Source organism: Myxococcales bacterium, assembly GCA_022563535.1.
Taxonomy (GTDB): Bacteria; Myxococcota_A; UBA9160; order UBA9160; family UBA4427; genus DUBZ01.
Map to the genome: position 1 here is coordinate 1 of JADFNE010000013.1, position 57,671 is coordinate 57,671.

Genomic DNA, 57,671 nt, shown 5'->3' on the forward strand with positions numbered 1-57,671 from the left:
GTCGGGTTTCGCGTCCGAGAAGGTCACGCGACCGTCGTCGGGAATGGGCAGCCGCGGCCCGAGCACCCATGTGGTCGGACGGGAGCGCGCGCGGCCCCGGGCGCCCAGGTCCGCGGTCGGAGTCGACAGGGCGAGCAGGGTGACCGAGGGACGCTCCCGCTCTTTCTCGTAGATGAAGTTCAGGACCTGAACCTCGATCATCCCGCCCCCGGGCAGGACGACGTCGAGCTCGCGATCCTCACCGGCCTTCAGAAACTGCGTGGACTCGTAGGGGCGCCCTCGCCTGTCGGAGTTGACCACGAGGAGGCGGACGATTCCGGGCTCGAGGTCGAAGCGTTGGGTGGGAAACCGGGAATCTTCTCGGCCAGGTTCGCGGGAGAATGCGCGACCTCAGTCGAAAAATGCCGGGAGCTTCTGTCTCAGTTGAAGGAGGTTCCCGAGGAGGGCCGGGGTGCGGCGTTTCAATGTGTCGTCGCGCTGGCCCGGCGGGCGCTCGCGGGCGCAAGCGTGTACGTTTATGCCGTGCGGAGATCGCGCGGCTGGGTGCGTCAGGCCGTCGAACTGGCCGTCCGTCCCGAGGTCGAGATCCATGCTCTGTGGACCGGTTTGGCCGTTGAACTGCACGACCACGGTCGAAGCCACGGAACCCATGGCACGCATGGCCGCATATGAAAGGCAGGACGTCCTTGCCCACTGCGTTGTGCGCTTCAAGCAGCGCTTCGAGGAACTGGCCTACGCTTTGTGCATCGAGGCCGGTAAGCCGATCCGGGATTCGCGTGACGAGGTCGACCGCCTGATCGACACTTTCCGCATCGCCGCGGAGGAATCGGTCCGCATCTTGGGCGAAGTCCAGCCGCTGGATATCTCGCCGCGCGCCAAGGGCTATCGGGGCATCTGGAAGCGCGTGCCGATTGGGCCGTGTTCATTCATCTCGCCCTTCAATTTTCCGCTGAACCTGGCCGCGCACAAGATCGCTCCGGCGCTCGCGGTAGGCTGTCCGTTCGTGATGAAGCCCGCCTCGCGCACGCCTCTGGGGGCGATCATCATTGGCGAAGTCTTGGCCGAGACAAAACTGCCGAAGGGCGCGTTTTCAATTCTGCCGGCCACGCGCGAGGGATCGGACCTGTTCACCACTGACGATCGGCTGAAGCTGCTCTCCTTTACCGGTTCCCCGGGAGTTGGCTGGGCGCTCAAGGCCAAGTCGGGCAAGAAGAAGGTCGTGCTCGAACTCGGGGGCAACGCGGCGGTCATCGTGGACGCAGACGCTGACCTCGAAGATGCCGTCGAGCGCATCGCGTTTGGCGGCTACTACCAAAGTGGTCAGAGCTGCATCAGTGTGCAGCGCATCCTCGTGCACGAGGCCATCTACGACGCCTTGCGGGACAAGCTCACCAAGAAGGTCGCGAGCCTGATCATGGGAGACCCCAAGAAGGAAGACACCTTCATTGGGCCGATGATTTCGGAAAAGGAAGCGATGCGGTTGCACGGTTGGATCCAATCCGCAGTCGAGGCCGGGGCCAAGGTGTTGACCGGCGGACATCGCGAGGGCGTCATGCTTCAGGCGACGCTGCTCGAGGATGTTCCGCTCGATGCCGACGTAGCGTGCAAGGAGGCGTTTGGTCCAGTGGCGCTGCTGCGCAAGTTCTCAGACTTTGACAAAGCACTCGACGAAGTGAACGACAGCGACTTTGGTCTGCAGGCGGGGATCTTTACCCGGGATCTCTACAAGGCCCAAAAGGCCTGGGACACCCTCGAGGTGGGGGGTGTCGTGATCGGCGACGTTCCGAGTTGGCGCGTAGATCATATGCCCTACGGCGGAGTGAAGGACAGTGGTCTGGGGCGCGAAGGGTTGCGGTTTGCGATCGAAGACATGACGGAAATCCGCCTGATGATAATTCGGAGCGCTTGATCTTCGACTTGCTCTCGGACTACTTCCCCGTGTATACGGGGCGCCGTTTCTCGCTAAATGCCAGCGGTCCCTCTTTCGCATCGGCCGAGTTGAGCACCCGTTGCCCCAGAGATTTCTCGAGTACGAATCCGGGCTCGAGATCGAGCGCGCGTACCGCGATCTCTTTCGCTGTGCGCATGGCCAGGGGGCCGTTGCGGCACATCCTCTCGGCGAGCTTCATCGCGCTGGGCATCAAATCTTCGAGGGGCACCACTTCGTTGATGAGTCCAATCTCATAGGCCCGTTTGGCGTCGATGTTCTTGCCTGTGAGCAAGAGTTCCATCGACATCGCCCAGCTGATTTGCCGCGGCATGCGGATATGGGTGCCGCCGAGGGGTATCAGGCCCATTTTGACTTCGCCCAGACCGAAGGTCGCGTGTTCGGCGGCGATGCGAATGTCGGTGCCCAGGAGCATCTCCAATCCTCCGGCGATGCAGAAGCCGTTCACGGCGCAGATGATCGGCTTGTAGACATCCGAAAACTGGCGCTTGGTAATGTCTGGGAACCCCATCGGGTCGCCACTGGTGAGCAGTGGGGCCGCAACCTTGAGATCGAGGCCAGAAGAAAACGCTTTGTCTCCGGAGGCCGTGAGCACACCGATCCAGAGATCGTCGTCGTTCTGCACTTCCATCATCGCTTCTTCGATGCCCGTCAGCATCTCCATGTCGAGGGAGTTCATCTGCTCGGGACGGTTGATGGTGACCACGCCGATGTGGTCCTTCTGTTCAAACTTGACGGTGGGCGGATAGGCCACGTTGATGCTCCCTGAGGGTTTGTCTGTTCTCGAGAATCAGACCCGTTTGAATTTGGGCAGCGTCACATCGTCGGTGACGTCGTCGTAGTAGACCCCGACCTGCATGTCGATCTCGAGATCCGCGGGCGCGACGTCGCTGACCACACTCAGCAGCCGCACGCCTTCCTCCATCTCGATTACCACGGGCGCGTAGGGGCACGCCGTGGCAAAGGCCGGGTGCAGAGGTCGTTCGACGACGGTCCAGGTGAAGATGCGACCGCGGCCGCTCGAGGGGATCCACGACCAGTTCCAGGAACCACACCCGGCGCACATCTCTCGCGGGACATGCCGATAACGCTCGCAGTCGTCGCAGCGCTGAAAGTGCAGCGCGTGATTCTTGCAGTGGTCGTAGAACTCCTTGTGGAGTCCGCCGAGTTCGGGAAGTGGCAGGTTGTAATCGCGCTCGCTCATGTGTGAGTCTCTCTCATGAATTTGATCCTGGAATCGCTAGTTGCCCAGAATCGCGATGCTGCCGTCGCCAAAATCACCCCAGCCCGTGACGACGCCGATTTCAGCGCCCGCGATCTGGCGCTCGCCAGCGTCTCCCCTCAATTGCAGGGTTGCTTCGACGATGTGATTCATCCCGAGTACGTGGGCTTCGGAGAGCAAGCCACCGTGGGTGTTGATCGGGAGTTCACCGCCGAGTTCGATCCGGCCCCCCTCGACGAAGGCTCCTCCCTCGCCGCGTTTGCAGAACCCCGCTTCTTCGATCTGTTGCAGCACTTCGAAGGTAAAGCAGTCGTAGATCATTGCGAAGTCTGCATCCGCTGGCGTGACCCCGGCCGCTCCAAAGGCTTCGGGGGCTGCAATCGTAAGTCCGGTCTTGAAAATGTCTGCGCGGTTGGTGATCTCGTCGGCGGGATAGGGTTGGCCGGCGGCGGCCCCCATGATGATGACGGGTTTCTTGTCGAGGTCGCGCGCCCGCTCGACCGTGGTCACTACCACCGCGGCGGCGCCATCCGTCTCGATACAGCAATCGAAGATGCGGTAGGGGTCCGCGAGCATCGGCGAAGCGAGGTAGTCCTCGAGGGTCATCGGCTTGCCGCACATCACGGCGTTTTCGTTGAGTTGGGCGTGCTTGCGCATGGCCAGCGCAATGCAGCCGAGTTGTTCCGCCGTAGTACCAAACTCGTGCATGTGGCGGCGAGCGATCAATGAGTACCAGTGTGGAGGCACGGTGAGACCGAAGGGCAAGTAGAAGTCTCGCGCAATCTCGCCGCCGGGAAGCGAGGCCGTATCCAGACTGACCGTCTGTTTCACGCGCGCGCCGGAATAGCCGTTCCAACCGGCCGGGATCAACACGTGGTTCGCCATTCCCGTCGTCACCGCGGCGGCGGCTGCCTGGAGTGAGGCCACCGGCGCGGCACCGCCCATATGAATGATCGATGCGTAGCGCAGATTTTCACAACCGAGGTTGGCCGCAAAGCTTTCGGCATGCCCGAGGTTCGGAAAGGGCATGATGCCGTCGATGTCCTTGCCCTTGAGACCGGCGTCGGCGATCGCCGCCGCCGCCGCTTTCAGTTGAATACCCAGTTGCGTCATGCCCGAACCGGGCTTGCGACAATAGTCGGTCTGGCCGATCCCGATGATGCAGGCCTGATCCTTCACAATGTCTCCAAGGGTATGCTCAGACCCGTTTCTTGTCGTCGATCTTGGCGAGGCGTGCCAGGTTCTTGCCCAGGAAGCCGGCGCGCATCTCGGAAGTGATCTCCAGGTACCCGTACTGCTCGCGCAGTTCTTCGGGGATCTGCAGGTTTCGAACCCAATCCACCACGCGCTTGGTGTCGTCGAAGGGCAAGTCGAGCCCCATCACGATCTTGCTCGGATCAACCCACTGCAGCGCAGATCCGATTGCGTGATAGCCGCGGTACGGCGAGCGCTGGTACCAGCCAACAATCCCCGACATGCTCATGTAGAGGTTCTTGTGCTTGCCGCACAGACCCATCAGTTCCTCGGTATGGGGCCATGCCATGTGGTAACAGATGGCCCTGAGGTCGGGGAAGTCGATCATCACTTGATCGAGGGTATCGGGGTGCGTGTGCTTGCTCGGCTGGGGTACGACGTAGGACATGCCGGTGTGGATCGTGAGCGTGATGTCGAGTTCCTGCACCTTTTCGTAGAAGGGCCACATGCGGGGGTCGTCGAGGGGGCCGTCGTCCTCGGGCATGTAGACCTTGCACAGCTTGGCGTTGCACTCTTTGACCATGTACTCGAGCTCCCAGATCGCGTGCTTGATGCCGCGCTTGAGAATCGGACCGACCATGCATTCGAGATACATGCGATCCTTGTAGGGCTCGATCTGGTTGATCATGAACTGGTTGGTCGAAAACGCGACGGTGCCGCCGCTGATGTCCATCATGCCCTCGCGCAAAGCGAAACAGACATCCACCCCGGCTTCGTCCATGTACTTGATGAGTTCTGAGGCGAGCGGGTGGGGCCATTCGCCCGTGAGATCGCGGTTCGACCAGGCGCGCATCACCCCGTCTACGCTGTCCCACCAGCGCTGGTTGTCCGGGTAGTAGGCGACTTCTGCCAGGGTGCCGGGATTCATGAAGTGGCACTCGGAAAGAGCGACAAAGTGGTTTTCTTCGGTCATCGGGGGGTGATCTCCTTTGGTTGTTCTGCTGCCGCGCGCACTGCGCGGCGATTTAACTCCTGCCTTTCGAGCCCTGGCCTCGCTTCGCTCCGACGGGGTTCAATCCCCAGCTTCGCGGAGCAGGTTCCAGATTCGCATCGGCGAGGCGGGTACTTCCGTGGCCTGTTTGCCCAGCGGCGCCAGCGCGTCGTTGATCGCACACAGGATCGTCGCCGGAGTCGTGTGAATCGCTCCCTCGCCACATCCCTTGGCGCCCAGGGGTGTGAAGGGAGAGGGTGTCACGATTTCACCCTTCACCGCCAGTGGTACATCGCTCGCCGTCGGCATCAAATAATTCATGTAGTTGGTCACCAGAGGCTGGCACTCGTCGTCGTAGAGGTATTCCTCCAGCAGTGCGGCTCCGATGCCCTGGGCAATGCTGCCCTGGAGTTGGCCCTCGAGGGTGGCCGGGTTGAGACGCGTGCCGCAATCGTCGACCACCCAATAGCCCGTGATCTCGGTCGCCCCGGTCCTGCGATCGATTTCGACGGTGACAATGTGCACGGACTGCGCCGCCGTCAGATAGCTCTTCGCGCGCCCCTGGTCGTCGGGTTCGGTTCGCCCCGCGGCCGTCCATGCGTAAGTGGCTTCGGGGCGCGGATCGATTTCGGGGGGCAGTAGATCGCTGCGTCCCAACATCATGCCCGCAATGGCCGACACCGGCAGCTGGGCCTGTTCGACCCCCGGAATGCCGATGATCCCATCATGGAGTTGCAGCGCTTCCGGTGGCGATTGAAACACCCCCGCCGCCACCGTGATCATTTTTGTCTTGATTCGCTCGCAGGCGCCCAACACCGCGCCGGTAATCGCGACCCCGAGACGGCTGCCACCGGGACCGAAATGGGGCGGCGCAGTCTGGGTGTCGAGGCAGAGCACCGAAATGTTCGCCATCTCGAGGCCAAAGTAGTCGGCGACTAGCTGAGTGATCAGCGTGTATTGCCCCTGGCCCTCGAGAGAGAAGCCCACTCGCACGGTGACGTTGCCCATCACATCAAACGCGACCGTGGCGCCTTCGGGTTGCCCGATGCCCGGCATGCCGATGATCGAGTAGGCGTTCGGGTCCATCACCCCGGGCTCGATCGCGGTTCCAACGCCGATTCCGACCAGCCGTCCCTGTTCCCGGGCCTGGGTCTGTTCTTCGCGCAGTTTTTGGTAGTTCGCCATTTCGAGCACTTTGTCGAGGACGGCCTCGTAGTCTCCGCTGTCGTATTCGTTGCCGCTGGGGATCGTGTAGGGAAACTGTTCGGGTTGGATGAAGTTCTTGCGCCGAATTTCAGCGGGATCGATTTCGAGTTTGCGCGCAGCCATGTCGACCAGGGACTCGAGCACGAAGTTTTGCGGCGGCGGACCCATGCCGCGATACGGATGTGCGGGCACCTTGTTGGTACAGGCCAGGGTGAGATCGTATTCCGCGGTGCCAATCGTGTAAGGGCCCGTAAAGCAAGTCAGCACCTTGGCAGCGCTGATCGATCCATAGCCCTCGCCGTTGGCACCGATGTCGTCGACGAGCTTTACGCGAAAACCGGTGAAGGTTCCGTCGGCTTTGACGGCCAGGGATGCCTCGTAGTGGCGATCCCAGGCCTGGCCCGCGCCGCCGATCAAATACTCGATGCGATCTTCGATCCACTTGATCGGGCGACCGCGCGCTTTGCGCGAGAGCAGCGCGGTAATGTCGATGCCGCGGGGAAGTCCCTTGCCGCCGAAGCTCCCGCCGTGGGGATAGGTGATCAGGCGGACTTTGTTGGAGGGCAGTCCGAGCACCCCGCACCGCGCCAGAGCCGTAAAGTTGGGGGCCTGGATGCTTGCGCGGATCACCAATTCGAGACTGCGCGGGTTCCATTCCGTGATGCAGCCAAAGGTCTCGGTGGGATTCGCGCCCATGCGATTCCAGCGGAAGGTCTGCTCGATTATGTGGTCGGCTTCGGCGAAGGCGGCGTCGACTTCGCCCCAGGTGAAGGTGCGCTTGAGCATGATGTTGTTGCCGCGTTCTTCGAAAACCAGCGGGCCATCGTCGTCCAAGATCGCTTTGAACGGATCCGACACGACCTCGAGAACTTCGTAGTCGACATCGATCAACTCGAGCGCGTCTTCGGCGATGTAGCGGCTGGTCGCGGCGACGGCCGCAAGCGGCTCGCCAACAAACCGCACCTTGTGAGCGGCCAGCGGGAGATCGCCCCAGCCCTCAGGCATCGTCATCGGCGGTGAACTCCACTTGAGTGCATCGTCCCCCGTCACGATGGCGATGACGCCGGGCAGTGCGAGGGCTTCGTCGAGATTGATGCTTTCGATCTTTGCGTGAGCCAGTGGGCTGCGCAGGATGGCGCAGTGAAGCATGCCCGGCAGGCTCACGTTGTCGATGAACTCGACTTCGCCTGTGATCAGAGCGGGATCTTCGACCCGGGGTACGGCCTTCCCAATGAAGCGGACTTCGCTCGTCGGCAGATCTTCGATCTTGTTGGGAATCGCCGTCGTCTGCTTCGTCTGCGTAGTCGATGTCGTGGTCGTCATCTCGGGTTGAACCTTTCGGGTCTCCGTGTTCGAGGTTGCTGTGCCGGTCGTCGCGCGATTCGTCAGGCGCTCACCGCCGATTTACCAGCCTGCAGTTTCTTGATAGCCGACGTGACCGCTCGGCGGATGCTTTCGTATCCCGTGCAACGGCAGAGTACGCCGCCGATCACGTCCATGATCTGTGCTTCTGTGGGTTTGGGGTTGTCGCGCAGCAACTCAAAGATCGCCATCACGAAGCCGGGGGTGCAGAAGCCGCACTGCAGTCCGTATTCTTCGACGAAGGCCTGTTGGATGGGGTGGAGTTCCGAGTCTTCGGAGATGCCTTCGATGGTGACGATCTCGTGGCCGTCGGCCTGCACCGCCAGGGTCAGGCACGAACGCACGGCCCGACCGTCCAGCAAGATGGTGCAGATGCCGCAGACGCCGTGTTCGCAACCGACGTGCACGCCTCCCAAATGGAGTTCATGGCGCAGGAAGTCCGTCAACAACATGCGCGGCTCGACGTTGGCTTCGTGGACTTTGCCGTTGACTGTGACGCGAATCAATTTGGTAGTGCTCATGCGACCGCCCCGATGCGCCCGACCGCTTCGGCGAAGGCGCGTTCCGCGAGTGTCGATGCAAGGTCGCGCCGGTATTCAACGCTCGCGTGCACGTCAGAAGTCGGATCCTCGACGCCGTCCATCATTTTTGCGCAGGCCGCCGCGAACAGTTCCGGGTTTGGCCTTTCGCCGTTGACCGCTGCTTCCACCGCCTGGCAGCGGATCGGCGTCGCGCCGAGGGCGAAACCCACGACCTTCGTGTTTTCGCAGTGACCGCCGGCATCGAGATTCAGCGTGACCCCGACCCCAGCCATGGCGAAGTCGCCGTGACGTCGGGCAAATTCCTTGAAGGACCAGCCCGTATTCGGCGACATCGCCGGGATGCGCAGCTCCGTGAGGATTTCGCCTTCTTGAAGTGCCGTCGTGAAGTAGGTGATGAAGAAGTCCGAGGCCGCGATCGTGCGCTTCCCACCCGATCCCACAGCCGTGATCTCGGCATCGAGCAACAGCGCCACCGCAGGATATTCCGCGGCGGGATCCGCGTGTGCGACCGAGCCGCCTACGGTGCCGCGATTGCGAATTTGTGGATGGGCGATCATCAGCGTCGCCGCATGCATCAGCGGCTGGGTGTTCTCGACAACGGGGGAAAACTCGATCGTGCGTTTGGTCGTCATCGCGCCGATGTGGAGTGCGCCGTTTTCTTCGCGGATGAAAGCGAGTTCGTCGAGCTTGCCCAGATCGACCAACAGTTCCGGCCGGGCCATGCGCATGTTCATCGCAGCGATCAGGCTCTGACCACCCGCGAGCACGTGAGACTCGACATCTTCGTCGGCGAGATAGCCTATGGCCTCGTCGAGGGTGCCGGGGATCACATAGTCAAATGGTGCCGGTTTCATCGCTCCTCTGTTTCGCCCGGGTTGGCCGTTTGCACCGGAAAGTCGAAAGAACTGCCAGATGGCTAGGTATAGGTGCGAATTCGCAACGCGGCAAGCAATCGCGAGTCCCCCGAAAGCTCCAAAAAACGCACGGTTTTCACCCGAATCGGTGGGGGGAGTCTGTGGCTCGGACATCTCGATGTCGTTACTCTGGCGCCAGAGGAAGCCGAGACAGTTCGATGGAGTCAACGGGCGGTTGAGGAGCGCAAAATGAGTTGGACGAAATGGCAAACGGTTGAGGGCGAAGGCCTCGATTTCGAGGAGATCCTCTTCGAAAAGAAGTCTCACCGCGATCTGGGCGGCGGAATCGCGCGGATCACAATCAACAAGCCAGATGCCATGAACGTCATGACCGTGGCCACGGTCGAAGAAATGTTTCGCGCCTTCTACGACGCCAATCATGACACCTCCATCGGCGTGATCATCGTGGCCGGCAGCGGCAAGCACTTCGGTGCAGGTGGCGACGTCGATTGGGAGAAATGGGGGCTGCGCGAAGCCTTCTATAACCGCTATCCGCACAACCGGTTGATCCGCCTCTCGCGCAAACCGGTGATCGCCCAGGTTCAGGGCTACTGCATCGGCGGGCACAACCACATGGCCTACTGCTGCGACTTCACGATCGCGGCGGACAACGCGATCTTTGGCCAGGCGGGTCCCAAGGTTTCGAGCCCGGCCGATGGCTTCTTCGTTCCGTATCTCACCAAGGTCGTCGGGGCGAAGAAGGCGCGCGAGATGTGGATGATGTGTCGCCGCTATACGGCGCTGGAATGCGAACAGATGGGGCTCGTCAACAAGGTGGTACCGCTGGAAAATCTCGCAGACGAAGTCGACCAGTGGTGCTCCGAACTGTTGGGCGTGAGTCCCGGTTGCCTCGAGGTGCTGAAGGCGGCGTTCGACCAGGAAATGGACGGCTATCAGGAGATGGGAATCCTGTCGAGCAATTTCTACCCCGACTGGTTCGACATGCCCGAAGGCAAAGAGGGCGGGGCGGCCTTCGGCGACCGCCGCACGCCAAAGTTCTGGAGTCTGCGCGAGCGCGAAGCCAAGCTGCGCGAAGAACTGATTGCCGAGTATGAGAAGGAATCGGGCAAGTAAGTAGAAGCGCGGCCGAGCCGGGCCACGCGCCCCGACACCGAAAAACTCGGACGCGGATCTCTTTTTGTCCGCTCGCAGGAATCAATAACCACATAGTTCGCCGTAGAATTTGACGATATAACCGTTTCCGCTACGATGTTTTTTCGCCTACGCGCCCGCGAGCGAATCGGAGAGCAGCAGGTGTTCAATGGAGCACGGCAATTGCGGGTGACGGGCGCTCCCGGGTACAGTGCCCTTGCGTCGTTCGGGAGATCGGAACCGGAACAATCGGCCGGTCTGTTGCAGCGATCCTGCGCGGAACGGCCGGGTGCTCGCTTTGAATACTCGGCACGATGCCCGTCGAAACATCGCGACGGAACGCGCCTTGCCAGCGAGCGACTCAGTGACAATCAATTGCGATACCGATACCAATACCGATACCAATACCGATACCTATAGGGAGCCCTGAGCATGGGTGCCGAGAGCTGGAAAGAAGTTCTGCACGACAAAATGGATGCGGGCTGGGCCGAGGAGATCGATCAGTTCGACAGCCAGATGGCCCTGCGCAAACTGGGCAAGTTGGGCGAAAAGGTTTTCGCAGAAACGCGTCTGCGTCGCGGGGTCTACGGTCAGCGCTACGACAACGGCAAGCGCCACGACGGCACAGCCGATCAAACCCTGGCTTTCGCCGACGTGCCGACCAAGGGTCCCGAAACGCTTTGGGACGCACCCGGCATGTGCCGGATCAAGATTCCCTTTGGTGGCGTCTCCGCCGAACAACTCGAAGTCCTCGCCGACTGCTCCGAGGAATACTCGGACGCGATCCTGCACGTGACGACCAGACAGGACTTTCAAATCCACTACGTTCATATCGAAGACACCGCGGACCTGATGCGAAGGCTCGCTGCCGTCAACATTACGACCCGCGAAGCTTGCGGGAACTCCGTGCGCAACGTCACGGGCTGCCCACTGGCCGGGGTCTGCAAGACCGAAACCTTCGATATCTCCCCCTACGCCCAGGCGCTGATGACCTTCATGCTCGGTCACCCCGACGTCCAGGACTTTGGCCGCAAGTTCAAGCCCGCATTCTCGGGCTGCGAGCACGAGGCCTGCGGTCTGGTGCAGATGCACGACGGCGGTTACGTCGCGCGGGTGGTCGACGGCAAGAAGGGCTTCAAGATCGTGGTCGGCGGTGGACTCGGCGCGGTGCCCCACCAGGCCGCCGTGCTTTCGGAGTTCACACCGGTCGAAGAGTTGCTCCCCGTGATGCAGGCGGTCGCCCGGGTGTTTGCGCGTCTCGGTGAAAAGAAAAACCGCAATCGAGCGCGCATCAAGTTTCTGGTTGCCAAGATCGGGATCGAAGAGTTCAAGCGCATGGTCGAAGAAGAGCGCAAGACGCTCCCCCACGACGATCGCTGGACCTCGCTGGTTACCGACATGGCGCCGACGGACAACGAGCCCACGGCCCCGGGAGCCGAGCTGGCCCCAGGTGATCGCCCCGATGGATTCGCAGCCTGGTTCGACACCAACGTGCGTGCCCAACGCCAGGATGGCTACTCGGTCGTGACCCTCAACCTGCCTTTGGGTGATCTCACTGCAGATCAGGCCCGGAGTCTCGCCGATATCGCGCGCAAGTGGAGCGGCGACAACATGCGAACCACGGTCGAGCAGAACATGGTGCTCCGCTTTGTGTCGAACGGCGATCTCGTCGCGGTCTTCGAAGCCCTCACCGCGGCGGGCATTGGGGCTGCGGACGGCGAGACCATCGTCGACGTCACTTCCTGCCCCGGCACCGATACCTGCAAGCTCGGCATTGCCGCGAGTCGCGGACTCGCCAGCGAGCTGCGCCAGCGTCTGGCCGCCAAATCCGCCAGCATGCCCGCTGCCGTCAAGGCGTTGCGGGTGAAGATATCGGGTTGCTTCAACAGCTGCGGGCAGCATCACCTCGCCGACATCGGTTTCTACGGCAACAGCCGCAAAGTAGACGGCCGCACGGTGCCACACTTCCAGGTGATCCTCGGTGGTCAGTGGGGCGAGAACGCCGGCAAGTACGGTATGGCGATGGGCTCGGTCCCCAGCAAGGCGGTGCCGGAAGTGGTTGAAGCCCTGACCGACGCCTATGTCCAGAGTCGCGAGGGCGACGAGAGCTTCAGGGGGTTCGTCGAACGCACTGGCAAGCGAAGTATGCGCGAGATCATCAAGCCCTTCATGAAGGTCGCACCCTACGCGGAGGCCCCCGAGTTCTACAGTGACTGGAGTGATGTGCGCGAATTTACCATCGGCGACCTCGGCATTGGAGAGTGCGCAGGAGAAATGGTTTCGCTGTTCGGTATCGAAGTCGTGAAGGCCGAATCTCAGGGCTTCGACGCCCAGATCGCCCTCGAAGAGGGAGACTTCGAAGAAGCCGAAGACCTGGCGTATCGCTCGATGATCTCGGCGGCGCGCGCGTTGGTGCGGCTCGAATTCATCGACGTCACCGAAACTCCGGACGATGTCGTGAGCGAGTTCAAGACCCGCTACTTCGACAACGAGCGCTTCTTCGATCGCTTCGCCAAGGGAAAGTTTGGGCAGTACCTGCTCGACCGACACGCCACGGCCCCGGATTCGATCGATCGGGACATCGCCTCCCGGAGAATCGAAGAGTCTCAGCTCTTTATCGAAGCAGCCCATGCTTGTGAACTCAGGATCGAATCCGCATCGATCCTCGCTGGGGCAGCGGAGGCCTGATCGATGATTCCCAAGCGTATCTCCGTCAAGTTGTTTGCCGCCGACCCGGAAGCCGAGGTCGATCTGCACAAATACATCCGCGTGTTTCACGAGTTCATCCGGGAGAAGAAGGTCGAGGGTCTATTGATCGACGTGGCAGATTACAGTCACGTGCCCGAAGGACCGGGTGTGGTACTGATCGGCCACGACGTCGACTACAGCATCGATCTGAACGGCGGTCGCGCGGGACTCATGGCCCTCGCCAAGCGAATCGAAGGAGGAAACCTCGCCGACCTGTTCGACGATGTGGTTCGCAAATGCCTGCTCGCAGTCAAGGCGGTGCAGGAAGACGGATCGACCGGGATGTCGTTCTCAACCGCCAGATTGCGGGTGCAGTTGGTGGATAGGCTGGCAGCTCCGAACAGCGACGAGGGCTACGCGTCGGTTCAGCCCGAATTCGAAGCCCTGGCTGGAAGAGTATTCGGCGACGGCGCAACGGTGGAACGCGTCGAAGGCGACGAACCGCGCCGGGTACTGGGGGCGGAACTGTGCGCCAACAAAAGCGATGATCTCGATACCCTGCTCGCGCGCCTGGAGCGATAGTCGGTCGCAAACCTTGCATCCCCGATCGAGGAAGATTCATGGCTCAGCAATGCGATTGGGATATCAGCGTTGAAGACCTCAAGCAGCTCAAAGACGACGGGGCGACGTTCCAGTTGATCGATGTGCGCGAACCCGGGGAGTACGAGGTAAGCGAGATCGGCGGTGAGTTGATTCCCCTCGGTATCCTGCCCGAGAAGATCGAGAGCCTCGACCCCGACGCCCACATCGTGGTGCACTGCAAGAGTGGCGGCCGCAGCGCTCACGCGGTCAAGTTGTTGCGCGCCCATGGTTTTACCAACACCTGGAACGTGCAGGGCGGGATGATGGCGTGGATTGCGCAGATCGATCCGGATCTGCCGCTCGGGTAGGCGCCTTCGAGACTATGGGAGACTCCTCCCGTGGGGTATGATCACGGCTTGCGCACGGGAGCGGACCGGGTGGGTCACGCCCCCGACTCGCAAACCGCACGGCGAAAGTCTCGAGGTTCAGCGTGAGCCCTGTCGATCCCCAAAGTCTCCTGTCTCGGAGCGAAGCGCGTTCGCTGCTCGCTCGCGTTCTCGACGAGGGGAACCTCGATCGAGTCTCCGCGGGCAGGCTCGCCGCAAGTCTCCCCGACTCCATCGTCTTCGAACAAATTCTCGAAGCCGCCGCCGAGAGCAAGCGGCGTGGCAAGGGAGATGTCGTTACCGTTTCGAAGAACATCTTCATCCCACTCACCAACCTGTGCCGGGATCGCTGCAACTATTGCACCTTTGCCAAGCAGCCCGGAAGCCCCGACGCCCACAACTTTGAACTCGACGAGGTCGCCGAATCCGTGCGGGGTGGCGTCAAGACCGGTTGCATCGAGGCGCTCTTTTGTCTCGGCGACAAGCCCGAAATCGCCTATCGCTACCACCGAGACTGGCTGGCCGAACGCAGTTGGGGCAGCACCAACGAATATCTCACCGAGGCGTGCAAGGTCGCGTTCGACGGCGGCATGCTGCCTCATACCAATGCCGGCATTCTGACCCAGGAAGAAATGGCGGTGCTGCGACCTCACAACGCTTCGCTTGGATTGATGCTCGAATCGACCAGTCAGCGTCTGCGAGAGAAGGGTGGCCCGCACTTTCACGCGCCCGACAAAGAACCCGCGCGTCGGATTCGCATGCACGCCGAAGCGGGCGAACTGCGCATCCCATTTACCAGCGGCTTGTTGTTGGGGATCGGTGAGACCGACGAAGAGCGGGTCGATACCCTGTTTGCGATTCGCGAGCTTCACGAACAGTACGGCCATATTCAAGAAGTCATCGTGCAGCCGTTTCATCCGAAACCCGATACCAAGATGTGCGACGTCCCGCCCATCAGCGACGCCAACGTCGCCGGCTGGGTGGCCATTGCACGCTTGATCCTCGGCAGTGAGATGAACATCCAGGCGCCGCCGAACCTCGCTCCGGAAGTGCTCGAACTGCTCTTGCGCTCGGGACTGAACGACTGGGGCGGCGTTTCGCCGGTGACTGTCGACTTCATCAATCCCGAAGCCCCGTGGCCCGCACTGTCGCAACTGCGCGAGCGCACCGAGGCTGCAGGACAGCAGTTGCGCGAGCGGCTACCGGTTTATCCCAACTACATCAGCGCCGGGCGTGATTGGTTCGATGATGCGGTTTGGGAAGCGTTGCCCAAATTCATGGACGCCAAGGGGTTTGCCCGGAGCAGGCCCGCAAAAAACGAGGAGGCTGCCTGATGTTGGATCGACTTTCGAATTCCGTGAGCCCCGACGTTGCTCGAATTTTGGACCATGCCCTCAGCGGGGGCGAGATCTCCACCCGGGACGCCGTCGTCCTGCTCGAAACAGAAGGGCCGGAATTGCACGCACTGCTGCAAGCGGCGGATCTCGCCCGCAAAGAAGACGTTGGCGACGACATCAGTTACGTGGTCTGCCGCAACATCAACTTCACCAACATTTGCTACGTCGGGTGTTCCTTCTGCGGTTTTGCGCGTCACGCCGACGAAGCGGAGGCCTACGACCGCAGCGATGAAGAGTTGCTGGCCAAATGTGCCGACGCCGTAGCCCGGGGTGCGACCGAGGTGTGTATCCAGGGCGGCATTCATCCGCAGAAGGATCACCATCACTACCGCAATATTCTCCTGACCATCAAGGCGGTCTATCCCGATCTTCACATCCACGCGTATTCTCCCGAGGAGATCGACTACTCCCACAAGAAGAGCGGTATGGAGCTGGCCGAGTATTTGCGCTGGCTGATGGAAGCCGGACTCGGAACGATGCCCGGGACCGCCGCCGAAATTCTCGACGACGACATTCGCAACATCCTGTCGCCCAACAAGCTCAAGACTGAGCGTTGGATCGAGATCGTGCGCACGGCGCATTCCGTGGGCCTGCGCTCGACCTCGACCCTGATGTACGGCCACATCGAAACCCCCGAGCACATCGCCAATCACCTCGGAATCTTGCGCAACATTCAAAAGGACACGGGCGGCTTTACCGAGTTCGTGCCCCTCGGTTTCATTCACGAAAAGAACACCCTGTACAACTACATGGGTGCCCGGGCCGGGGCGACGATGAATGAAGACCTGCGCATGGTGGCCGTATCACGGCTTTTCTTGAGGCCTTGGATTACCAACATCCAGGTTTCCTGGGTGAAGATGGGGATCAAGCTCGGGCAGATGGCCCTCTCCAGTGGTGCCAACGACTTTGGCGGCACCTTGATGGAGGAGTCGATCAGTCGCGAGTCCGGCGCAGATCACGGAGAGAACACCCCCGCAGAAGATTTCCGCAGTTACATCCGCGAACTCGGCCGGGTCCCGGTCGAACGCAGTACGCTGTACAAGATACTGCGTCGCTTCAAGGATCCGGCCGACGACCCCGCTTCCCTCGAGCCCGAAGCTTCGTTGGTGGTCTCGGGTCCCGAGCGTTTCCGGGACGGTTCCCACGTGAAAGCGGTCGACGTCCACGCTCCAGAACTGAACAACTACTAACGAAAAGTTCAGGAGATCAAACCGATCTCTTTTTGACCCGTCAGGAGATCAACCCGATCTCCTTGAGCCGCTCCTCCAAAAACGCCGCTGCAGTCGTGGGCGGGTACTTTGCCGGGGTCTCGGGCTCGACAAACGCCTCGTGCACACTCAGATCGCAGTCGGGGTAGGGGTGGGCGAAGTAGGGCAGTGAGTAGCGGTGGCGGTCGCGGACTGCGTCCGGTGTGATGACCCGATGGGTGGCGGCGGGGACGACGTCGTTGGTCACGCGCGCGAGCATGTCACCTGCGTCGACAATGATTTCTCCCACGTGTGCGGGAATCGCAAGCCACTGCCCCTCGCGAGTCAGAATTTCGAGACCCGCGTCTGTGGCTTCGCAGAGCAACGTGATCAAGTTGATGTCTTCGTGGGGCGCCGCGCGAACAGCCCTGCCGGTGGCGGACGGGGCTTTAGCGAGTGGTGGATAGTGAAGCGCGCGCAGGATGCTGTTTCCATCGCGCAGCATCCCGGAAAAAGTTTCCTTTGGTAGTTCGAACCCCAGCGCCAGGCTTTCGAGCAATGTACCCGCACACGCGTCGAGGGCGTCGTAGAGTGCAAGACTCGCAGCTCGCAGTTCCGGGATGTCTTCAGGCCAGATGTTGTCCGGGTAGTGGGCACGCAGGGGATGATCGGGGGGGAGTTCACGACCCACGTGATAGAACTCTTTCAGGTCGGGCTCGCGCTGTTGTTTCGCGTGTTCGATGCCAAAGGCGGTGAACCCTCGCTGCCCCCCCGCGGCGGAAGCGCACAGCGCCTTTTCCGGACTGTCGCGCGAAAAGAACTTTTCGAATTCCCGGTAGACCTCGAGGATCAAATCTTTGTCGATTTGATGTCCGCCGATGCGAACGAACCCGAACTGGGTCAGCGCATCTCGCAGGCCCCGCTGGAACTGGGTGCGAACTACCGGATCCGGCGAGCGAGCGTCCCTGAGATCCAGTTTGGGAACCTGCGATTCTCGACGAGTCTTCTGCTCGGGGGTCGGCTTGCTCACGTCAGGCGGCGGGGCTCGCGCTGGGCTCTTGAACGTAGGTCGCGGACAAAAGTTCGATCCATGCCGGGTCTTGCTCGGGTTTCGCGGGGCGCTCGTATGCGATACCGCGGCGATCGAGATCGGAACAAAACCGCTCCCAAACCTGGTTGATGGACATGTCCTCGCTGTGCTGCAGATAACGCTGCTCATCGTTTTCGTCTTGGAAGACCCGCGCCTTCCACGAAATGCTGATGCGCAGCTGTTCGTAAGTCAGTTCGGCCCGTGTTTCGCCTCGGTCTTCGATGGTCCAGCAGTCGCCGTTCTTGTAGACCAGGCGTGCATCGGAGGTGAGATCCGAGAGCAGCCCCTTCTCTGCATCGCCCGTGGGCCGCACCCGATGAAACATGCGGTCGTTGTCGCCCACCACCGCGGTATTGAAGATCGAACCCTCGTGGGTCTTCATGGGAGCATTGGGTCCGTCCGGCCAGTAGTCGAAACCCCCATCGCTACCGCGATAGAACCACGCAACCGAAGTCGCGATTTGAACGCGCTCGGCTTCAAAAAGCCGCGAGTGATTCATGCTGGTCAGCACCCAAATGGGATGGTCGGTTCGATTGACGCCGCGAAATTCGGGCACGTCGATGTGTCCCCCGCCCTGGGAAAAGGGAAGCTGCCAGGTGAGGTTGGAATAGACGGAGAAGGGTCGGATGCGACTCGATCCAAAGATGTCGCTCGCGGCTTCGCTGAACTTGGGATGGTGCAGCAGGTCGTCTACGTCCGGGATCAACGGCTCTTCATAAGCCCAATCGCCGCGAAAAACGGACGCGATGAACATCGGCTTCTCGCGGCTCGCAGATCCCGCGTTGGATTTGTACTCGGCGTCGCTGTTGAAGTACCGCTGCACCGGAGCGTAGGGACCATTCGCTTCAATTCGGCTGCGAATGCTGTCTGGATTGTCGAGGACAGAATCGATTGGAACCGGGGGAAAGCAGGTCGTCATCCGGGGATCTCCGCAGGAGGTGAATGCAAGGAGTCATGCTCGGAATCATGTTCGGAATGAATATACCCCAGTTCATGCACCCCAGGGCGTGATCGTCGCCTTGAGCTTCTGGTAGCCTTCGAGGAATCCGGGGCGCTCCCCCGCGTAGATCTCGTCGAAGGTTGCGAGCGCCGCGTCCAACCATGCATGGAGTTCCGCGTTGTCGGGGTTTGCATCCCGATATGCCTCTCGGATCAGTACGAAGTGGATGCGAGGATCGTAGGGCTTCTTGGTCCCACCCATCGATTCATCCCCGTCGAGCAGGCGCAGCAACATGGCGTCGGCGGAGCCCAGGGTCTGTTCGTGGATCGGCGGCCCACTCATCCTGTACATCACCGAGGTCATATCCCGGCCGTTGCCGGTGGTGTATCCCATCTCGCCCCACAGATCTTTCATGCTTTCTTTGGCGCCGACTTTCTGTAGCACCAGGTCGCCGAACCGGCGCAGCGGGTCCGAGACGTCGGCCAATAGATCGGTCAGACGATCTCCGTCGAGATCGGTCGCCAGGATGATCACCTCTTGATGTTCGATCAGGTCCCATAGCAACAGACCGTAGTTCGTGTCGGCGATGTGCAGTTCGATCTGCCCACTCCAATTTTCCATGCCCTGCTTGAAGTCCTTTGGAAGCAAAGCGATGATCTTATCTACCCGTTCTCTGTGTTCAACGTATCCGTCTACCGCGTACTTGCGGCCGATGCTGAACTTCGTGTCCTGCAGCAGCCACGAGAACAGCCCGGTATTGATGCCGTCTTCCATGGCCTGGGTGGGCTTCATGGCAACCCGGCCGAGTTTGCCCGACTCGTTCACCATTCTCAGGAAGCGCCGTCCCGCGTACGCCATCTGGACACCGGGGGTATTCATCTCCGAGTGGATGATGCCGGTCTTTGAGTCGACCTTGAACGCCGCGCGGTCCTGGGAGTAGGGAAGGTTCGGCATGCTGCGCACCACCGTCACACAACCGTAGGGGCGCACATTGCAGTAGACCCCGGCCTGGGTTCGCAGGGGCGCGTTGCCACTCTTGCCCGCGACCACGACCTTGCCACCCTTGCCGTCGTTCACGTAGGCGTCGCCGGCGGTCGACCACTTGATAGACGCGCACGGCATGTTTCCGAACCAACTCAGGGGTTCGAGGGCAAGGTCGTGTCGATACTGCGCCCACATGGGTACCGCGTAATAGGGAAGCCCGAGCACATCGATAGCGGCGACGGTGCCGAGCAGCGCGTACGCGTCGGTGAGCGAATGTGCCACTGGGTTGACCTGGCCGTCGTGGTTGCCTCCCTGCCAGATCACCGCATCGGGGTAGCCTTTCGGGCGCACACTGCTGGTGGTAAAGAGTTTGCCTAGAAGCCCCAGCAAATCGCCGCCGGAATTCTCGGTCTTGGCGATGTTCATGAGGTCCAGCATGTGGTTCTTCTCCCGTTAGGTCCTGATCGATTGGGGAGATCGAATAGCACGCTCAGCGAGAAAGCGCGGGGTCCTTCGAGAGAATCCACGGGAACGTGCTCGCGGTGGGGTTGGAGAAGAAGGGGAAGGTCCGCGTCTGTTGGGAAGGCTTAGCCGACCCCGCCGAGGCGCCGGAAGACCGAGTCGGAATTTTGGATCGGAGCGGTGCTGGTATCGGCTGTTCTTGTGATTTCTGCCATCACGGCGGTGCAGGTCGTAGCGGCGCAATCGATACCGCGAGCCTCGAGCTCTGCTGGCATCAGTTTTTCAAAGACCGCCGAGAGCTCATTGAGGGTGAGGTTGTTCACATCCAGGCCCGCGTCCTTGAGCGCAATGCGCAACGTTCCCCGGGCTTCGAGTCGGGAGAGGGGGGTGTTGCTCTCGAGTTGATCGGCAGCATGATCGAACAGAGTCGTCGACATGGTCAGCCCTCGATGCTTTCTGGCACTGTGGCCGATTCGAGCCAACGCTGGTAGAAGACCGGCGGAAAGAAGGCAAGGAAGAGCGTCACGATCCCACACATCTCGATCGCGCCGGTCACGGACGCCATCGTCCTTTGGAATGCCAAGCTCGTCTCCATGGGAGTCGTAGCGAGGTCATTGAAACACGCGGATGTCTGAAAGACGCCAAAGAGAGCAAACAACAGGTAGCGATTCGCGACGACGTGATCACACAAGCCGACCCGCACCCGCCGCTTTGCACTGGCGTGACAGAGGAAAGCCTCGATCGCAAACCACAAGCAGGGAATTGAGTATCCCAGCCACACGGCCCAGTACCAAGGGTTTTGGAAAACGTAATACTCTTCACCCTGGACGATCCATGCCGTCATGCCGGCCACGAGCGCAACGATGCAGAACCGGACCAACCCCGTGGCCCAAGCGATTTCTGGACGAAAGACCAGTCGCGCGAAGAGCACGAACGGGATCACACCCACGCAATAGAGCGCCCAGGACACCAGATCGATCGGGTTTCCGGTCATTGCCTGTTCGAAGTACAGCGGCAACTGCCAGAGCACGTACGCCAAACCCGTGAAGACGAAGTAAGCGCCCAGCAGCTTTTCGGGAGTTTCTCCCGTGCGCCAGCTCAGCATTATCAATCGGATGCCTACGACCAGAAAGAAAGCAGCCGCGATCAGTTGCACGATGAGTGCGCTATCGATCAATTCCGCTCTCCTCGAAAGTTTCCGCCAATAACGTATACGTAATGTTGTGTATGTTACGTGGATTGCGCATCGTCTTACTCAGGGATTCACTTGAGTGATCATTGAGTGAATTGAACCTGGCCGATGTGGGCTAGACGAGATGGCGATCGGGCGGGATTGGAGCAGTGGAGGGTTCGCGTCTGCTTGGAACGCTCAACCGCCCCCGCCGAGACGCCGGAAAACCGAGTCGGCGTTCGCGACCGGAGCCGCGCTGGTATCCGCTGTGCTTGCAATTTCCGCCATCACGGCGCTGCAGGTCGTGGCGGCGGAGTCGATCCCGCGATCTTCGAGCTGCTTGGGCATTATTTTTTCGAAAACGGCCGAGAGCTCATCGAGGGTGAGGTTCTTCACATCCAGGCCCGCGTCCTTGAGCGCAATGCGCAACGTTCCCCGGGCCTCGAGTCGGGAGAGGTGGGTATTGCTCTCGAGCCGATCGGCAGCATGATCGAATAGCGTGGGCGACATCGTCAGCCCTTCATGCTTTCTGCCCCAGTGGGCGACTCGAGCCAATGCTGGTAGGAGGTCGGTGGGAAGAAGGCGAGGACTAGGATTACGATCCCAAGTATTTCGAACAGGCCGAGCGCGATGGCGAAACCCGTAACGACGATCGCGCTTTCCGCCTCGGATGTAGAAAGGACGTCAACGATGCACGAAAGCATCTCAAAGACGCCAAACAAACCAAACAACAGGTAACGATTCGCGATGACGTGATCACACAAGCCGACCCGAACCCGCCGCTTCGCACTGGCGTGACAGAGGAAGGCCTCGATCGCAAACCATGCGCAAGGAATCGAGTATCCCAGCCACACGGCCCAGTACCAAGGGTTGTCGAGAACGTAGTACTCGCGGGCCTGGACGATCCACATCGTCAGGCCAGTCACGAGCGAAACCGTGGTGAGTCGGACCAACCAGGTGGCCCAAGCGGAGTCGGGACGAAAGACCACACGTGAGAAGTGCAGAAACGGGATCACGCCCACGGCATAGAGCGACCAGGCCAACAGATCGATCGGATCTCCGGTCCAGGCTTGCTCGAGGTATGTTTGCAACTGCCATACCCCGTACGCCAAACCCGCGAAGACGAAGTAAGTACCCAACAGCCTTTCGGGAATTTCTCCCGTGCGCAAGCTCAGCCGCAACAATCGGATGCCTATGACAAGGAAGAAAACAGCCGCGGTGAATTGAGCGATGGTTCCGAGGTCGATCAAGTCTGCTCTCCTCGAAACCTTCCGTCGAGAATGAATATGTACCACTGTCTATGACGCATGAACTGCGCATCGTCTCGCTCAGGTCTTCACTTGAGTGATCGTCCAATGAAACTCCGATAAACGGGTGAATCTGGGCAACTTACGGGGATATGCGGTGCTCGTTGCGCATGCATGATTGATTCGGGTTGATCAGGGGAGCCGAACGATGGAGTCGGTCGGGCGAGGGGTTCCTACACGCGCTGGGTCGCTTCGGGGTCTTCCGGCAGCACGACGTGCACGGTTGCGCCGAGTCCCGCCTTCGATTCGAGCCAAATCTTGCCCCCGCGACGCTCGACGATTTTCTTGCATAGGGCGAGACCAATACCGGTACCCGAATAGTCGAGCTTGCCGTGCAGGCGCTGGAAGATGACGAATACGCGCTCCCGATATTGTGGGTCGATCCCGATGCCGTTGTCTTGCACGAGAAAATGCCAGGAATCGCCCTCCTGGTCGGCGCTGATGTGGATGACCAGCGGCTTTTCCGATCGGAATTTGATCGAATTGGCAATGAGGTTCTGAAACAACTGCGTCAATTGCGTGCGATCGGCCACGATCGACGGCATTGCTTCGACCTCGATCTGGGCATGACTCTCCGCGATTGCCTTGTCGAGATTCAAGATCGCATCCTGTATGGCATCGCGACAGTCGACGGGGTTTGGCGTCTTGTCGTTCCCGCCGATCTGAGACAAGGTGAGCAAATCCTTGATCAGGACCCGCATACGGTGCGCTCCATCGACTGCAAAATGCATGAATTGAAGCGCCTTATCATCGAGATGTTCAGCGTATTTTTCCTCGAGTAGTTGCAGGTAACTGATGATCATCCGGATCGGTTCCTGCAGGTCGTGCGACGCAACGTATGCGAACTGCTCCAGTTCCTGGTTTGACCGCGACAAGTCGTCGATCGCGTGCTTTAGCTGCAACTCGGCTTCCTTGCGTGCTGTAATGTCGGTATGCGTTCCGATCATGCGCTGCGGCTGGCCGCGTCGGTCGTAGTCGACAGCGCGGCCCCGGCTTCGGATCCAGACCTGCCCGCCAGACTGCGGGCGCATCCGGAATTCGCAGTCATAGACCGTGCCGTCGACAATACAGGCCCGTGTGAGCGCCAGGATTCGCTCCCTGTCCTCGGGGAACAAGAGGTTCTCGAATGTCTCGCGGGTGGGCTCCAAGCTGCCCGGTGGGTAGCCGAGCATTGCGCCCCACCGATCGCTATAGCTCACTTTGCCGGTCTCGAGGTCCCAGTCCCACACTCCATCCTCGATGGCATCGACCAGGTAGGCCTGTGTTCTCTTGAGCTTTTCGAGTGCGTCGTCCAACTCAGAATTCTTCCGCGCCAGGTCATTGCGATAGCGACATAGACGAAGATGCAACTCGATGCGCGCCTTGATTTCCTCGAACTGAAAGGGCTTGCTGACGAAATCAATTCCACCGACTTCGAGCGCCTTCACCTTGTCCGCTGCCTCGGTCAAGGCACTGATGAAAATCACAGGGATATCTCTCAGGCGCGGGTTTGCCTTGAGTTTCTGGCAGACTTCGAAGCCGTTCATGATTGGCATCTTGATATCGAGGAGGATCAAATCTGGGGGATCGAGTTCCGCCGCACTCAGGGCGAGGGCGCCGCTCGGAGCGGGCTGAACCCGATAGCCAACCCGCCGCAACATTGAATTGAGTAGGTCGAGATTCGCCGTCGTGTCGTCGACGATCATGATCTTGGTATTTGCGTGGTGTTCGGACTCGGTGGTCATCCTTTGCTTTCTCCGGTTCAGCCTTGTAATTCGATGATTCCGGTGTGGTCGTTACTAAAATAAAAGTTGGAAGCCCAAGTATGCCTCGCTTGACTCACTGGTCGAGCTCGAATCTTGGTTCCCATAATACACGACGAACTTCGCGTTCATTTGTTTGACGTAGTAGTTGATTCCGACATCCCATCGCCGCTCATTCTCGCCGCCGTTATTCGCGTTGAACGCTTGATAGCGAACGTGCGGCTGGAGCTGACCCTTCAGCTTGCCGGGCCCGTACAATCCCGGTAGGTACCAGCCTGCGGTGATGTAGTACGCAGTGCCATCTGGGCGAGCATTCCCAGCGGCAGTACTGCCGCCGTTGTTGTCGTAGAAGAACCAGGCGGCATCAAGCATGGGGGTCCCCAGGTCGTCGAGGTTTTTTTCGAAGAGCAGGTCAATGCTGAGCCCGGTGAAATCATGACCTTCGCCTGCTCCGTCGGCCTGGTACTGAACCACCGCACCCAGGGTGAGTATGTCCTTCTCGCCGAAATAGGTGCTGCTGTTGTAGTAGCCGGGCTCCGGATCGAGAAACGCGATGCTGAGTTTTGCATCAATCGAAGGCAGCTTGGACTCGCTGCCGGCGCCCTCGAAGAGGCCGATATGATATTTGAACATGCCGTCTCCGACCTGGCCCCAGAACGCAACCCCATCGTCTCGGCCTGAAAAGATCTGCGGGAATCGGTCTGATACCAACGGATAAACCCAAGTGTTCAGAAAAAACGGTCCGCTGAAATTCGCGCGAGCGCTTGGCGGGATCATTCGCCCGCCCCAGACGTTGAGCTGGTCATTGATCTCGAATTTTACGATGCCATCGAGCAGCGATGTGCCTGTGGAGCTGAGGTCGACATTGACATCGAATTTGATCCACTCGTGCACTTGACCGCTGAGGTACATCCAGGCGGTCTCGAGATCGATGTCGAACGCCCAGTCGTCGTCAGAAGCTTTGGGTGTGGTTCGATTCTGCCTTGCGCCGATGATCGTTCGGAGGTTGGCCCCCAGGCTGATCCACCGGGTCTCGTCCATTTCCATCTTGTACGCCGCGCTTGCCACTGCTGCAGGCAGTACCACTGCTACGCACGCGATTGTCGCTACACCACGCACCGCGAATGACCGTGTCACTGCTCCCTCCCCGGTTCCCGGTGAGAAAATCCAAGCAGAGACTAGTCTGATATTTCAAGATGCAACCTGGCGGTTTACCGGGTTTTGATTTCGGAGATCCCCCATGCTTCCGGTCGGGCAGTTCGATCTGGCAGGGGAGGGGTTGGGGTGTCTGGCGAGTGCCAGCTCTGCATTCGACTAAGTAGAATGTACCAGGAGTGCTCCAGTGTATCCTCGACATCTCGATGAATCCGCCCGGCCTTGCGGTTCGAGGATCATCGAGGCATTTGTACTCCGCGCCTTGTCCGCAGCAGCAAGATTCCAGTACTCTTGACCGACGACAACACGACGAGTTCGACTCGGTACGCGGTGCAGGCGCAAGCCCGTGGACTCAGACTGGGGTGCCCCCGTGATATTTCGTGAAGACTTCGAAGACCCAGCTCTCCGAGGTCATGCATGGTTCGCGCTTATCGCGCATGCGTGTAGGGCGACGTTGGATCCCCTTGCTGTTGTCTTGGTGGGTGTCTTCACCTTCGCAATCGCTTCGACCGCGGAGCCGGCCCCCGAGCAGTCGGCGAATGACGGCTCCGGCCAACTTGCCGCGCACGCGCCCCCGCTGGCCCCTGAGGTCTATGACTTGATCGACCAGGAACTGCGTCGGCGTGATGCCGAAGGTCCTGTACTCGTCAATAGCTACTACGGTCGCTACAGCACGCGAGATAAAAAACCGGGGCACCCCGCGCCCAGCCTGGAGGGGCCCATCGTCGAACCGTGGTTGGGCGCCCAGCGGCCCCCGCCCGGCACGCGGTTGGCTGTTTTGCTTCCTCACGTCAAGGACCCGTTCTGGGTATCGGTCAACCTGGGCATCATCTCCGAAGCGCGGCGGCTCGGGATCGGTATCGATCTCTACCAGGCCGGCGGATATCACAGGCTGGGGACGCAGGTCCGGCAACTGGAGCAGGCGGTTCGGAAAGGCAATATCGACGGCGTCATCATTGGGCAGGTGGAATACCGCACGAAGCATCTAGGCGAGATCTACGAAGATCTGGAGCGGCGGGGCGTTCCGATCGTACCCGTGTGTATTGACACGTATCATCCGGCCATCGACGCCAAAGCCGTGGTGCCCTGGTATGAAATGGGCTTTGCGGCGGGTGGATTTCTCGCCGAACATTCTGCCGATCGAAAAATCAAGGTTGCCATGATGCCGGGTCCCGAGGGCCTCGGCTGGGTCGATGAAACCTTTCGTGGATTCATCGAAGCGTTGGAAAAACATGGCGCTATGGACCGGATCGAGATCATCGGACCGATCTTTGGAGATACGGGCGACGGGCTGCAACGCTTTCGACTCGGATTGCTTTTTCGAAAACATACCAACATCGACTACCTCGTCGGCAATGCTCTTGCGGCGGTCGCTACGCTGAGCACGAATGCCGATGGCCGGCCTCCCGAGCTAGAAGGGTGGAAGGGCCGGCATCCGAACCTCAAGGTCATCTCGACGTATTTGATTCCGGATGTGCATGAGCTGATTCGGAAAGGGAAAATTTTGGCTGCCCCGAACGACAACCCGAAGCAGCAGGGCGTCATGGCAGTCGACATGATTGCGAGCATCCTGAATGGAAAGCGGCCCGGAAACAGAACCGACGGAATCGCCTTTCGATCGGGCCCCGTCGTTCAATTGATTACCTCCGCGAACATCGAGCAATGGAGCTATGAGACGCTTTTTGGGCCAAGGAAATTTGTTCCGGTGTACCAGCTTCCGCCGGGGGGCGAGGCGAAAACAATGCCGGCGGCACATGATCCAGTCTCGGCGAACTAGTCGGATGGCGATCGAATCACAACGGACGAAGGACGCGGAATCGACAGATGCTCGGCAATCCGCTCACATGCAGACACAGGTAGACACTCGCAGTGAAGCTGAGATCAGGATTTCGCGACGCTTGCCGGCGATCACGTTTTCCATTGCATTTGTCGTGATGGTCGTCTTCGTGTTCTTTTACCAGCAACATGTGGTTTCAAAAACACGTCAGGAATTGGCGCTGCATGCTGCGATTCTCGCGCCCTCGCTCTGGAATTTTGACGACCAGGCCCATCGACCGTACATGGAGCTCGCAGCTCGGGCAAACGACTACGCGGAAGTGACCGTCCTGGACTACCGACAGCGCGAGTTCATGAAGCTCGACAATTCGGAGATGAGCACACACGACAGGATTTTTTCTCGACTTGGCTTGATGCCTATCCATGAATTCGAGATGGAGATCCAGCACGCTGGCGAGCCGATCGGCACTCTCCGTGTTCTCTGGCGAAACAATGCGGTGGATGTCTGCATCTCCGTGAGCGTTTTCATCTTCATGATCGCGACCGGTATATGGCTCCTTCTCAAGCTCGCCTATACCGCCCGGGCCCGAGACGAGAAGACACGATTGCTTGCCGAGCAAAAGCGAGAATTGGAAGTGGCAGTAGACAAGGCCGAGGCGGCAAACCTCGCAAAGAGCGTTTTCCTGGCCAACATGAGCCATGAGCTGCGTACGCCACTCAACGCCATTCTCGGCTTCTCGGAAATCCTTCAGCCCTTGATTTCCGAGCCGTCGCAACGTCACTATTTTTCCCGAATTCGAGACAGTGGGAAATCACTGCTGAGATTGATCAACGATATTCTCGACCTTTCGAAGATCGAGGCCGGGAAATTGGAAGTGCAATATTCGGTCGTCTCCCTGTCACCTCTGTTCCGAGAAATCGAGGAATTTTTCGCTGAAAAACTGTTGGACAAGGGTCTCGGATTTACTGTAGACATCGCAGGCGACGTCCCGGACGCTCTCCTGCTGGACGAAATCCGATTGCGGCAGATCCTCTTGAATATCGTGGGCAATGCCGTCAAGTTCACTGAATCTGGTTCAATCACGCTTGCCGCGAAGGTGGAATCAGTCGATAAAAATCACAGCAGCAGCATCGATCTGGTTATCTCTGTGGCCGACACGGGAATCGGAATTCCAGAGAGCCAACGCGACAAGATATTCTCGCCTTTCGAGCAGCAGGACGGTCAAAAGCAAGCTCAATACGGGGGAACCGGGCTGGGCCTGGCCATCGTGCGGCAATTGCTGGACATCATGAACGGCACGATCATTGCCTCCGCTCGGAATGGCAGCGGAAGTGTCTTCACCGTAGTGCTGAAGGGCGTGGAAGTCGCGGTCACAGAGCAGGCCCCAATCGCAATCAGGAATTTCGAAGAAGGGATCAATTTTGAGACAATTACCTTTGCAGGATCAACGATTCTGATTGCCGACGACATCGACTACAACCGTGAACTACTCAAAGGTTATCTCGAACAGTTCGACCTGAATCTGATCGAAGCGAAGAACGGGATCGAGACACTTACCATGGCGCAGCAACACCGGCCCGATCTGATTTTGTTGGACATGAAAATGCCCGAGATGGACGGCTACGAGGCTTCTGCCAGACTCAAGGAGGACGCCAATCTGAGAAATATTCCCGTGGTCGCCATTACCGCATCTGCGTTGAAGCAGGACGAAGACAGAATCAACCGGATCTGCGACGGCTATCTGCGCAAGCCGACAAGCAAGGCCGATGTAGTCCGGGTAGCGATGCAGCACTTGCGCCACACAGTGAACGACGTTCAGGCAGAAGAAGTCGCCGCGAAGTCCCCGGGCCAAACGGTCGAGGCGGCGTGCCCACCGCAATTGGCACCGAACCTCGTGAGGCAATTGCGTGAGGCCTCCGCTGTCGCGGACATCGATCGACTGCGCAAGCTGATTGATCAAGTCGCAAAAAACGACGTCGACTTTGCCCTGGCTTTGCGGCGCCAGGCGGATCAATACAGTTACGACGGGATCGCGAGGCTAGTGGCTTCCAGAGGGAAGCCAGAGGTAGCCAGTACAGACTGAGCCCAGGAGATGTACGGGTGTTGCCGTGATGCTAGACATCCAGGCCCACTGCGCGCATCAGCGCGAGCGCGTTGCTCTTCTCGACCACCCCCTTGCGCACTCGATAGTCGAAAGCCATCCGGCCTTCTTCGAGGTGATCTTGGAAGTGCACGTTCTCGATGGCCGGTGCCATCTCGTCGGCGATCTTCGCGAGCGCGAGATCGTGGGTGGTCACCAGTCCCAGCGCCCCTCGCTCGACCAACCCCTTGACCACCGCACTGGCGCCGATTCGCCGGTCGTGAGAATTGGTGCCGTGGAGAATTTCATCCAAGAGGAATAAAACCGGCAATTCCCCTTCGCTGATTTTTACGATCTGGCGCAGTCGTTTGATTTCGGCGTAAAAGTGCGAGGTCCCTTCCAACAGCGAATCATTGATTTGAATCGATGCTGCAATTGCGAGTGGGGTCAGGCTCAGACTCTCTGCGCGCACTGGCGCTCCGGCCAGGGCGAGGAGAATGTTGCAGCCGGCGGTGCGGAGATAGGTGCTCTTGCCGGACATGTTCGAGCCACTGATGATCAGCGCGCGTCGATCGGCTCCGAGTTCGAGGTCGTTGCGTACGCACTGATCGTTCGGAAGCAGCGGGTGCCCCAGGGCTCGAGCGCTGAGTTTGGGTTCCCCCTCGCAGATTTCAGGGAAAATCGAGTCCGGGTTTTCGTAGGCGTATCCGGATAGCGAGGCCAGGGCCTCAAATTGTCCCGCGGCACTCAGCCAGTCTTCGAGGACGCCGCCCCATTGTACCCGCCAGCGTTCGATTACGAGGCCGAGTTGCGTACCCCATAGGAACAGCGCGGCAATCGGGGCAAAAAGTTGGTTGCGCCGCGCGTCGAGCAAATCCACGAGCTTGCGCAACTCGGCAATGCGCTGGGCGCAAGATACGCCCCGGGTTTGCAGGCGCTCTACCAGGGAAACCAGCAGCGGACTCTCGGCCGTTTCATTTTCGAGGCGAGCCAGCAGGTCGCGCAGCAGGGCGAGGTTCCGGGTTGGCGTGTCGATTGCGGCGAGGATCTTCCCGATGCGCCTGTGCAGGATTCCCGCGAAAATCATCTGAGGGATCAACGCAAACAAGAAGGGCAGGGGGCCGAGCCCCAGCCAGAACCAGACAACCAGACCTCCAATACTCAGAGAAGAGAGCACAGCTGCAATCACGTTCAACGACTTCTTTGCCTCGAAGTCCCCCGGAGCGTTCGCCCAGGAGACCAACGGCTTTGGACTGAACTGGGTGTGCAAGTCCGCGCCCAACGAATCGATGTCTTCGCGCAATTCGAGCCGGGGTGTCAACTCGGCAATCGCGGACTGTCGCGCGCGGGCGATGGCAGCGCTGGGTTGGGTCTTTAGCCAGTCCGCCAGGGTCTCCTGGCCGACCGGCGTGCGCGCGGTGCAGATGCGTTCGAAGAGTGAACCCACTCCAAAGAGATCGAGATCGTTTGCATAGGGATGGCCGGGGTCACTCCACTCGTCGCCGGTGTTGCCCTGGCCCATCCAGCGGTCTTCGAGGCGTGCGATCCCCGCCCGGTAGAACTCCGCGCGACGCGACGCGCGTTTGCGCATTTGGATCACGCGGTCGTGCGCGATCAGCAACGCGATAAAGACCAGGACGGGGGGCACTGTCCAACCCCGCGCAATGGATTGGCTACCGAATGCGAACCAACCGACCCCGGCGGCGATTGCGAAGCTCAGCAAGCGAAGATTCGAGAGAGTGCCGTCCAATCGCCGCCAACGGGCGAGTTCACCCGTGTGGCGCTCGAGGCGCGCGGCGTAAACTTCGGCCGGCGTGGTCCCATTCTCAGCCACAGTGGAATCGGCTTGCTCGCTGGGATGACTCATACGGGTGCGGAGTAGCCGAGAACGTGAGCGCCCGATCCCGTTGCCTGTGCGTCCGCGAGCGCTGCCGCGACGAAGCTGCGCGCACGTTCGACTGCGTCCGCGAGGCCGCTTCCCTTCGCGAGTTCTGCCGCAATTGCAGAGGAGAGTGCGCACCCGGTTCCGTGAACGGGTCCGGCCGGGATATCGATGCGAAGGCCCTCGAGCCACGAGTATGAAATATCGACTTTCCCTTCGATTTGATCGTCGAAACTTCGAACCGCCAGGAGATCGTCCGGGGCGCCCTCGCGGTGCCCGCCTTTCACCAGCACCGCCTGGCACTCGAACTTTTCGATGAAAACCCGTGCGGCTTTTTCACAACCTTGCCTGTTCGAAACGTCGACGCCCGTGAGTGCCTCTGCTTCGGGCAGGTTCGGCGTGACCAGGGTCGAGCGGGAAAAGATACCCTGCAAGGCTGGCCAGGCCCGGCGTTCGAGGAGTGACGTCCCATCGCTCGCGAACAAGATGGGATCTACCACCACGGGCACATCGGGATCGATGCTCGCCAAGCCCAAGCTGACATTTCGCACAACGTCGTCCGAGGCCAGCATGCCGATCTTTACCGCATGGGGCGAAACGTCTCGCACCAGGCAGCGGAGTTGATCGAGCACCACCGAGGGAAACACGGGCAGAACGCTGTGCACCTTGGCCGTGTCCTGGATCGTGAGGGCAGTCAACACGCCCATCCCGTGACAACCGAAGTGGCGAATCACCTGCAGATCCGCCTGCAACCCCGCGCCCCCGGTCGGGTCCGAACCCGCGATTGCCAGTACGATTTTCATGATCCGCTAGCTTAACCCGAATTTTTGGAGGTGAGTCCGATATTCTCTGCGGCGATGGTGCAATGGCCGTCTCGAGCCGTTGGGGGGTCATCGCTTGCGAGGCACGGGAGCGCCATCGCGCTCGAAGAGGTGAGGGAACGAAGATGAAACGGGCGATAGCCAGGCGCACTCGGGTTGTCGCGATCGCATGGTTCGCGACCTTCACGCTGTCCGGTGCGGCCGCTGCACTGGATGTGAAGGACTCTGAAACAAAAGCCGCCGCAAAGACGCCTGCGGCGCTGCCTTCCATTTCATCCGGCGCTCCGGGGCAGACTTGGTACGTACGCAGTCGGGTCGATACGGAGTTCGGAAGCATCACGACCCACTATTGGTCGAAGGGTGCGCTGTTTCGCGCCGATACCGTCGTAGCGGGTCATCCGATTACCACGATCGTGAATGGGCCCCGCTACTACGTCTATGATTCGGCCCTGGCTGACGGCGCGGCGATCGAGCGCAACCTTGCGTCGGTCGAGGAGGATGCGACGCGGGGTCGCCCCTTCGGGCTGGAACTTGTCGAACTGCTCGCGTCCGGCGGCGAGAAAGTGGACGAGGGTTTCCTGGCAGCAAGCTCGATCGGCTACGAAATCTATCAACTCACCAATGATAACGGTCGGCGGCGAGTTGTGGTCACGAGTTCTGACCCCCAGCTTCCGATCAAGATGGAGACCTTCGTGCGCGAGACTGGGTCCACCGGGTTTCTCGCGTACACGGGCTGGCAGCGGGGCATCAAACTCGAAGATGCGTTCTTCGAACCGCCCAATACCGTTGTCTTCGAGCAGATCAGCTACGCCGAATACACCGCCCGATACGGAAAAGTCCCGATCGGTCCCGCCCCGGTGTACTACCGCCACCTGCTACACGGCAGCCGCAAAATAGATCGCTAGGAGCCGGACCCAAGACTCTCGTGGAAAGCCCAGGCGGCGATGCATCGGCGCATGGGCGTCGCGACGAGTCTTGGGTCAGGCTCCTAGTTGTCGAAGACCCCTTCGCCTTCGAGCCGGGCCAACTTGCGCGTTACCTGGGCCGCCAGTGCTTCGAAGATCTGAGCGATTTCGGATTCCGGATGGCTCAGCAAGATTGGCCGTCCCCGGTCTCCTTCTTCGGCGATGCGCGGATCGATCGGCACCTCGCCCAGGAAGTCCACGTCCAGATCCTGCGCCATGCGCTTCCCGCCGCCTTCGCCAAAGATGTAGTACTTGCGATCGGGAAGTTCCGGCGGCGTAAAGAACGACATGTTTTCGACCAGGCCCAAGATCGGAATGTTGACCTTGCGAAACATTTCGAGACTCTTGCGAGCATCGATCAGCGAAAGATCATTGGCGGTGGAGACGATCAGCGCCCCGGAAAGCGGAGCGTTCTGGGTCAACGTCAGTGCGGCGTCGCCGGTGCCCGGTGGCATGTCGATGATCAGATAGTCGAGTTCTCCCCAGAGCACGTCACTCAAAAACTGGCGAATCAAACCGTGAACCATCGGTCCACGCCAGATCACCGGAGAGTCGTCGTTGGTGAAGTAACCGATCGACATCAGTTTGAGTCCGTGGCCCTCGAGCGGAACGATCTTCTTGCCCTCCGTTTCCGGGCGACCGCGGGTTCCGGTCAGCAGCGGCAGCGAGGGACCGTACACATCGCAATCCATGATCCCAACCCGCGCCCCCGCCTTCTTCAGGGACAGCGCCAGGTTGATCGCGATTGTGCTCTTGCCGACACCGCCCTTGCCCGAAGCCACCGCGATGGTGTGAAACACGCCGGGCAAGACGTCTTCGCGATCGGCTTCGACACTGCCGGGGGTCGGCCGAGACTGGGAAGTCATGCGGACTGCGACGCTTTCCACGCCGTCGAGTGCGCCCACCCGGTTCATCGCATCACGCTCGAATTCTTCCTTGACAGGGCACGCCGGGGTCGTGAGTTCGATGGCAAAAGAAACGCCAGTGCCGTCGATCTTGATGTCTTTGACAAACCCGAGATCGACGATGCTCTTGTGGAAATCGGGGTCTACGATCGGACGCAGGGCGTCGAGGATCTGGTTCTCGGTGACGTTTGGGGAACTCATGTAGCGGTCCTTTTGGAATTGTGTTCTGCGCGCGGCAGCGTAGCGAATGTGTTCGGATGCGGCGGCGGGAATCGCGGGCATAGGCCCCGGGGGATGAGTAGCATGCCGACTTGCCGCAATTCTACTTCCGTGCTGCCAGTGAGATGCAAAGGCGATGAGCGAACTCGATTACGCCCTCGAACGGCTTCATCTCTGTAGCTTCGAATACGCGAATGCCCAGCCCAACTACGCTCCGATGGCGGCGGAAGCATTGGAGAGCCTGGGCCACGCCGCGCTGATTTCGGGCTTGATGGATGTCTATCTGCCTCGCTTGCCCGCTTTGCAAGAGGGCCAGCCCTTGCGCGCAGATGAACGCGAAGCTGTCCGGGGCCAGCTCGACCGCGCTTCCGACTGGTTGGCCAGTTACGAGCAAGCGCTGGTTGGATCGACCTGGTCGGGGGTTTTGGCCGAAGCCTTTGCGCAGGTCGGGGATGGACTCGCAGAAACCCAGCTCGGGCTGCACGCGCTGGTTCGCCTGGGTCACGCCGTTCGCAGTCTCTCGCGCGAGGACAACCCGGTGCGACGACGCGAGCTGGCCCTTGCGCTCGCGTACTTGGCGGCGGGTTGCCAGCCTTCGGCCAAGGCTCGCGAAAACGACCAGCCGGATCCTTGGGTCGGTCGGGCGCAGGGGATTCCCGCGGAGGACAATGCCGATGTCATTGGAGAATTGCTTTCGGCGGTTTGCCTGGACGCGGCCGAACGCTATCTCGCTGACGCCGAAAATCGTGCGTCATTGAGCGCGGGAGTCGTTGTGCCTGGCGCCTTTCGGTTTCTCATTCCCCACCTGCCGGCCCCCACACGCCAACTGGTTCTCGTGAGCATGATTTCTCGCGTCCGGGATTCGCTTCCCGTGCAAAATCCCAACCGGGGCGCCGAAGTGTCGGAAGATTGCGAAGTTGCGCGTTGCGCCGAGAGCCCGAGCGAGATTCGCTATCGGGCGGCGTGTTCGGTGCACGAGCATGCAATCGTGATGGCCGAGGCCTGTTTGCGAGAAGAGGCCCTCGACCCGAACGCAACGCTGTTGCGGGCCGCGGCTGACGCAGCGCTGCGACTCAGCCCACCGGGTTATCAGGAGTGGCGGTGAGATCGGCAGTCGTTCGGTCGAGGATCTCCCGAAGCATTGTGATAGGCTGATTCAATCATGAGCCTGAAGAGTCCAAAGACAATTGCATTTCTGATCTCGCTGCTGATCGTGTATTCCCTCGATCAGCTGACCAAACACTGGATCAACACGACGATTCGCTACGCGGACCGCATCGAAGTGATCCCGGGTCTTTTCGATATCACCCACGCCCGCAACGGCGGCGGGGCGTTCAGCTTTTTCGCCGACGGACCCTTCGAACAACGAATGGTCTTCTTCGTAGGGACGACCGTGTTCGCGATCGCGTTGCTGTTGGTGTTCTTCCGGAAATTGCGCTCCGACGAGATTCTCTCGGCCACCGCGTTGGGGGTCGTGCTCGGCGGAGCACTGGGCAACCTCACCGATCGACTGCGCTTCGGAGAGGTGGTGGACTTTCTCGATGTTCATCTCTTTGGGGGTTATACCTGGCCAACTTTCAACATCGCCGACTCCGCCATCGTGATCGGGGTGATCTTGTTGGTCGTCGAGATTTTCATGGCGAAAGAAGTCGTCGGCGATGAAGCGAGAGGCGAAGAGGACGAACCGTCCGACCCGCCCAATCACACGGATCCCGGCGGCGGAACGGCCACGGCAAACTCTGGCTAGCAGCCTGTTCCTGTTGAAGAACCCTGACCGAGCCAGGTGCGGTCCAGATAAACGCCCTAGTCCCATTGGGCGCAATCCCGAGGGCAAGATCAGCACTTGTCCGGCTTTTGTCGTTGAATGCCCTGCTGCTCCATTCGGCGCTCTTTTGCCCCCGGCAGTTGCCGATACCTAGCTGAGCCACACATCGTCAAGATACTCCAGCACTGCGACCGTTGAGCAATTGGCGGCCGCCGATGGGAAAAAGGTCGAGGAAAGTATGACTGAACCAGAGTTGCCAGCGATCGACGCGACGGCGTATGCCGCGCTCGAAGAGATCGCCGACGGCGACAATGAATTCATGGCCGAACTACTCAATCAATATCTCGCGGACGCGGATCAGTTGGTCTCAGTGCTCGCCCCCGCGCTGGCGAATTCGAACGCTGAAGAACTCGAACGCGCCGCTCACACCCTCAAGTCTTCGAGCGCAAACGTCGGTGCCATGACGCTCTCCAACCTGTGTGAAGAGCTTCAGTGCATAGGTCGCAGCGGCGACCTCGGCGATGCCGCCGAAAAAGTTCCACTCGCCCTGAGCGAATTCACTCGAGTCTGCGACGAACTGAAGGTACGGCTCGAAAAACTCTAGGGCTAATTCGCCAATTCCTCGCGATCGGCGAAGTGCGCAAGCGCTTCGGGGTTGGCGAGGGCGGACGCGTTCTTGACCGCGCGACCGTGAATGACGTCGCGCACTGCTAGTTCGGTGATCTTCCCGCTGCGAGTGCGCGGAAGGTCGGGAACCTGAACGATTCGCTGGGGTACATGCCTCGGACTGGCGTGCTGGCGAATGATCTTGCGGATTTCGTTTCGCATCGCGTCGTCGAGCAGGGTGTCGTCGCGCAGCCTCACGAAGAGCACGACCCGAACGTCGCCCTCCCAGTCCTGGCCCACCGCAAGGGATTCGAGCACCCAATCCAATCGTTCGACTTGTCGATAGATCTCCGCGGTCCCGATCCGCACACCACCGGGGTTGAGTACGGCGTCGGATCGCCCGGTGATGACGAATCCGCCTCGGTCCGTGCGGCGAATCCAGTCGCCGTGACACCACACGCCCGGGAATCGCTCAAAATATGCGGAGCGATAGCGGCTTCCGTCGGGGTCGTTCCAGAACTTCACGGGCATCGAGGGAAAGGGCCTGGTGCAGACCAGTTCCCCCTCGACGTCGAGTAGCGGGTCGCCCGAGTCATCGTAGACGTCAATCGCCATGCCCAGGCCGGCGCATTGAATTTCGCCGCGATGCACTGGGAGGATGGGGTTGCCGAGCACGAAACACGAGACGATATCCGTACCTCCGGAGATCGACGAAAGCTGAACATCCGCCTTGATGGCCCGGTAGACGAAGTCGAAGCTTTCCGGAGCCAACGGAGATCCCGTCGAAAGGATCGCCCGAAGCTTTTCCAACGGGAACGAATCGCCGGGGCGCAGCTCGTCTTTGGCGACCGCGTCGATGAACTTTGCCGATACCCCGGCCACGTTGACCGCCTCCCGGTCGATCAATTCGAACAAGCGCAGGCCGTCGGGATGAAATGGGGAACCGTCGTAGAGGATCAGGGTCGCCTCCGAAGCGAGGGCTGAGACCAGCCAGTTCCACATCATCCAACCGCATGTAGTGAAGTAGAAAATTCGATCCCCTGGAGCGAGGTCGGTGTGGAGTTGGTGTTCCTTCAGGTGCTGCAACAGCGTCCCGCCGGCTCCGTGCACGATGCACTTCGGTTTGCCGGTCGTGCCCGATGAATAGAGGATGGCGATCGGGTGATCGAAGCCGAAGCGTTCGAAGCGCAACGCTGCGGCTGGATTCGAGTGCACAAGGGCATCGAAACGATGGGTGTTTGGCAGATCTTGAAGCCCCGCTGACGGTTCTCTCGACGAGACGATGATCGTGTCGCGAACGCTCGGAAGACCGTTCAACACTTCGCGGATTCGCGTGATCGGTTCGAAGATCTTGCCCCCATATGCATAGCGATCCACGGCCAGCAGGACCTTCGGTTCGATCTGACCGAAGCGGTCGACGATGCCTTCGGTGCCGAAGTCCGGGGAACAAGACGACCAAATCGCGCCGAGGCTCGTGGTGGCGAGCATTGCAATAACGGCCTCGGGTCCATTTTGCAAAACGGCCGCGACGCGATCCCCGGGGCCAATGCCAAATTCGCGCAAATGCTCGGCAAGACTCGCGACCCGTCGATATAACTCCGCGTGAGACAGTTCGCCCCGCCGTCCGGATTCGTCGAGGTAGATGAGAGCCGGGGTATCGTCGCGCCGCCGCATCAGGTTCTCGGCGAAGTTCAGGCGGGCTTCGGGAAACCAGCGCGCGCTTCGAATGTCGTCGGCGTCGGTGAGAACGACATCTCCAGGACCGTCTCCGCGGACCTCACAAAACAACCAGACCGCTCGCCAGAATGCGGCGGGTTCATCGATGGACCAACGGTGGAGTGCTGGGTAGTTGATTCCGGCATCACCGGTTGTATCCGGTGCGCCGGCTTGCTCGCGTGCAAAGCTCGCAAAGGCGCTCATGCGCGATCGCGCAACGCTTTCCAGCGTGGGCTGCCAGAGCGGTTCCGACATCGAGTCGTGCCCCCCTTCCGCGGCTAGAGGAGCATGCCGACGATACAGGCCGTCATGAACGTGGTCAGGGTGCCCGAAAGAATCGAGCGCATTCCCAGTCGCGCCACCTCGTGTCGCCGATCCGGTGCCATCCCTTCCATTCCCCCCAACAAGATGGCCAGCGAGCCGAAGTTGGCAAACCCGCACAGTGCATAGGAAGCGATGATGACCGACCGGGGCTGCAAGCTGCCCGCCTTGACCAATTCGCCCAACTCGCGATAGGCGATGAACTCGTTGAGCACGGTCTTGACCCCGAGCAGTGATCCCACCTGAGCCACATCCTGCGAGGCGATCCCCATCAAGTAGGCAAACGGAGTCATGATGATTCCGAGCACCCCTTGAAACGAGAGCGTTGGATTGCCGAAGAAACTTCCCGCATAGCCGAGGATGCTGTTCGCCATTTCGAGCAGGGCATAGAAGGCGATCAGCAGCGCGCCGATATAGGCCGCGAGCTTCAGGCCATTGATCGCGCCGGTCGCCGCGGCGTCGATGATGTTGCTGGCTCGACTATCGAGATCATCGATCGACTGTGTGGCGCTGGCACCGCTTGCCGTCTCGGGGTTTCCGGATTCAGGGAGCATGACTTTTGCAATCAAGAGCCCGGCGGGTGCGGAAAGCAAACTCGCGATGACGAGATGGCCCGCACCGTCGACACTTCCCAGAAACCCTACGTAGGTGATCAGCACAGAACCCGAAACAGTGGCCATTCCCAACGTCATCAGACTGAAGAGTTCCGAGCGGGTCATCCTCGCCAGGTAGGGTTTGATGACGAGTGCCGATTCGACCATGCCGACGAACACGTTCGCGACCGCGGCAAGTGCTTCGGCCCCCGAGACGCGCATGGTTTTCGAGAGCAACCAGGCAAATGCGTTGACGATGCGCTGCACCAGGCCCAGGTGATAGAGAATAGCGATCAGGCTGCCCATGAAAATGATCACCGGCAGCACGTTCAGCGCGAACGAGAACCCGGTCTCGACCAGGCTGCCAAAGACAAACTTCGTGCCCGCGGCTGCATAGACGAGCAACCCGTTTACGAGTTGATTGACGGCGACAAAAAAGGCCGCGCCAAAAGAACTCTTGAGCAAGAGCAGTCCGAGCGCGAACTGCAGACCGACGCCCCATGCGATCACCCGCCATGGAATCTTCGAGCGGTCGGTCGATACACACCAGGCGATCGCGATCATGGCGAAAAAACCAAAGCCCGACATCGCACGCAGCCCCAGATCGGTCATGCAGACCTCCGCGGATCATTCCAGGCCGGATGTTCGACGAGGCGCCGAGTTGCGTCGGCCGGTTTTTCCGCGCCAGCCAGCGCCGAAATCACCGCGATCCCCGCGACGCCACAGCCGAGCACCTTCGCGAGATTGGATTCTTCGATTCCGCCGATCGCCACCACGGGTAGCGCTCCCGCGGCAGCCACGATCTCGCGCAGCGCAGCGAGACCTCGGGGCGTGTAGGGAGTTGCCACGGATCCGGTGTCGAAGACCGGCCCGAAAGCCAGGTAGTCGATGTCCGAAGCGCGAGCCGCGTGGGCCTGCTCGAGATCGTGGGTAGAGCAGCCGATCGCGAGGCGTTTGCGCGCGCTCGCAGGGAGATCGGCGGGCGCCAGGTCGTCCTGTCCTAGATGAACCGCGTCAGCGCCTGCCGCCAGCGCGAGGTCGAAGCGATCATTCATGACAAAGCGCGCGTCGACCTCGAGGGTCATCACCCGGATGCGCTCCGCCCAAGCGAGTGTTTCGCGATCGTCCGCGTGTTTGGCGCGCAGCTGAATGACCCGCGCGCCGCCCCGCAGCGCCTCGCTCGCTTGTTCGACGGGGTCTCGCGACCAACGCGGATCGTCGTCGGCCAACACGTGCAGACCCCCGTACGGGCTCATGTTCATGGCTGATTCCGAGAGGGGAGTTCGATCGCGAGGTCGGTGATTTTTTTGCGTAGGGTGTTGCGGTTGATCCCGAGAATGGCCGCCGCGCGGATCTGGTTGCCGTCAGTTCGGGCGAGCACCATTTCGAGCAGCGGTCGTTCGATTCGTTCGAGCAGGTCTCGGTACAAATCCTTGCGGTCCGGATCTTCCAGTGCCGCGCCGATCTCGACGATCAGTGCTTGCTCCAAGTCCGCCCGGTCCGGGCTCCCGGATCTTTCGGTGTCGAGAAACTTGAAATCATCCGAGGTCAGCATGTCCGTCGAACTCAGGACCAGCGCGCGTTTGATCGCGTTCTCGAGTTCGCGCACGTTGCCCGGCCAGGTGTGCTCACACAGACGCTCAACGCATTCTTCCGAGAGAAAGCGCTGGGCTCCGACGAGTTCGACGCTATATCGCGCCATGAAGTGTTCGGCGAGACTCGGGATGTCATCGGCGCGCTCTCGCAAGGGCGGGATGTGAAGGGGGACCACTCGCAGTCGGTAGAGCAGGTCCTCCCGAAAGGATCCGTTGCGCACCGCATCGTCGAGGTCGCGATGGGTTGCCGCGAGAATTCGCACGTCCACCATGTCGGGTTTGCGGCCGCCCACACTCATGACCTCCCCCGACTGCAGAACGCGCAACAGTTTCGCCTGAAGATCCTGGGGCATGTCGCCGATCTCATCGAGAAACAGGGTGCCGCCGGATGCCTCGCGGAAGCGACCCGGTCTGGATTCCAACGCGCCGGTGAAGGCACCTCTTTCGTGGCCAAACAATTCGCTTTCGAGCAGTTCGCGCGGGATTGCGGCGGCGTTTACTGCGACGAATTCACGATCGCCGCGTGGGCCCGCCTGGTGGATCGCCCGGGCGACGAGTTCTTTGCCGGTTCCGCTTTCGCCGGTAATCAGCACCGGCACGTTTCGGTCCGCGACTTTGCCGACGGTCTTGAAGATTTCGAGAATCTGTGGGCAGCGTCCAATCAAGCGTTCGCCGTGGTGGCTGCGGCTGCGTCCCATTGCCCGGCGCAGGTGCCGAACCTCGCGCTGAAGTTTTCGTGTCGCGAGTGATTTCTCGGCCAGGGCCGCCACGTCGGCCAGGGAAAAGGGTTTGACGAGATAGTCGAGGGCTCCCCGCTTCATCGCCTGGACGGCGTTCTCCATCGTGCTCTCCGCCGTGATCACGACCGCGGCGGTTTCGCTTCCGCTGGCCCGCAGCCGGTCGAGCAGTTCGAGGCCGGAGAGCCCGGGCATGCGAATGTCGAGGAAGGCGACGTCGAAGCGACCCGTTGAAAGCAATTCGAGCGCACGATCGCCGTCGCCGACTTCTTCGACCGTATGACCCTCCGCTTCGAGGGCTTCGCGCAGGACGAAGCGAATGGAATGTTCGTCGTCGGCGATCAAGATGTTGGCTCTGCGGTTTTCGTCGTGGTGGGAACTGGTGCTCATGCAATGACTCTCTTTGCGGGTCAGGCCTGGGCCTGATCCTTGGGAACGGCCAGGGGAAGGTTCACGCGAATCTCCGCCCCTTCGCCTTGGGGGCTCGCGATGTTGAGGGTGCCGTGATGTCGGGTGACCCAATGTCTGGAGACTGCCAGGCCCAGCCCCGTGCCACTGTTGCGCGTGGTAAAGAATGGTGTCGCGAGACGGTCGAGGATCTCGGGTGAGATGCCACACCCGTTGTCGCTGAATACGACTTGAACCGTGGGGATGCTGGCCAGGTCCTGTCCGGGGAGTCGCTCATCGAGGGTCATGCGTGTTTCGATCTGCAGTCGGCCCGTTCCAGCGCTCATCGCCTGCATCGCGTTGCGCACCAGGTTCAGGAACACCTGCCGCAATCGGTCGGCATCGGCCACCATCTCGGGAATCGAAGGGTCGTAGACTCTGTCGATCAACATTCCATCGGAGAGCGAGTCCATGCGCACCAGGTCGATCACCGAATCGAGTACCTGATGCAAATTCATGGGTGCCAACAACAACTCGTCCTCGCGAGCGAACACCATGAATTTTTCGACCAGCTCGCTTATGCGATCCACCTCACCCACAATCAGCGAGGCCGCGCGTTTTGTACGATCGTCTTCGGACCAGCGCTCGATCAATTCGGCCGCGCCGCGAATTCCGCCGAGCGGGTTCTTGACTTCGTGTGCAATGCCCGCAGCCAGCAAGCCGTACGAGGCGAGCTGTTCTTGTTGGTTGACGATCTCGCGCAGGGAGTTGGCGACGGTGCGGTCGCGGATCATCACCACCGCGCCATTGAGTTCGCTGTCTCGCTCGCCGTCGAACAGCGGAGATACCGAGATGTCGACGACCAGATTGGGTCCCGTTCGCCGCTCGAATTCCACCTCGTCTTCGACGAATGGCTGGCCCGTCTCGGCGACTCGGCGCGCCAGTCTCACGATTGCGAATCGAGGGCCCACCAGACGGTCGATGGGAGCGCCGCGGATGTTCTCCGCCGACAGTCCAAAAATGCGACAGGCCTCATCATTGACATCTTCGACGCAGCCCTGATCGTCGATCAGGAGAATCCCATCGAGAATGGCGTCCAGAACGCTCTTTAATTCGCGCGCCACTCGTTCGCTACTCCGCGGTGTTCTGCAAACCCCTGAATAATCAGCGCGATTCAGGCTCCTGCCGTGTCAACAGCCAGCGCGGGCTCGGTGTTGCGGGCAAGTCCGGGCGGGGCGGGCGAGAGAATTTGCGACTCTCCCGGGCCCGGTGGATGCTGGGCGATTCTGAGCCGCGAGACTGATTGCCTAATTTTTAGGCAGATTAGCGTTCTCGCCCGGAGGTGCCAGGTTTGGCTACGTTTCGGCCCATGCAACGAGATCTGACGGTCGCTGAGGCACAAGACTGCATTCTGGCGGCTGTTTTGCCCCTTCCGGCAGAAACACTGGCTGTCGCGGAGTCGCGCGGCCGAGTTCTGGCTGAGGACGTCCTGTCGGGTCGGGTCCTACCTCCGAGCGACTGCTCTGCGATGGACGGCTACGCGGTCCACAGCGCTGCCTGTCGTGACGCCAGCGAGTCCGATCCGGTTGTGCTCCCAGTCGTGTTCGAAGTCGCGGCGGGAGCAGTGGCGGATTGTCCGCTCGAGCGGACTGACGCCGCTCGGATTTTTACCGGTGCTCCGATCCCTTCCGGCGCTGACGCCGTGATCATGCAGGAGCACGTCAAGGTCGAGGGTGGATTCATTCGAATCTCGGCTCCGGTCGACTCCGACAATCACATACGCCTGGCGGGTGAAGAGCTGCAGGTTGGCGACCGGGTGCTGACTGCAGGGAGCGAGCTGCGCGCGCCCACAATCGGTCTGCTGGCCTCGCTTGGCCGCTCGGTGATCTCGGTCATTCGCAGGCCCCGGGTTGCGATTCTTTCCAGCGGTGACGAACTCGTCGAGCCCGACGGCCAGATCGATGGGGGGCGCATCGTTTCGTCTAACTCGTACACGCTTTCGGCGCTGTGCCGGGAAGTCGGGGCCGAACCGATCTACCTCGGCATTTCTCGCGATCGTCCAGAAGATCTCGAAGCCCATATCCGCGCGGGACTTTCGGCCGACTGCATCGTGACCTCCGCGGGAGTTTCGGTGGGCGATCACGATCACGTCAAAGACGTACTCGCGAAACTCGGCTGCGAGATTTCTTTCTGGGGCGTGAAGATGAAGCCCGGCCATCCCATGGTCTTCGGACGCTTTCCGGCCGGGGGACCTTTCATGTTTGGCCTGCCCGGGAATCCCGTATCCGCGGCGGTCACCTTCGAACAATTCGTGCGTCCGGCACTGCGCAAGCTGATGGGGTTCGAAAACTGTTTTCGCCCGACCCTGCGCGCGCGCCTGCGCACACCGCTCCACAAGCGCCCGGGTCGCCTGACCTTCATCCGGGTCGAGCTCGAACGCGATGGCGACGAGATCTGGGCCTCGAGTACCGGCAATCAAAGTTCGGGGGTCTTTCGGTCCATGACCGAGGCCCAGGGGTTGTTGATCTTCCCGGGGCCCGCGAGCGATCTCGCCTTCGGAGACGAGGTGACGGTGCAGATCGTCGACGAGGGATTCTTCTCCGGAAACGAACGCGGCTTCGAGGGCGTTTGATGGCTGCGGGGTCTCGGGCTCAACCGGTTGGTCAACTCGCCAATGTGTCGGCCGCTCTGATCGTGCCGATCGGCAACCATGAGCGGATTCTGGTCCAGCGCATGACCGAATCCGCGCTGCTGCTCCAGCGCCTGTTCGAGGACGTGGTTTTGATTGGAGACATGGGAGTCGAGTCCGGGGAAAATGAGACCGTCGGCATCGTGGGTCGCGTTCTCGAACGCGATCACATCTCACAATCGAAACTTGCGGATCTCGCTCTTGCGCTCGAAGCGGCCCGGGAGGAGCGGATGCTGGTACTGGCGGCGGACAGCGATTTTGTGACCGCCGAACTCTTGCTCGGGCTGACGGCCTGGCCCGAACACGAATGCGTTGCGCCCCGAATCGGCGGAGCGCTGCGACCTCTCTGCGCTCTCTACCAGCGAGACGTTACACTGGGTGCTTTGCGCGAAAGCCTCGAGCGTGAGGAGTCGGATCTGTCCGCATTCTTGAATCAGCTCGATTGCGGAGTTATCGAGGGTGACGACCTCGCAACCTTGCTCGTACCGCCCGCTTCAGTTTCGGCTCCGGTCTCGTAGCGGATTCGCCTCTGGGTCCTTTGGCTGCGAGTCATGCCAGTCGTAAACCCTCTCGCTCGGGGGGCAAGTCGACGATACGATGCTGCGATGCGGGTCTCACGCATTCTGTCATTTTATTTTGTGCGAGAAGTCGTCCTGTACGGCGGTCTGAGTTTCCTCGCTCTCACCATGATCTTGCTGACACAAAACGTCCTGCGTCGCCTGGAAGATCTGGTCGCTGTCGGGGCCACGATTTCCGATTCGATGGATGTGTTGGCTTGTCTGCTTCCACTTCTCACGGCCTACACCCTGCCGATCGCCTTTCTGTTCGGTGTCATCATTGCGGTCAGTCGTATGTCTTCAGAAGGAGAGATCACCGCGATGGGGACCTCGGGGCTGGGGCTCTTGTCGTTGTTGGTGCCAGCGCTGGCCCTCGCCGTGGTGATCACGGGAATTTCGGCATACGTGATGATCGGAGTCGAATACAAGGCCCATCGACAACTCCGTGTGCTGGCCGAAACCCTGGCCGCGCGGGGGGGAATGCTCGAACCCGGAGAGTTTCGCGGTCTGGCTGGACGCACACTTTTTGTGCAACACCGCGATCGCGAGAACAACCTGCGCGGGGTGATGATTTCGGATCGCACCGACCCGAAGCACGCCTTCGTGATCTTTTCGGAGTCCGGGCGCTTCTCCTACGACCAAGACAAGCAACTATTCAAGTTGGGACTTCGGGATGGAACGATTCATCTCGAGCAAAAAGAAACACAACCCATCCGCGCGCAAATCATATCCTTTGAGAGCCTCGACTATGCGTTTGATGTTCGAGACCTGATGACGAGCCTGACGGCGGCAGTTCGTCCCCGACAGATGAGTATTGCCGAACTCGAGAATGTCGTGCGTCGGGCGCGAGCAGGCAGCAGCCTCGGCGATCTTCATCAGCGAGACCCGATCGAATACGAACTCGAGATGCACCGGCGCTTCGCGCTTCCGTTGGCGCCAGTCGTCTTTGCGTTGATTGCGGTGCCCATGGCATTGGGCGGGGTTGCGAGTTCGCGCTCCCGCGGCGCGTTGATCAGCCTGACCCTCGCCTTTGCGTACTACGGCCTGTTCTCCCAAGCACGTTTCCTCGCTCTGGGCGGTTGGGTGGGGGCCAACCTTGCCCTGTGGATTCCGAACATGGTCTTTCTGGTGGTGGCCGTCGCGCTGGCGATCCGCACCCGATATGCGATCTCGAATTAGCCATGCAGCGAAACGGTTCTCTTGAGAAATCTCGTCAAGAGCAGCGCCTTCCCTGCCAGCGGCACCGTCTGGTCTTCCCATTGCTGGCCCGCTCTTGACAGAGTCGGGTGAGTTCATCGCCATGCAACAGGGATTCGGACTCGTTCGCTCGAAATCCATCACCGTGGCCATCAGTGTGGAGACCTATCGCCCGATTATCGAGCGGCTAATGAATCGTGATGGTGTGACGCGAAATCTGCGAACCCATGTCCGCAAAGAAGTGTTCCTCGAATTCATCGACCAGGTCGGCGGCGAACTCATACGATCCCGGCGCGCCGAGATCGTAAATGCCCGCGGTGACCACGGTGGTGGCGAGGAGTTCGGCGCGATTGCAGAAACGCCGCTCCCTTAATTTACCGCCCCCGGGTTCGAGGGAACGCAGGCGCAAGGACAGGCGAACGCCCTGGCCCGGGGCACAGTTCATCGGGATGGGCTGATTGCTCCGGTTTGTCACGCTGATGCGCAGGGAGAACGGTTCACCCGCGCGAAGCGTTTCGGGCACAGAGGAAAATTCGAGATCGGCTTCGTAGTAGTACGCGACGTACTCGGTTCTCACCCAGCTCCGGAAACGCTCTGCGGTATGGGATAGCTCTTCGCTCGCCAGCCAATCTCGATAGCTCGCGAGAAACCCGGGCAAATCAGAACCCAGCAACGAACCCGGATAGCCAAACTTGAGCGAGAACTGTTCATTTGCGCGGTCGAGGCCCTGGCCCTCGAGTAGCAGGGCGATCGCCGCCGCGAGACCACTGCGGTCGGTACCGCCGCGGCAGTGGATCAGCAGCGGTCGCGTCGCCGTGTCGAGGCTCGAGATGAGTTGCTCGACTTCCGCAGGGCTGGGCCAGCGTCGGGCACTCAAGCGTACGTATTTCACATCGAGTCGGGCAGCATCGGCCACCCCCGCGTATGCGCCGGATGTCGTCTCTGTCGGGCTTTTCCCCTTCAGATTGATCAGGGAACGCAGGCCGATCGATTCGATCCAGCGCGCTAGAGACGCTGGCGTTGGCTCGGCCGAGCGATAAATCTGGCCTGGAATCACGGTGTGCAGATTTCCGCGAAACAAATAGTTGCCGAACTGGAAAATCACGAGCGCCGCAAGTGTCAATACTCCTGGGACGAGCGCGATCTTCTGCACGAGTTTGCGGTTCATCTTGGATGTATCGGCAGGCTTCGAGTCCGACTACACAAACAACGCCAACAACACAACCAACGAAAACTGAACCCGAGAGCGGAACTCAGGACCGCAGGCTATTGATCAGGCTCGTGGTACGGACGCCGAGAATTTCTCGCAAGCGAACCACGCGCCCACCCGTGTTTGCAACTTCGCGAGCGCCGACAATATCGTCGAGGGCCCAGTCGCCCCCTTTTGCGAGTACGTCCGGGCGAAGTGCTTTGATCAGCGCCAGCGGCGTGGCGGCGGAAAAGATCACAACCCAGTCGACGCTCGCGAGGCCGGCGATCATTTCGGCTCGCTGTCGCGCGGGAACCAACGGGCGGCCCTTGCCCTTGAGCTTGCGAACGCTCGCGTCGCTGTTGATGGCGACGACAAGACGATTTCCCAGCCCCCGGGCCTGTTCGAGGCTCCGCAGGTGCCCGATGTGGAGCAGGTCGAAGCAGCCGTTGGTAAAAACCACGTCTTCGCCCCGGCGCTGGGCTCTGCGGATCTCTTTTTCCGCCGCAGCGCGCGAGAGGATCTTGCTGCGGGCGGAGCGACTTCGAGAGTCTCCGTTGCGGGTGGCACGGCTCACGGCTGCAGTCTCCGAGGTGAAGCGCGCACCGGCTACGGCGCGGGTTGGGTGTGTTCCGGATTGCTCTGCGGTTCCTGTCTCTGTTTTTGATCCTGTCCTTGGCCCCGTCCTTGGCCTTGCAGTGCCTCTCGAATTGCGGCAAACGGCGCTTTCAAAATGTCGGGTAGCGGAGCGCCTTCGGTGAGCGACTTCATCGGCATCGCTTCGAGCACCGGCTCGTCTAGCGTACCACTCACCGCGAAGAACGCGCCGAATAGTCCGCGCTCCTTGCCGCCGGGAATCAAACTGCCGATCAGGGGAACCTTCCCGAGCAGGAGATCGATCTGGCGAAACAAGAAGATACCAATCTCTGCCTCGACCTCGCGTCCGGGTTTTGCAAAGTCGAAGCGGCCCGAGAGAAATACGCGCAGAGGGCCATCGAGTTTGATTTCGTCGGTCGCAATGGTGCCGCGTTGGAAATTAACCGTGGTGTCAATGGTCTCGTACACCAGTACATCGCTGGCGCGACCGGGACTCAGCCCTTCGATGACGTGGGCCAGTGCCGAGACGAGGGGGATGCTCTGGCGAATTTCACCATCGTGTCCCGCGATCTTGATCTGTCCCTCGACGTTGGCGAAAACGGGTTGTCCCAGCGCGATCGGTCCCCCGAGCGTGCCGGTAACGTCGAGACTTCCTGTGGCGAAGTCTTCGGGAAAGCCGACCGCCGCGAGTAGCCGGCCGGCCTGGCCGTCGCGAATCTTGAAGTTGGTTTCGAAGTCGAGTTGATCTGCGCGTGCGAGAGAAAGCCGGAAGTTTCCCTCGACCTGGCCATATGGAACCAGCTGTCCGCGTATTTCGTCGAGTTCGAGGTTGTCCCCGATCAAAGAAAATACCGCTTGGGTCTCGCCTACTGGCCAGTGCTTCCCGTGAAGTCCAGCCACCGAGAACCTGCCCGCAGCCCAGGAACCGGGGGAGGGAACCCGGTCCCGTGACGCGGGCGACGGAGAATCGCTCTCGCCGGTCGCGGGCCAGACTTTGAGATAAGCATCGACCGTGGGATTGGGATCGCGGGTCAGCAGGACATCGCCGCTGAGTTGTGCGCCCCCCCAAGTGCCCCGGACAAAGTGGAAGCTCTGCCCACCTTCGTGTAGAACCGCCTCGACCTTGGCGTTGCGCAGCGGCCAGATCAGTGCGGTGTGTTCCACGAAGTCGATGTCGATGTCAATTTCGATGGGTTCGCCCGACGCGATTTGGGGTTCAGCTTCATCCGTCCCCACGCGTGCGAAGAGCTGATCGAGCAATGAAAGGCCGCGCAGCCCCGCGCTCGAGACCCGGTCTTCGTCGTAGGGGTCGAGGTCGTTGATCAAGGCGGGGAAGCCTTCGAGGGTCAGGTTCACTTCTGGGATGGGGACGCCATTTCGCCGGGCCCGAGACCTTCGGATCTTGATCTGGTCGCGAGTCCAGGTCGCGGTGCCGGCGAGATCTGTCAGGCGTTCGTAGGCCCCGAGCTGGATCGTGACCCCGGCGACCTCGACGGACATCGAAAGACCGGTGGGCAGGTTCATCCGCTCCCCCGCCAGGACGGCCTGCCAGACGGACAAGCGCTCGGTCCCACTGCCGCCGATACGAACAATGCGGCCCTCCTCGATCCGCGTGAGGGCGTGCAGCAGCGGTTTCCGTTCGCCCTCTGGCATCGCGTTTGCCACTCGTGCGAGGGCAGGGATACTCACGTCGTGAAAATAGACCGCGAAGTTTGCCGCAGAGGATCGCCGCAGGGGGCGCTCGATGTCCCCAGAGAATTCACCGCGGACGTTGGGTCCCCGCAACTCGGCCTCGCTGATTCGCAACCGGCCGGGATGGATCTCGATCCGGGCCCGAAGCTGAATGCGGGGAGATTCGAGATTCAGAATTTCGTTTCCGCGCATGATTCCGACGCTCAACCGGTCTGCCGCCCAGTCGATTTCCAACACACCGTGATCGGGCAGGGGAGTGTCGAAGCGCAAAACTCCGCTCAGCGTGCCGGCAAAGGCGCGTTCGACCCGCGTGGTGTCCCCCGCCTCCCGCGCGAGGCGCGCCGCCGGGATCTGGTCCTGGAAGTAGTCGCGGTAGCTCTCGAGTTCGAGTTTGGTGACAGCGACGCTCAAGTCCATACCGCCGTCGGCTCGTCGCTCGCCAAAGACTTCGATCGGAACCTGGTTTCGCGCCTCGTCCCGCAGCAGGCCCGCGAGTTCGATCTTCGCCCGATTGCCGATCCAATCGTGCTGGAGAGTTCCGTCGATCGAATCGATCCGGACCTGGAATGGCGCCTTTCCCTTGGCGCGCACATAGCGATCGGTCAGGCGAACGCTGCCTCCGATGATCTCGATCCGTTGCGCGATGATGGGGCTCTGCAGTAGCACGCGGGTGATTGCATCAATCACGCGAAAGACACTGAGCTTGCGCTCGAGATCGTCGGGGTCCCCGCCGTCGCTGCGGCGATCGATCGCGTTGATGGGATAGGGGCTCCAACGATCCGCGACGCTGCGCTCGATCTCCAGATGGATGCCGTCGAGAATGAGATCGCGGATTCGAAAGCGCCCCGTGAGCAGAGCAATGACATCGAGCCGAGCGGCCACGCGGTCGCTCGACAATCCCGGCCCGCTGGCGCTCGGGTAGACCCTCACGCCGCGGCCTTCGATCCACAGGCCCGAGCGGATGCGTAAATCGGCTCGATCGATCTCCACCCGGCCACGCATCAACTTGGCGAGCTGGTCTTCGGCTTCGCTGCGCAGGGCTTCCTGGCCGAGACTGGACGAAAGCGCGTAGCCGGTCGCCAAAGCAGCGAGAAACATCCCACAGATCAAACTGAGACGGACGAGTGCGGACTGCAACGGATCTCCCGGTGGACGTGGTGCAGATATATTTTCATGTGACGCAGTGAAGCTCGATGACTTTCAAGGGTGCTCGGGCGCAAGCTTGACCCGAAAATGGATGTTGTCGATCCCCTACGAGTTGCAGATCGAAGATATGCAAGTGAGGTTCAGTGATGCTCCGTTATAACGCGACTTTGGCACCCATCCCACGGTGCTGTAAGGCGTTGTGAACAGACCTTCCGCAGTTCGGCAGAAAAACACCTCGATCGCTGCAACCGATTATTTTTTCTAAAGAAATCCCCTGTTCTTTCGATATCTGGGGCGTGTTTAGCGATGCCTGTGCAGGAAAGTTTCGGGCATAAGAGGTCAGGGAGAGCGATTGTAATGGAAGCGATGAGCGGTCTTTCAACTCGCGGAAACCGTGTGCGAGAGTTGCGCGAGAACAAACTGATGACCCAGGCCCAGTTGGCCCGGAAGGCCCGCGTAGCGCTGCGGACGATTCACAGCGTAGAAAAGGGCATGAACTGTCGGATGGACACAAAACGCAAAATTCTGCTCGCGTTGGGACTTCGCTTCGAGGACAAGGATATGGTCTTTCCCCCCTTGCGGCGCGTCGTCGAAGAGATGCCCTCCACCCACTGATCGGTTGGCTGCTATCTTCGTCTGAACGAACCCGTGCAACGCGCACGGGGAACCGACAGCGGAGGCTGCCATTCCCGATCGAATCTCACTCCTCGCCGATGTCTCGGAGATCGTGTCTCGTTCACACGATCTCGACGAGACCTTGGCCAACGTCATCGATCTGGTCGCCAAGCGACTCGATGCAGACGTTTGTTCAATTTACCTGTGTGATGCGAATCTCCAGCACCTGACCCTGAGCGCGACCAACGGGCTCGAGCCGGGCAGCGTGCAGAAAGTGCGGCTGGCGATCGGCGAAGGGCTTGTGGGCCAGTGTGCGCAGCGTGGGACGCCCTTGGCGTCGGAACACGCCCGCGAAGATCCCAACTACCGTTATTTTCCCGAGACCGGTGAAGAACGATACGAATCGCTGCTCGCGGCCCCGCTGATCGTCCAAAGCGTGACCACGGGGGTGTTGGTCATCCAGACCCTCGAACCTCGCGGATTCGATCAGCGTGATGTCGAGTTGATGCAGACCTGTGCACAGCTGCTCGCACCGGTGGTCGTCAACGCGCAATTGCTCGCCATGGTGACGACCCACCCCGATCAGCGGGCCGAATTGATCGGTGCAGTGGGCGCTCAGCTGACACAGGACTCCCAGCAGCACCGTCGCGGCGAGCGACTCGAAACCAACGCGGAATTAAGGGGCATTGCCACCGCTCGCGGCGTGGCAATCGGCCCGATCTACCGCATGGAGGCTCCGGTCGATTTTGCTCACCTCGACTACGAGCCCAGCGAGAATCCCGAAGACGAGGCGAGCGACCTGATGAACGCGCTGGACGAGGCCCGGCGCGAGATCGACGAAATGCGCGTAGTCGTGGGTGAGCGCTTCGGCCCGGAGTTTGCGGCGGTTTTCTACACCCAGATGCAGATTCTCGAGGACGCGGGGTTCCTTCAACAGCTCAAGGACGCGGTGCGGAATCGAAACAACGCGTTTCGGGCCTTGACCGAAGTCCTGGATAACTACCGCGCCACCTTCGAGGCGATCGAGGATCCCTACTTCCGGGAGCGAGGCGCGGACGTCCAGGAAGTGGGGCGCCGGGTGATGGATCGCTTGCTCGGAGTTCGTCATCACCATACCCCGCTAGAGGACGGTGCGATCGTCGTGGTCGAGCAGATTCTTCCGGAACTGTTCGCACGGCTGGAAATGGACAAAGTTTCGGCCCTGGTCTCAGAGCACGGCGGTGCGACCTCACACGGCGCCATTTTTGCGCGCACCCTCGAGATCCCGGCGATTACCGGTGTTGGCGGAATCTTGCAAGAGGCCCGATCGGGGGAAATGGCGATCGTCGACGGAAGCGCCGGTCGCATCTATCTCTCGCCCGACGAAGCCCTGGTAAAGGAATACCAGAAAGCGAAGCGGGAATACGCGGTCGCGGTCGAGCACCTCGACGCATTGCGCGAGCGACCCGCCGAAACTCGGGACGGTCGGCGCATCGTTCTCAGCGCCAATATAGGTTTGATCAACGACCTGCGCTTGATCGACCAGCACGGCGCCGAGGGCGTGGGTTTGTTCCGCACGGAGCTGCTCGCCCTGGCACATCGCGGGTTCCCGAGTGAAGAGGAGCAGGAACAACTCTACGAGCGCGTCGTCAGTCAGATGGCGCCGCGCCCCGTCACGATTCGGACCCTCGATCTCGGCGGCGACAAGGGCATCCCCAACATTGGCCTCGAGCCCGAAGAGAACCCGCAACTCGGATGTCGCTCGATTCGTCTGATTCTCGACAACAAGCGAGCCTTCCGGGCGCAGCTGCGGGCAATCTTTCGCGCCAGTGCCCGAAAGACGGTGAAGTTGCTGCTGCCGATGATTTCGGGTGTGGGCGAATTGCGCGAAGCCCGCGCCGTCATTGACGAGGTGCGCGAGCAACTCGAACGGCGCGGCGAATCAATCGATCACGATTTGCCGGTGGGAATCATGATCGAGGTGCCCTCGGCCGCCTTGATCGCTCCAGCGCTCGCAAAGGAATGCGACTTCTTCAGCATCGGCACCAATGACTTGACCCAGTACACCCTCGCGGTCGACCGTGGCAACGAGCGCGTCGCCCATCTGTACAAATCGCTGCACCCGGCGGTGCTCTCGCTGATCGACATGACCGTGCGTGCGGCCAACGCTGCGGACATCCCCGTTGCGGTCTGCGGCGAGATGGCGACCAACCCGCTGGCCGTGCCGATCTTGATCGGCCTGGGCATCGGCGAGCTTTCCGGAGCGCCCGGAGCGGTGCCCATTGTCAAGGAAATCGTTCGCTCGTTGGATTCTCAGAGCGTCTGCGAAGACGCGCGCCGGGCACTTGCTTCCGAGAGCCCCGACGAGGTTGAAATCATCGCGGCTGAGCGACTGCGTCAGGCCGGGCTGCTCGAACATCCGGATCTTGGGGCGTGGCTGCGCTCGATCTTCGAGGAGCAACTGGGCGGCGTCTGACGCCCTGGTCGCTGTCTTTCTTCCTCACGGTCCTTCGATGGTTCTGAACCGGAAGATGCTGGTGCCGGTGTTTCCGAATTGCAGCATGTCTCCGTCCGCGATCGCGACCGGTTCGGTGATTGCCCGATCGTTGACGAATACCGGGTTGCGTTCGTTGAGGGGCGTGATCACGACTGACCCCTGCTCGCACGAAATCGCCGCATGCTCGCGCGAGACCTTGGCATCCAGGATCTGAATTTCACAGGTGTCGGAGCGGCCCAGGGTGCAGTTTCCGTTGAGCACGAGAAATACTTGATTTTTGGTCTCACCAAATATTCCAACCAATACCCCAGCCAGTTCGTTGGCCTCTGCTTTTTCCGGAATGACGTACTGGGTCTGGTCCGCGCTGCTGACGACCGCTGGCGCCGCGACGGATGCTGACTTGTGCTCGACCGGAATCGTAGACGGGAGGTGCGCGGCCGGCGGCGCTTGTGGTGGAGCGGCTGAAGGCGCAGCCACAGCGGCTGGCGGCGGAGCCGCGGGAGGTGCCGGCGACGGCGCAGCCATAGGCGCTACGGACGCTGCGGGCTTCTGAGGAACCGGTGCACTCGACGGCGGGGCGACGACTGTCTCTTTGATCTGGTCTTGCTGACGTTCCGGAATGGGAGCCGCTGGTGGTTGGACGGGCGCCCTCGGCATTGGCCGTTCCAGCGGTGGGGCGACCACGGTTTCGTCCTGTTGTTCACGATTTTGTTCACGATTTTGTTCACGATTCGAATGAAACGGAGAGTTCGCATTGCCGACTCCGACCTGAACCGTCTCCTCGCTGGTATCTCTGCGCGTTGCGGCCTTGTCTTTGGCGTCGCTGCGGTTCGAGTCTGACTTTCCCTTGATTCGATCAAATACGTTTTTGAAGCCCACGAGATCTACCCTCTTCGTCGATCGGTGCTTACGCGTCCCGTCCCGGCAGTATCGTTGATTTCGACCCAGTGGGGTAGGGAATTATTCTGTCACCCGATCTTCCACGGCGGATCCGGGCGACGCCGTTTCGGGTGCCTGACTCGCGCCATTGATGATGAAATAGCCGGCGACCAACCCCGCAATCGCCAGCGCGATCCACGCTCTTACGTCGAGGGACGGCGCGTCAGTCGCAATTTCTGATTCGTAGTGGATGGCCTGGGTTTCATCGGTCGGGAGCAGTGCGATTTGCACCGTGATGTTGTCGAGACCGCCACCGTCGTTCGCCAGCTCGACCAGTCGCTTTACCGCGTTCTCTGGAACCTCCGACGTGACCACCTGGGCAATTTCCGGATCGGAAACTGGCCCTGTGAGACCGTCCGAACAGAGGATGAAGAAGTCGCCCGGAGCAGACATCACCTGTGCGACGTCGATTTCGACGCTTTCTTCGACTCCCACGGAACGCAAGATTTCGTTTCGACGCGGATGGACTTCGGCTTCTTCAGCGCTGATCAGTCCGCGCCGCACCATTTCGCCCACCACGGAATGATCCTGAGTGATCTGTTCCATTCCCGCCGCGTGCAGGCGATATGCTCGGCTGTCGCCCACGTGCGCGACCCACACCAGACCGTCGGTGTCGAACAGCAGCGCGACGACGGTGGTCCCCATGCCGCGGAGTTCCGGATCGTCGATCGACTGTTGGTGAACCCGATGATTGGCAGTGGTGATCGCTTCGAAGAGAATGTCGGCGGAATCTCCGGTGGCAGACATGAATTCTTGGCCGATGGTTTCAGTGGCGATGCGGCTGGCGGTTGCGCCGCCGCGATGGCCCCCCATGCCGTCGGCGACCACGAGCAATCGACCCCCCGAAGGACTGTCGAAGATGTCGCAGAAGTCCTGGTTCGTGTCCCGCCGCAGGCCGATGTCACTCAGCGAGGCGATCTCGACCTGTTTTGGATCGATGCTGCTCATGGATTGAACACTCGGTCGCTATCCCCTTGTTTCACAGGCCGCGATTTCACCGATGTTAGTCCATCCGGGCCAAACGCCTCCCCCAGAATCGAATTTGATTGCTCGGATTGGATGGGGGACGGGGGCCTCATCTACCGGGGGAACGCAAAGGAGTGTGGACCCACTCGGGTACTCAATCGAGTAACGCGATTTTGTGAGAAACCTTTTCGCGAGCATGGGTACGCAGAATCAGAGGCGATCGAACGGGCCGGGTCTATTCGACGCAGAGATGCGCGGACCGAGCACCTTCGATCTTGCCTTCTGATTCGGGGCTGGAGTCGATGCCCGATCTAGACGAGTCCGTACGCCAGCATTGCATCTGCCACCTTGACGAAGCCAGCGATGTTGGCGCCCGAGACGTAGTCCACACTGCCGTCCGGTCGAGTCCCGTGCTCGACACAGCGACCGTGGATATCGGTCATGATCCCCTGCAAGCGGTCTTCGACTTCTTTGCGGCTCCAACTCAGGCGCAAGGCATTTTGGCTCTGCTCGAGCCCCGACACCGCAACGCCACCGGCGTTGGCCGCCTTGCCCGGACCGAAGATCACACCGGCTTCCAGAAACGCGTGCATGGCGTCGGCTTCCGTCGGCATGTTCGCCCCCTCGCAGACCACCTTGATCTCGTTCTTCAGCAGGGTCTTCGCGTCTTCCAGCGAGATTTCGTTCTGGGTCGCGCAGGGCAGGGCGACATCACAGGGGACTGACCAGGGGCGCTGCCCCTCGTGAAACGTCGCCTTCTTGAACTCATCGACGTATTCGCTGATCCGTCCACGTCTCACGGTCTTGAGGTCGATTACGAAGGCGAGTTTTTCGGCGTCGATGCCATCGGGATCGTGGATGAAGCCACTGGAATCCGAAAGGGTCACAACCTTGGCTCCCAACTCGGTGGCTTTCTGGGCCGCGTAGGTTGCGACGTTGCCCGAACCCGACGCCGTGACGATTTTGCCCTCGAGGCTCTGGCCGGAGTGTTGGAGCATGTGCTCGCAAAAGTAGACGCAGCCGTAGCCCGTGGCTTCCGTGCGCACGAGACTGCCGCCGAACCCCAGGCCCTTGCCCGTCATGACCCCCGCCCAGCGATTTTCCAGGCGCTTGTAGTGTCCGAACATGTAACTGATCTCGCGACCACCGACGCCGATATCACCGGCCGGTACATCGGTGTTCTCGCCAATGTGGCGGTGCAGTTCGACCATCAGCGACTGACAGAAGCGCATCACTTCGCGGTCGCTCTTGCCCTTCGGGTTGAAGTTCGATCCGCCCTTGCCACCGCCCATGGGAAGCCCCGTCAGGCTGTTCTTCAGGACCTGCTCGAAGCCCAGAAACTTGAGCACACTTTGGGTGACGGAAGGGTGAAAGCGCATGCCGCCCTTGTATGGGCCGAGGCTGTTGTTGAACTGAACGCGCCAGACGCGATTGGTTCTGACGTTGCCTTGATCGTCTTCCCAGACGGCGCGGAAAATGATGATCCGATCCGGTTCGGTCATGCGGTCGAGAATGGCTGCTTCGCGATACCTGGGATTCTCGCGCAGAAAAGGCATCAGGGTGGAAGCGACTTCGTAAACCGCTTGATGGAATTCGGGCTCGTGGGGATTGCGGCGGATCAGGCCGTGCATGAAGGCAGTGACGTCTTTGTCGTCGCTCGCGAAGGCACTCGAATCT

50 protein-coding genes (1 of these 50 running past the window's edge) are annotated in these 57,671 nt (G+C 60.6%); 19 read left to right on the top strand and 31 right to left on the bottom strand.

Going from position 1 to position 57,671, the window contains the following annotated elements; translation table 11 throughout:
- A partial coding sequence (locus tag IH881_06030) for a hypothetical protein (protein ID MCH7867238.1) occupies positions 1-300 on the bottom strand: 300 nt, incomplete at its 3' end.
- Here IH881_06030 and IH881_06035 point away from each other — a divergent pair.
- A complete protein-coding gene (locus IH881_06035; protein MCH7867239.1) occupies positions 187-672 on the top strand; it encodes a hypothetical protein in 486 nt (161 codons plus the stop codon). The two genes, IH881_06030 and IH881_06035, sit on opposite strands and share 114 nt — an antisense overlap.
- Positions 659-1,909 carry an aldehyde dehydrogenase family protein gene (locus tag IH881_06040; GenBank protein MCH7867240.1) on the top strand — a complete coding sequence of 417 codons (1,251 nt, stop codon included), beginning with the start codon at positions 659-661 and terminating at the stop codon, positions 1,907-1,909. The genes IH881_06035 and IH881_06040 overlap by 14 nt, the downstream gene beginning before the upstream one ends.
- Positions 1,910-1,928: 19 nt before the next feature.
- On the opposite strand, the gene IH881_06045 is transcribed toward IH881_06040, so the two are convergent.
- The 7 genes from IH881_06045 to IH881_06075 all read right to left on the bottom strand — a co-directional run bounded on the left by IH881_06045 (position 1,929) and on the right by IH881_06075 (position 9,319).
- The gene (locus IH881_06045) at positions 1,929-2,708 is read right to left on the bottom strand and encodes an enoyl-CoA hydratase/isomerase family protein (GenBank protein MCH7867241.1); all 780 of its coding nucleotides are present in this window, start codon (positions 2,706-2,708) and stop codon (positions 1,929-1,931) included.
- 30 nt (positions 2,709-2,738) lie between these two features.
- Positions 2,739-3,152, bottom strand: a complete 414-nt coding sequence (locus IH881_06050) for an OB-fold domain-containing protein (GenBank protein ID MCH7867242.1) — start codon at positions 3,150-3,152, stop codon at positions 2,739-2,741.
- A 36-nt stretch (positions 3,153-3,188) separates the two neighbouring features.
- On the bottom strand, positions 3,189-4,352 hold the full coding sequence (locus IH881_06055; protein ID MCH7867243.1) for a transporter: 1,164 nt from the start codon (positions 4,350-4,352) through the stop codon (positions 3,189-3,191).
- A gap of 16 nt (positions 4,353-4,368) precedes the next feature.
- On the bottom strand, positions 4,369-5,337 hold the full coding sequence (locus IH881_06060; protein MCH7867244.1) for an amidohydrolase family protein: 969 nt from the start codon (positions 5,335-5,337) through the stop codon (positions 4,369-4,371).
- A 99-nt stretch (positions 5,338-5,436) separates the two neighbouring features.
- Positions 5,437-7,884: a xanthine dehydrogenase family protein molybdopterin-binding subunit gene (locus IH881_06065; GenBank protein ID MCH7867245.1), complete on the bottom strand. Its 2,448-nt coding sequence runs from the start codon at positions 7,882-7,884 to the stop codon at positions 5,437-5,439.
- 62 nt (positions 7,885-7,946) lie between these two features.
- The gene (locus tag IH881_06070) at positions 7,947-8,444 is read right to left on the bottom strand and encodes a (2Fe-2S)-binding protein (GenBank protein ID MCH7867246.1); all 498 of its coding nucleotides are present in this window, start codon (positions 8,442-8,444) and stop codon (positions 7,947-7,949) included.
- Positions 8,441-9,319: a xanthine dehydrogenase family protein subunit M gene (locus IH881_06075; GenBank protein ID MCH7867247.1), complete on the bottom strand. Its 879-nt coding sequence runs from the start codon at positions 9,317-9,319 to the stop codon at positions 8,441-8,443. Before IH881_06075 ends, IH881_06070 begins: the two co-directional genes overlap by 4 nt.
- A 249-nt stretch (positions 9,320-9,568) precedes the next feature.
- Here IH881_06075 and IH881_06080 point away from each other — a divergent pair, with 249 nt between their 5' ends.
- From IH881_06080 to cofH, 6 genes are all read left to right on the top strand, one after another.
- Positions 9,569-10,453 (top strand): enoyl-CoA hydratase/isomerase family protein, encoded by an 885-nt coding sequence (locus IH881_06080; GenBank protein ID MCH7867248.1) that lies wholly within the window; start codon positions 9,569-9,571, stop codon positions 10,451-10,453.
- Between the two features lie 450 nt (positions 10,454-10,903).
- Positions 10,904-13,159: a nitrite/sulfite reductase gene (locus IH881_06085; GenBank protein MCH7867249.1), complete on the top strand. Its 2,256-nt coding sequence runs from the start codon at positions 10,904-10,906 to the stop codon at positions 13,157-13,159.
- Positions 13,160-13,162: 3 nt separating this feature from the next.
- Complete coding sequence (locus IH881_06090) at positions 13,163-13,741, top strand: hypothetical protein (GenBank protein ID MCH7867250.1); 579 nt, start codon at positions 13,163-13,165, stop codon at positions 13,739-13,741.
- Positions 13,742-13,779: 38 nt separating this feature from the next.
- Positions 13,780-14,109, top strand: a complete 330-nt coding sequence (locus IH881_06095) for a rhodanese-like domain-containing protein (protein MCH7867251.1) — start codon at positions 13,780-13,782, stop codon at positions 14,107-14,109.
- 122 nt (positions 14,110-14,231) lie between these two features.
- Positions 14,232-15,461, top strand: coding sequence for a 7,8-didemethyl-8-hydroxy-5-deazariboflavin synthase CofG (cofG, locus tag IH881_06100; GenBank protein MCH7867252.1), 1,230 nt, complete (start codon positions 14,232-14,234; stop codon positions 15,459-15,461).
- On the top strand, positions 15,461-16,714 hold the full coding sequence (cofH, locus tag IH881_06105; protein ID MCH7867253.1) for a 5-amino-6-(D-ribitylamino)uracil--L-tyrosine 4-hydroxyphenyl transferase CofH: 1,254 nt from the start codon (positions 15,461-15,463) through the stop codon (positions 16,712-16,714). The genes cofG and cofH overlap by 1 nt, the downstream gene beginning before the upstream one ends.
- A 40-nt stretch (positions 16,715-16,754) precedes the next feature.
- Here the strand turns inward: cofH and IH881_06110 are convergent, their stop codons facing one another.
- The 9 genes from IH881_06110 to IH881_06150 form a co-directional block, all read right to left on the bottom strand.
- Positions 16,755-17,741, bottom strand: coding sequence for an isopenicillin N synthase family oxygenase (locus IH881_06110; GenBank protein ID MCH7867254.1), 987 nt, complete (start codon positions 17,739-17,741; stop codon positions 16,755-16,757).
- Between the two features lies 1 nt (position 17,742).
- Positions 17,743-18,720: a hypothetical protein gene (locus IH881_06115; protein ID MCH7867255.1), complete on the bottom strand. Its 978-nt coding sequence runs from the start codon at positions 18,718-18,720 to the stop codon at positions 17,743-17,745.
- Between the two features lie 72 nt (positions 18,721-18,792).
- Entirely contained in the window at positions 18,793-20,163 is a 1,371-nt protein-coding gene (locus tag IH881_06120) for a hypothetical protein (GenBank protein MCH7867256.1), read from the bottom strand.
- Between the two features lie 149 nt (positions 20,164-20,312).
- Positions 20,313-20,624: a hypothetical protein gene (locus tag IH881_06125; protein ID MCH7867257.1), complete on the bottom strand. Its 312-nt coding sequence runs from the start codon at positions 20,622-20,624 to the stop codon at positions 20,313-20,315.
- A gap of 2 nt (positions 20,625-20,626) precedes the next feature.
- Positions 20,627-21,364: a hypothetical protein gene (locus tag IH881_06130; GenBank protein MCH7867258.1), complete on the bottom strand. Its 738-nt coding sequence runs from the start codon at positions 21,362-21,364 to the stop codon at positions 20,627-20,629.
- Between the two features lie 192 nt (positions 21,365-21,556).
- Positions 21,557-21,868 (bottom strand): hypothetical protein, encoded by a 312-nt coding sequence (locus tag IH881_06135; GenBank protein ID MCH7867259.1) that lies wholly within the window; start codon positions 21,866-21,868, stop codon positions 21,557-21,559.
- A gap of 2 nt (positions 21,869-21,870) precedes the next feature.
- Positions 21,871-22,608: a hypothetical protein gene (locus IH881_06140; protein ID MCH7867260.1), complete on the bottom strand. Its 738-nt coding sequence runs from the start codon at positions 22,606-22,608 to the stop codon at positions 21,871-21,873.
- A gap of 230 nt (positions 22,609-22,838) precedes the next feature.
- Entirely contained in the window at positions 22,839-24,389 is a 1,551-nt protein-coding gene (locus tag IH881_06145; protein ID MCH7867261.1) for a response regulator, read from the bottom strand.
- 54 nt (positions 24,390-24,443) lie between these two features.
- Positions 24,444-25,544 carry a hypothetical protein gene (locus IH881_06150; GenBank protein MCH7867262.1) on the bottom strand — a complete coding sequence of 367 codons (1,101 nt, stop codon included), beginning with the start codon at positions 25,542-25,544 and terminating at the stop codon, positions 24,444-24,446.
- A gap of 472 nt (positions 25,545-26,016) precedes the next feature.
- Here IH881_06150 and torT point away from each other — a divergent pair, with 472 nt between their 5' ends.
- Together torT and IH881_06160 are read left to right on the top strand one after the other, a co-directional pair.
- Positions 26,017-27,339 carry a TMAO reductase system periplasmic protein TorT gene (torT, locus tag IH881_06155; GenBank protein ID MCH7867263.1) on the top strand — a complete coding sequence of 441 codons (1,323 nt, stop codon included), beginning with the start codon at positions 26,017-26,019 and terminating at the stop codon, positions 27,337-27,339.
- A gap of 4 nt (positions 27,340-27,343) precedes the next feature.
- Positions 27,344-29,422, top strand: coding sequence for a response regulator (locus tag IH881_06160; protein ID MCH7867264.1), 2,079 nt, complete (start codon positions 27,344-27,346; stop codon positions 29,420-29,422).
- Between the two features lie 31 nt (positions 29,423-29,453).
- Here IH881_06160 and IH881_06165 read toward each other — a convergent pair whose 3' ends face one another.
- Both IH881_06165 and thiD read right to left on the bottom strand, forming a co-directional pair.
- Positions 29,454-31,286: a DNA mismatch repair protein MutS gene (locus IH881_06165; GenBank protein MCH7867265.1), complete on the bottom strand. Its 1,833-nt coding sequence runs from the start codon at positions 31,284-31,286 to the stop codon at positions 29,454-29,456.
- Entirely contained in the window at positions 31,283-32,104 is an 822-nt protein-coding gene (gene thiD / locus IH881_06170; protein MCH7867266.1) for a bifunctional hydroxymethylpyrimidine kinase/phosphomethylpyrimidine kinase, read from the bottom strand. The genes IH881_06165 and thiD overlap by 4 nt, the downstream gene beginning before the upstream one ends.
- Positions 32,105-32,247: 143 nt before the next feature.
- Between thiD and IH881_06175 the strand changes: the two genes are divergently transcribed.
- On the top strand, positions 32,248-33,027 hold the full coding sequence (locus tag IH881_06175) for a hypothetical protein (GenBank protein MCH7867267.1): 780 nt from the start codon (positions 32,248-32,250) through the stop codon (positions 33,025-33,027).
- A gap of 83 nt (positions 33,028-33,110) precedes the next feature.
- Here IH881_06175 and IH881_06180 read toward each other — a convergent pair whose 3' ends face one another.
- A complete protein-coding gene (locus tag IH881_06180; protein MCH7867268.1) occupies positions 33,111-34,193 on the bottom strand; it encodes an Mrp/NBP35 family ATP-binding protein in 1,083 nt (360 codons plus the stop codon).
- Between the two features lie 154 nt (positions 34,194-34,347).
- On the opposite strand from IH881_06180, the gene IH881_06185 reads away from it, so the two are divergent.
- The 3 genes from IH881_06185 to IH881_06195 all read left to right on the top strand — a co-directional run bounded on the left by IH881_06185 (position 34,348) and on the right by IH881_06195 (position 36,580).
- Positions 34,348-35,316, top strand: a complete 969-nt coding sequence (locus IH881_06185; GenBank protein ID MCH7867269.1) for a hypothetical protein — start codon at positions 34,348-34,350, stop codon at positions 35,314-35,316.
- A 57-nt stretch (positions 35,317-35,373) separates the two neighbouring features.
- Positions 35,374-35,958 carry a signal peptidase II gene (gene lspA / locus IH881_06190; GenBank protein ID MCH7867270.1) on the top strand — a complete coding sequence of 195 codons (585 nt, stop codon included), beginning with the start codon at positions 35,374-35,376 and terminating at the stop codon, positions 35,956-35,958.
- Between the two features lie 256 nt (positions 35,959-36,214).
- Complete coding sequence (locus IH881_06195) at positions 36,215-36,580, top strand: Hpt domain-containing protein (protein ID MCH7867271.1); 366 nt, start codon at positions 36,215-36,217, stop codon at positions 36,578-36,580.
- A 2-nt stretch (positions 36,581-36,582) separates the two neighbouring features.
- Here IH881_06195 and IH881_06200 read toward each other — a convergent pair whose 3' ends face one another.
- From IH881_06200 to IH881_06220, 5 genes are read right to left on the bottom strand one after another with little or no spacing between them, the layout of a single operon-like run.
- Positions 36,583-38,553, bottom strand: a complete 1,971-nt coding sequence (locus IH881_06200) for an acetoacetate--CoA ligase (protein ID MCH7867272.1) — start codon at positions 38,551-38,553, stop codon at positions 36,583-36,585.
- 23 nt (positions 38,554-38,576) lie between these two features.
- On the bottom strand, positions 38,577-39,824 hold the full coding sequence (locus IH881_06205; GenBank protein ID MCH7867273.1) for a NupC/NupG family nucleoside CNT transporter: 1,248 nt from the start codon (positions 39,822-39,824) through the stop codon (positions 38,577-38,579).
- A complete protein-coding gene (thiE, locus tag IH881_06210) occupies positions 39,821-40,474 on the bottom strand; it encodes a thiamine phosphate synthase (GenBank protein ID MCH7867274.1) in 654 nt (217 codons plus the stop codon). Before thiE ends, IH881_06205 begins: the two co-directional genes overlap by 4 nt.
- Positions 40,471-41,934, bottom strand: coding sequence for a sigma-54-dependent Fis family transcriptional regulator (locus tag IH881_06215; protein MCH7867275.1), 1,464 nt, complete (start codon positions 41,932-41,934; stop codon positions 40,471-40,473). Before IH881_06215 ends, thiE begins: the two co-directional genes overlap by 4 nt.
- A gap of 20 nt (positions 41,935-41,954) precedes the next feature.
- Entirely contained in the window at positions 41,955-43,055 is a 1,101-nt protein-coding gene (locus tag IH881_06220) for a PAS domain-containing protein (GenBank protein ID MCH7867276.1), read from the bottom strand.
- Between the two features lie 227 nt (positions 43,056-43,282).
- Here IH881_06220 and IH881_06225 point away from each other — a divergent pair, with 227 nt between their 5' ends.
- The 3 genes from IH881_06225 to IH881_06235 all read left to right on the top strand — a co-directional run bounded on the left by IH881_06225 (position 43,283) and on the right by IH881_06235 (position 46,356).
- Positions 43,283-44,563 carry a molybdopterin molybdotransferase MoeA gene (locus tag IH881_06225; GenBank protein ID MCH7867277.1) on the top strand — a complete coding sequence of 427 codons (1,281 nt, stop codon included), beginning with the start codon at positions 43,283-43,285 and terminating at the stop codon, positions 44,561-44,563.
- Positions 44,563-45,138 carry a hypothetical protein gene (locus IH881_06230; protein MCH7867278.1) on the top strand — a complete coding sequence of 192 codons (576 nt, stop codon included), beginning with the start codon at positions 44,563-44,565 and terminating at the stop codon, positions 45,136-45,138. Before IH881_06225 ends, IH881_06230 begins: the two co-directional genes overlap by 1 nt.
- Before the next feature lie 87 nt (positions 45,139-45,225).
- Positions 45,226-46,356 carry an LptF/LptG family permease gene (locus tag IH881_06235; protein MCH7867279.1) on the top strand — a complete coding sequence of 377 codons (1,131 nt, stop codon included), beginning with the start codon at positions 45,226-45,228 and terminating at the stop codon, positions 46,354-46,356.
- A 205-nt stretch (positions 46,357-46,561) separates the two neighbouring features.
- On the opposite strand, the gene IH881_06240 is transcribed toward IH881_06235, so the two are convergent.
- From IH881_06240 to IH881_06250, 3 genes are all read right to left on the bottom strand, one after another.
- Complete coding sequence (locus IH881_06240) at positions 46,562-47,542, bottom strand: tyrosine-protein phosphatase (protein ID MCH7867280.1); 981 nt, start codon at positions 47,540-47,542, stop codon at positions 46,562-46,564.
- Between the two features lie 85 nt (positions 47,543-47,627).
- Positions 47,628-48,086 carry an adenylyltransferase/cytidyltransferase family protein gene (locus IH881_06245; GenBank protein MCH7867281.1) on the bottom strand — a complete coding sequence of 153 codons (459 nt, stop codon included), beginning with the start codon at positions 48,084-48,086 and terminating at the stop codon, positions 47,628-47,630.
- Between the two features lie 86 nt (positions 48,087-48,172).
- Positions 48,173-50,989 carry a hypothetical protein gene (locus IH881_06250; GenBank protein ID MCH7867282.1) on the bottom strand — a complete coding sequence of 939 codons (2,817 nt, stop codon included), beginning with the start codon at positions 50,987-50,989 and terminating at the stop codon, positions 48,173-48,175.
- A 375-nt stretch (positions 50,990-51,364) separates the two neighbouring features.
- Between IH881_06250 and IH881_06255 the strand changes: the two genes are divergently transcribed.
- Together IH881_06255 and ptsP are read left to right on the top strand one after the other, a co-directional pair.
- The gene (locus tag IH881_06255) at positions 51,365-51,613 is read left to right on the top strand and encodes a helix-turn-helix transcriptional regulator (protein ID MCH7867283.1); all 249 of its coding nucleotides are present in this window, start codon (positions 51,365-51,367) and stop codon (positions 51,611-51,613) included.
- 112 nt (positions 51,614-51,725) lie between these two features.
- The gene (ptsP, locus tag IH881_06260; GenBank protein ID MCH7867284.1) at positions 51,726-54,068 is read left to right on the top strand and encodes a phosphoenolpyruvate--protein phosphotransferase; all 2,343 of its coding nucleotides are present in this window, start codon (positions 51,726-51,728) and stop codon (positions 54,066-54,068) included.
- A gap of 24 nt (positions 54,069-54,092) precedes the next feature.
- Here ptsP and IH881_06265 read toward each other — a convergent pair whose 3' ends face one another.
- From IH881_06265 to gdhA, 3 genes are all read right to left on the bottom strand, one after another.
- The gene (locus IH881_06265; protein ID MCH7867285.1) at positions 54,093-54,968 is read right to left on the bottom strand and encodes an FHA domain-containing protein; all 876 of its coding nucleotides are present in this window, start codon (positions 54,966-54,968) and stop codon (positions 54,093-54,095) included.
- An 81-nt stretch (positions 54,969-55,049) separates the two neighbouring features.
- On the bottom strand, positions 55,050-55,976 hold the full coding sequence (locus IH881_06270; GenBank protein MCH7867286.1) for a Stp1/IreP family PP2C-type Ser/Thr phosphatase: 927 nt from the start codon (positions 55,974-55,976) through the stop codon (positions 55,050-55,052).
- 329 nt (positions 55,977-56,305) lie between these two features.
- Positions 56,306-57,671 carry the 3' portion of an NADP-specific glutamate dehydrogenase gene (gdhA, locus tag IH881_06275; protein MCH7867287.1) on the bottom strand. Its footprint extends 8 nt past the window's final position, so 1,366 of the gene's 1,374 nt are visible here — the last part of the coding sequence; its start codon lies beyond the right edge, outside the window; its stop codon occupies positions 56,306-56,308.

Bases quoted from the DNA above. Each gene is read 5' to 3' on its own strand.
- IH881_06040 (MCH7867240.1), top strand. From the start codon at position 659: ATGGCCGCATATGAAAGGCAGGACGTCCTTGCCCACTGCGTTGTGCGC.
- IH881_06050 (MCH7867242.1), bottom strand. From the start codon at position 3,152: ATGAGCGAGCGCGATTACAACCTGCCACTTCCCGAACTCGGCGGACTC.
- IH881_06060 (MCH7867244.1), bottom strand. From the start codon at position 5,337: ATGACCGAAGAAAACCACTTTGTCGCTCTTTCCGAGTGCCACTTCATG.
- IH881_06065 (MCH7867245.1), bottom strand. From the start codon at position 7,884: ATGACGACCACGACATCGACTACGCAGACGAAGCAGACGACGGCGATT.
- IH881_06070 (MCH7867246.1), bottom strand. From the start codon at position 8,444: ATGAGCACTACCAAATTGATTCGCGTCACAGTCAACGGCAAAGTCCAC.
- IH881_06075 (MCH7867247.1), bottom strand. From the start codon at position 9,319: ATGAAACCGGCACCATTTGACTATGTGATCCCCGGCACCCTCGACGAG.
- IH881_06080 (MCH7867248.1), top strand. From the start codon at position 9,569: ATGAGTTGGACGAAATGGCAAACGGTTGAGGGCGAAGGCCTCGATTTC.
- IH881_06085 (MCH7867249.1), top strand. From the start codon at position 10,904: ATGGGTGCCGAGAGCTGGAAAGAAGTTCTGCACGACAAAATGGATGCG.
- IH881_06090 (MCH7867250.1), top strand. From the start codon at position 13,163: ATGATTCCCAAGCGTATCTCCGTCAAGTTGTTTGCCGCCGACCCGGAA.
- IH881_06095 (MCH7867251.1), top strand. From the start codon at position 13,780: ATGGCTCAGCAATGCGATTGGGATATCAGCGTTGAAGACCTCAAGCAG.
- cofH (MCH7867253.1), top strand. From the start codon at position 15,461: ATGTTGGATCGACTTTCGAATTCCGTGAGCCCCGACGTTGCTCGAATT.
- IH881_06115 (MCH7867255.1), bottom strand. From the start codon at position 18,720: ATGACGACCTGCTTTCCCCCGGTTCCAATCGATTCTGTCCTCGACAAT.
- IH881_06120 (MCH7867256.1), bottom strand. From the start codon at position 20,163: ATGCTGGACCTCATGAACATCGCCAAGACCGAGAATTCCGGCGGCGAT.
- IH881_06125 (MCH7867257.1), bottom strand. From the start codon at position 20,624: ATGTCGACGACTCTGTTCGATCATGCTGCCGATCAACTCGAGAGCAAC.
- IH881_06135 (MCH7867259.1), bottom strand. From the start codon at position 21,868: ATGTCGCCCACGCTATTCGATCATGCTGCCGATCGGCTCGAGAGCAAT.
- IH881_06145 (MCH7867261.1), bottom strand. From the start codon at position 24,389: ATGACCACCGAGTCCGAACACCACGCAAATACCAAGATCATGATCGTC.
- IH881_06160 (MCH7867264.1), top strand. From the start codon at position 27,344: ATGGCGATCGAATCACAACGGACGAAGGACGCGGAATCGACAGATGCT.
- IH881_06165 (MCH7867265.1), bottom strand. From the start codon at position 31,286: ATGAGTCATCCCAGCGAGCAAGCCGATTCCACTGTGGCTGAGAATGGG.
- thiD (MCH7867266.1), bottom strand. From the start codon at position 32,104: ATGAAAATCGTACTGGCAATCGCGGGTTCGGACCCGACCGGGGGCGCG.
- IH881_06175 (MCH7867267.1), top strand. From the start codon at position 32,248: ATGAAACGGGCGATAGCCAGGCGCACTCGGGTTGTCGCGATCGCATGG.
- IH881_06180 (MCH7867268.1), bottom strand. From the start codon at position 34,193: ATGAGTTCCCCAAACGTCACCGAGAACCAGATCCTCGACGCCCTGCGT.
- IH881_06185 (MCH7867269.1), top strand. From the start codon at position 34,348: ATGAGCGAACTCGATTACGCCCTCGAACGGCTTCATCTCTGTAGCTTC.
- lspA (MCH7867270.1), top strand. From the start codon at position 35,374: ATGAGCCTGAAGAGTCCAAAGACAATTGCATTTCTGATCTCGCTGCTG.
- IH881_06195 (MCH7867271.1), top strand. From the start codon at position 36,215: ATGACTGAACCAGAGTTGCCAGCGATCGACGCGACGGCGTATGCCGCG.
- IH881_06200 (MCH7867272.1), bottom strand. From the start codon at position 38,553: ATGTCGGAACCGCTCTGGCAGCCCACGCTGGAAAGCGTTGCGCGATCG.
- IH881_06205 (MCH7867273.1), bottom strand. From the start codon at position 39,824: ATGACCGATCTGGGGCTGCGTGCGATGTCGGGCTTTGGTTTTTTCGCC.
- thiE (MCH7867274.1), bottom strand. From the start codon at position 40,474: ATGAACATGAGCCCGTACGGGGGTCTGCACGTGTTGGCCGACGACGAT.
- IH881_06215 (MCH7867275.1), bottom strand. From the start codon at position 41,934: ATGAGCACCAGTTCCCACCACGACGAAAACCGCAGAGCCAACATCTTG.
- IH881_06230 (MCH7867278.1), top strand. From the start codon at position 44,563: ATGGCTGCGGGGTCTCGGGCTCAACCGGTTGGTCAACTCGCCAATGTG.
- IH881_06235 (MCH7867279.1), top strand. From the start codon at position 45,226: ATGCGGGTCTCACGCATTCTGTCATTTTATTTTGTGCGAGAAGTCGTC.
- IH881_06240 (MCH7867280.1), bottom strand. From the start codon at position 47,542: ATGAACCGCAAACTCGTGCAGAAGATCGCGCTCGTCCCAGGAGTATTG.
- IH881_06255 (MCH7867283.1), top strand. From the start codon at position 51,365: ATGAGCGGTCTTTCAACTCGCGGAAACCGTGTGCGAGAGTTGCGCGAG.
- IH881_06270 (MCH7867286.1), bottom strand. From the start codon at position 55,976: ATGAGCAGCATCGATCCAAAACAGGTCGAGATCGCCTCGCTGAGTGAC.